Annotated in this window: 41 protein-coding genes and 1 pseudogene; 19 read left to right on the top strand and 23 right to left on the bottom strand. The window is 66.6% G+C overall.

Annotation, left to right across the window (positions count from 1 at the left end; all coding sequences use genetic code 11):
- Positions 1–151: 151 nt before the first annotated feature.
- The 5 genes from MLGJGCBP_RS37025 (at position 152) to MLGJGCBP_RS37005 (ending at position 5,993) form a co-directional block, all read left to right on the top strand.
- The gene (locus MLGJGCBP_RS37025) at positions 152–1,276 is read left to right on the top strand and encodes a serine hydrolase domain-containing protein (protein ID WP_160102153.1); all 1,125 of its coding nucleotides are present in this window, start codon (positions 152–154) and stop codon (positions 1,274–1,276) included.
- A gap of 138 nt (positions 1,277–1,414) precedes the next feature.
- Positions 1,415–2,371, top strand: coding sequence for an alpha/beta fold hydrolase (locus tag MLGJGCBP_RS37020; RefSeq protein ID WP_160102151.1), 957 nt, complete (start codon positions 1,415–1,417; stop codon positions 2,369–2,371).
- 138 nt (positions 2,372–2,509) lie between these two features.
- Positions 2,510–3,766, top strand: coding sequence for a cation:proton antiporter domain-containing protein (locus tag MLGJGCBP_RS37015; protein WP_160102149.1), 1,257 nt, complete (start codon positions 2,510–2,512; stop codon positions 3,764–3,766).
- A 203-nt stretch (positions 3,767–3,969) separates the two neighbouring features.
- A complete protein-coding gene (locus MLGJGCBP_RS37010) occupies positions 3,970–4,932 on the top strand; it encodes a ferritin-like domain-containing protein (RefSeq protein WP_160102147.1) in 963 nt (320 codons plus the stop codon).
- Between the two features lie 62 nt (positions 4,933–4,994).
- Entirely contained in the window at positions 4,995–5,993 is a 999-nt protein-coding gene (locus MLGJGCBP_RS37005) for a cation diffusion facilitator family transporter (RefSeq protein ID WP_201453305.1), read from the top strand.
- Between the two features lie 18 nt (positions 5,994–6,011).
- Here the strand turns inward: MLGJGCBP_RS37005 and MLGJGCBP_RS37000 are convergent, their stop codons facing one another.
- The 3 genes from MLGJGCBP_RS37000 to MLGJGCBP_RS36990 all read right to left on the bottom strand — a co-directional run bounded on the left by MLGJGCBP_RS37000 (position 6,012) and on the right by MLGJGCBP_RS36990 (position 8,384).
- Positions 6,012–6,656, bottom strand: coding sequence for a dihydrofolate reductase family protein (locus MLGJGCBP_RS37000; protein WP_087561448.1), 645 nt, complete (start codon positions 6,654–6,656; stop codon positions 6,012–6,014).
- Between the two features lie 124 nt (positions 6,657–6,780).
- Positions 6,781–8,022 carry a UPF0158 family protein gene (locus MLGJGCBP_RS36995; RefSeq protein WP_160102145.1) on the bottom strand — a complete coding sequence of 414 codons (1,242 nt, stop codon included), beginning with the start codon at positions 8,020–8,022 and terminating at the stop codon, positions 6,781–6,783.
- Between the two features lie 68 nt (positions 8,023–8,090).
- On the bottom strand, positions 8,091–8,384 hold the full coding sequence (locus tag MLGJGCBP_RS36990; RefSeq protein ID WP_087561450.1) for a DUF4193 domain-containing protein: 294 nt from the start codon (positions 8,382–8,384) through the stop codon (positions 8,091–8,093).
- Positions 8,385–8,590: 206 nt separating this feature from the next.
- Between MLGJGCBP_RS36990 and MLGJGCBP_RS36985 the strand changes: the two genes are divergently transcribed.
- On the top strand, positions 8,591–8,767 hold the full coding sequence (locus MLGJGCBP_RS36985) for a hypothetical protein (protein WP_160102143.1): 177 nt from the start codon (positions 8,591–8,593) through the stop codon (positions 8,765–8,767).
- Between the two features lie 4 nt (positions 8,768–8,771).
- Here MLGJGCBP_RS36985 and MLGJGCBP_RS36980 read toward each other — a convergent pair whose 3' ends face one another.
- Complete coding sequence (locus MLGJGCBP_RS36980) at positions 8,772–9,308, bottom strand: GNAT family N-acetyltransferase (RefSeq protein WP_160102141.1); 537 nt, start codon at positions 9,306–9,308, stop codon at positions 8,772–8,774.
- Positions 9,309–9,382: 74 nt separating this feature from the next.
- Here MLGJGCBP_RS36980 and MLGJGCBP_RS36975 point away from each other — a divergent pair, with 74 nt between their 5' ends.
- Positions 9,383–9,979 carry a TetR/AcrR family transcriptional regulator gene (locus tag MLGJGCBP_RS36975; RefSeq protein ID WP_160102139.1) on the top strand — a complete coding sequence of 199 codons (597 nt, stop codon included), beginning with the start codon at positions 9,383–9,385 and terminating at the stop codon, positions 9,977–9,979.
- 12 nt (positions 9,980–9,991) lie between these two features.
- On the opposite strand, the gene MLGJGCBP_RS36970 is transcribed toward MLGJGCBP_RS36975, so the two are convergent.
- A complete protein-coding gene (locus MLGJGCBP_RS36970; protein ID WP_160102137.1) occupies positions 9,992–10,837 on the bottom strand; it encodes a helix-turn-helix transcriptional regulator in 846 nt (281 codons plus the stop codon).
- Positions 10,838–10,981: 144 nt separating this feature from the next.
- On the opposite strand from MLGJGCBP_RS36970, the gene MLGJGCBP_RS36965 reads away from it, so the two are divergent.
- Complete coding sequence (locus MLGJGCBP_RS36965) at positions 10,982–11,869, top strand: NAD-dependent epimerase/dehydratase family protein (RefSeq protein ID WP_160102135.1); 888 nt, start codon at positions 10,982–10,984, stop codon at positions 11,867–11,869.
- Positions 11,870–12,033: 164 nt separating this feature from the next.
- Here the strand turns inward: MLGJGCBP_RS36965 and MLGJGCBP_RS36960 are convergent, their stop codons facing one another.
- From MLGJGCBP_RS36960 to MLGJGCBP_RS36925, 9 genes and pseudogenes are all read right to left on the bottom strand, one after another.
- Complete coding sequence (locus tag MLGJGCBP_RS36960) at positions 12,034–13,269, bottom strand: PucR family transcriptional regulator (RefSeq protein WP_236581584.1); 1,236 nt, start codon at positions 13,267–13,269, stop codon at positions 12,034–12,036.
- A gap of 148 nt (positions 13,270–13,417) precedes the next feature.
- Positions 13,418–14,458: an ABC transporter ATP-binding protein gene (locus MLGJGCBP_RS36955; RefSeq protein WP_160102131.1), complete on the bottom strand. Its 1,041-nt coding sequence runs from the start codon at positions 14,456–14,458 to the stop codon at positions 13,418–13,420.
- On the bottom strand, positions 14,455–15,969 hold the full coding sequence (locus tag MLGJGCBP_RS36950; protein WP_160102129.1) for an ABC transporter permease: 1,515 nt from the start codon (positions 15,967–15,969) through the stop codon (positions 14,455–14,457). The genes MLGJGCBP_RS36955 and MLGJGCBP_RS36950 overlap by 4 nt, the downstream gene beginning before the upstream one ends.
- 71 nt (positions 15,970–16,040) lie before the next feature.
- On the bottom strand, positions 16,041–17,081 hold the full coding sequence (locus MLGJGCBP_RS36945; RefSeq protein ID WP_160102127.1) for an iron ABC transporter substrate-binding protein: 1,041 nt from the start codon (positions 17,079–17,081) through the stop codon (positions 16,041–16,043).
- A gap of 74 nt (positions 17,082–17,155) precedes the next feature.
- Positions 17,156–19,741 carry an AMP-binding protein gene (locus MLGJGCBP_RS36940; RefSeq protein ID WP_160102125.1) on the bottom strand — a complete coding sequence of 862 codons (2,586 nt, stop codon included), beginning with the start codon at positions 19,739–19,741 and terminating at the stop codon, positions 17,156–17,158.
- 49 nt (positions 19,742–19,790) lie between these two features.
- Complete coding sequence (locus MLGJGCBP_RS36935; protein WP_201453304.1) at positions 19,791–20,066, bottom strand: hypothetical protein; 276 nt, start codon at positions 20,064–20,066, stop codon at positions 19,791–19,793.
- Positions 20,067–20,072: 6 nt separating this feature from the next.
- Positions 20,073–20,384 (bottom strand): hypothetical protein, encoded by a 312-nt coding sequence (locus MLGJGCBP_RS52330; protein ID WP_236581588.1) that lies wholly within the window; start codon positions 20,382–20,384, stop codon positions 20,073–20,075.
- Between the two features lie 151 nt (positions 20,385–20,535).
- Positions 20,536–20,967: pseudogene (locus MLGJGCBP_RS52325) on the bottom strand (hypothetical protein); the annotation flags it as partial.
- Between the two features lie 215 nt (positions 20,968–21,182).
- On the bottom strand, positions 21,183–21,446 hold the full coding sequence (locus tag MLGJGCBP_RS36925; RefSeq protein WP_328799664.1) for a hypothetical protein: 264 nt from the start codon (positions 21,444–21,446) through the stop codon (positions 21,183–21,185).
- A gap of 438 nt (positions 21,447–21,884) precedes the next feature.
- On the opposite strand from MLGJGCBP_RS36925, the gene MLGJGCBP_RS36920 reads away from it, so the two are divergent.
- Together MLGJGCBP_RS36920 and MLGJGCBP_RS36915 are read left to right on the top strand one after the other, a co-directional pair.
- Positions 21,885–22,619 (top strand): phosphatase PAP2 family protein, encoded by a 735-nt coding sequence (locus tag MLGJGCBP_RS36920; protein ID WP_236581583.1) that lies wholly within the window; start codon positions 21,885–21,887, stop codon positions 22,617–22,619.
- Positions 22,620–22,679: 60 nt separating this feature from the next.
- Complete coding sequence (locus tag MLGJGCBP_RS36915; protein WP_160102121.1) at positions 22,680–24,080, top strand: sensor histidine kinase; 1,401 nt, start codon at positions 22,680–22,682, stop codon at positions 24,078–24,080.
- Here the strand turns inward: MLGJGCBP_RS36915 and MLGJGCBP_RS36910 are convergent.
- Positions 24,037–24,738 carry a response regulator transcription factor gene (locus tag MLGJGCBP_RS36910; protein ID WP_160102119.1) on the bottom strand — a complete coding sequence of 234 codons (702 nt, stop codon included), beginning with the start codon at positions 24,736–24,738 and terminating at the stop codon, positions 24,037–24,039. The genes MLGJGCBP_RS36915 and MLGJGCBP_RS36910 overlap by 44 nt on opposite strands.
- Before the next feature lie 603 nt (positions 24,739–25,341).
- On the opposite strand from MLGJGCBP_RS36910, the gene MLGJGCBP_RS36905 reads away from it, so the two are divergent.
- Positions 25,342–26,043: an MspA family porin gene (locus MLGJGCBP_RS36905; RefSeq protein WP_160102117.1), complete on the top strand. Its 702-nt coding sequence runs from the start codon at positions 25,342–25,344 to the stop codon at positions 26,041–26,043.
- Between the two features lie 73 nt (positions 26,044–26,116).
- Here MLGJGCBP_RS36905 and MLGJGCBP_RS36900 read toward each other — a convergent pair whose 3' ends face one another.
- Together MLGJGCBP_RS36900 and MLGJGCBP_RS53875 are read right to left on the bottom strand one after the other, a co-directional pair.
- Positions 26,117–26,866: a rhomboid-like protein gene (locus MLGJGCBP_RS36900; protein ID WP_236581582.1), complete on the bottom strand. Its 750-nt coding sequence runs from the start codon at positions 26,864–26,866 to the stop codon at positions 26,117–26,119.
- Positions 26,867–27,031: 165 nt separating this feature from the next.
- Positions 27,032–27,253, bottom strand: coding sequence for a hypothetical protein (locus tag MLGJGCBP_RS53875; RefSeq protein ID WP_328799663.1), 222 nt, complete (start codon positions 27,251–27,253; stop codon positions 27,032–27,034).
- 682 nt (positions 27,254–27,935) lie between these two features.
- On the opposite strand from MLGJGCBP_RS53875, the gene MLGJGCBP_RS36890 reads away from it, so the two are divergent.
- From MLGJGCBP_RS36890 to MLGJGCBP_RS36870, 5 genes are all read left to right on the top strand, one after another.
- A complete protein-coding gene (locus MLGJGCBP_RS36890) occupies positions 27,936–29,315 on the top strand; it encodes a DUF1254 domain-containing protein (RefSeq protein WP_236581581.1) in 1,380 nt (459 codons plus the stop codon).
- An 89-nt stretch (positions 29,316–29,404) separates the two neighbouring features.
- On the top strand, positions 29,405–31,759 hold the full coding sequence (locus MLGJGCBP_RS36885) for an arylsulfatase (protein ID WP_160102115.1): 2,355 nt from the start codon (positions 29,405–29,407) through the stop codon (positions 31,757–31,759).
- Between the two features lie 281 nt (positions 31,760–32,040).
- Positions 32,041–33,537 (top strand): peptide MFS transporter, encoded by a 1,497-nt coding sequence (locus tag MLGJGCBP_RS36880; protein ID WP_087561470.1) that lies wholly within the window; start codon positions 32,041–32,043, stop codon positions 33,535–33,537.
- A gap of 32 nt (positions 33,538–33,569) precedes the next feature.
- The gene (locus MLGJGCBP_RS36875; RefSeq protein WP_160102113.1) at positions 33,570–34,133 is read left to right on the top strand and encodes an acyl-CoA thioesterase; all 564 of its coding nucleotides are present in this window, start codon (positions 33,570–33,572) and stop codon (positions 34,131–34,133) included.
- Positions 34,130–34,564, top strand: coding sequence for a nuclear transport factor 2 family protein (locus tag MLGJGCBP_RS36870; RefSeq protein ID WP_160102111.1), 435 nt, complete (start codon positions 34,130–34,132; stop codon positions 34,562–34,564). Before MLGJGCBP_RS36875 ends, MLGJGCBP_RS36870 begins: the two co-directional genes overlap by 4 nt.
- A 72-nt stretch (positions 34,565–34,636) precedes the next feature.
- Here MLGJGCBP_RS36870 and adhP read toward each other — a convergent pair whose 3' ends face one another.
- From adhP to MLGJGCBP_RS52320, 4 genes are all read right to left on the bottom strand, one after another.
- A complete protein-coding gene (adhP, locus tag MLGJGCBP_RS36865) occupies positions 34,637–35,662 on the bottom strand; it encodes an alcohol dehydrogenase AdhP (protein ID WP_201453303.1) in 1,026 nt (341 codons plus the stop codon).
- 105 nt (positions 35,663–35,767) lie between these two features.
- Positions 35,768–36,298: a DUF1269 domain-containing protein gene (locus MLGJGCBP_RS36860; protein WP_160102109.1), complete on the bottom strand. Its 531-nt coding sequence runs from the start codon at positions 36,296–36,298 to the stop codon at positions 35,768–35,770.
- Positions 36,299–37,283: 985 nt separating this feature from the next.
- Positions 37,284–37,421, bottom strand: a complete 138-nt coding sequence (locus MLGJGCBP_RS36855; protein WP_160102107.1) for a hypothetical protein — start codon at positions 37,419–37,421, stop codon at positions 37,284–37,286.
- A gap of 95 nt (positions 37,422–37,516) precedes the next feature.
- A complete protein-coding gene (locus MLGJGCBP_RS52320; RefSeq protein ID WP_442972138.1) occupies positions 37,517–37,720 on the bottom strand; it encodes a three-helix bundle dimerization domain-containing protein in 204 nt (67 codons plus the stop codon).
- 293 nt (positions 37,721–38,013) lie between these two features.
- Between MLGJGCBP_RS52320 and MLGJGCBP_RS36850 the strand changes: the two genes are divergently transcribed.
- The 3 genes from MLGJGCBP_RS36850 to MLGJGCBP_RS36840 all read left to right on the top strand — a co-directional run bounded on the left by MLGJGCBP_RS36850 (position 38,014) and on the right by MLGJGCBP_RS36840 (position 39,661).
- The gene (locus MLGJGCBP_RS36850) at positions 38,014–38,412 is read left to right on the top strand and encodes a DUF7144 family membrane protein (RefSeq protein WP_160102105.1); all 399 of its coding nucleotides are present in this window, start codon (positions 38,014–38,016) and stop codon (positions 38,410–38,412) included.
- Positions 38,413–38,600: 188 nt separating this feature from the next.
- Positions 38,601–39,050 carry a universal stress protein gene (locus MLGJGCBP_RS36845; protein ID WP_160102103.1) on the top strand — a complete coding sequence of 150 codons (450 nt, stop codon included), beginning with the start codon at positions 38,601–38,603 and terminating at the stop codon, positions 39,048–39,050.
- A 206-nt stretch (positions 39,051–39,256) separates the two neighbouring features.
- Entirely contained in the window at positions 39,257–39,661 is a 405-nt protein-coding gene (locus MLGJGCBP_RS36840) for a DUF7144 family membrane protein (RefSeq protein ID WP_160102101.1), read from the top strand.
- Between the two features lie 123 nt (positions 39,662–39,784).
- Here MLGJGCBP_RS36840 and MLGJGCBP_RS36835 read toward each other — a convergent pair whose 3' ends face one another.
- Together MLGJGCBP_RS36835 and MLGJGCBP_RS52315 are read right to left on the bottom strand one after the other, a co-directional pair.
- A complete protein-coding gene (locus tag MLGJGCBP_RS36835; protein ID WP_160102099.1) occupies positions 39,785–41,260 on the bottom strand; it encodes a CYTH and CHAD domain-containing protein in 1,476 nt (491 codons plus the stop codon).
- The coding region (locus tag MLGJGCBP_RS52315) for a hypothetical protein (RefSeq protein WP_236581580.1) at positions 41,257–41,501 on the bottom strand (245 nt) is incomplete at its 5' end. The genes MLGJGCBP_RS36835 and MLGJGCBP_RS52315, both read right to left, overlap by 4 nt.

Here is a 41,501-nt window from a genome sequence, read left to right as displayed (position 1 = left end):
ACCCGGGCACGATCGACATCCACCCGACTCGTGGTGACGGTTCACTCGAAGAAATCCGCCTCCCCGGCTGGGTACGGCCGCCCATACTGGAAACACTGTTCCGCGCAAGCATCGAGCAGGTCGAGGTTCGAGACGGCGATGGGAGAGCGGGGTGGCACGGACATTCTCGGGGCGGCGACTGGTCGCCGCGCTGGCGGTCCTGACGACGGGACTGGTGGGATGCGGTGAGTCGGACGATGCACCGGTTCTGCCCGACGCACAGCTCACCGACACGATTCCGGCGGCGATGGAGCGCGCCGCGGTTCCCGGGGCGATCGTCGGTGTCTGGCAGGACGGCGCCGAACCGTACGTGCAGGCGTTCGGGGTACGCGACACCGCCACCGGTGAGCCCATGGCACCGGACCTGTTCATGCGCGTCGGCAGCCTCACGAAGACCTTCACCACCACCGCCGTGCTGCAACTGGTCGACGAGGGAAAGGTCGGACTCGACGATCCGATCGGCAGGTATGTGTCCGACGTCCCCAACGGCGAGGCGATCACCCTCCGCCAGTTGGCGGCCATGCGCAGTGGGCTTTTCGACTACTCCGAGGTGGTGATTCCTGCGCTCCCGAGCCAGCCGGAGCGCCAATGGACACCCCAGGAACTGCTCGCGATCAGTTTCAGCCGTCCACCACTCTTCGCGCCGGGAACCGCGTTCGACTACTCCAACACCAACACCCTCCTCCTGGGTCTCGTGGTCGAAAAGGCGTCCGGCCTGCCGCTGAACACGTACGTCGCCGAGCGCATCACCGGACCAGAGAAACTCGACGACACCTCGGTCCCCACCACTGCGGCCATCCCGTCACCGCATGCGCAGGGCTACTCGAAAATCGCCGACGGCGCGACGGTGGACGCGACCGACTGGAACCCGTCGTGGGGATTCGGCGCGGGCAACATGATTTCCACGCTCGACGACCTGCGCGTGTGGGTGCGCGATTTGGCAGAAGGAACGCTGCTCTCCCCGGCCACCCAGCACGAGCGGGAGCAGTTCCAGCCGGCGCCGTCGGAAGGCACGGGTTCGCTGTACGGACTCGGGGTCGAGAACCAGAACGGCTGGATCGGCCACAACGGGAACATCGCGGGCTACCAGACCTATGCGTATTACCTTCCCCCCGAGGCCAAGACCGTGGTGGTGCTGGTCAATTCAAACGCCGACCCGCTGGGTGTGTGGAACTTCTTCACGGAGATCGTGAGGATCGTCAGCCCCGACCATCCGTGGCCGGCGCCGCCGTCGTAGGAGCGACGACAGCCGGAACCACCCTGGGTGGCGGGACGGTCACCCGCGGGTGATCACGACCAGCACTCTGGGTGCTTATCTCCCGAACCTGCGCGATGGACAGTAGAACCTGTCATCGCACGGAGGAGGGAGGTCGGCATGTCGATCGAGAGCACCACTCGAGCCCTGGTCCCGCGTAGGACCACAGTCACGGCGGACGACGGAGTGTCGCTTGCGGTCCGCGAGTACGGACCCGCCGACGCCCCCATGACGATCGTCCTTCTGCACGGCCATTGCCTCAGTGCCGAATCGTGGATCTTGGTGCGAGATGAGCTGATGCGGCAGTACACCGACGCCAGGATCGTCAGCTACGACCACCGCGGACACGGCGATTCCGACGTGGCGCCCGCTGCGACCTACACCGTCGAGCAGTTGGGCCGCGACCTCCGCGCGGTGCTCGACGCCGTCGCCCCCACCGATCCGGTCATTCTGATCGGACACTCCATGGGTGGGATGACCGCGCTGACCTACGCCCGCCGACATCCGCACGAGATCGGCACACGCATCGTCGGGTTCGGCTTGATCGCAACCGCCGCGAGCGGGCTGGCCGACACGGGATTCGGCCGACTGCTGCGCGCCCCGGTCCTGTCCTGGGTCCAGCAGGCCGTGCGCCTGGCACCGACATCCTCGGAGCAGGTGAAGCGACTCGGGTGCAAGGTTTTCGCACCGGTCATCCGCGGGGCCGAATTCGGCGACCGGAAGGTCAGCCCACGCGCCCTCGAGCTTGCCCTCGCGATGCACGACGAGACCTCGATCGTGACGATGACCAGCTTCCTGAACTCGTTCACGACCTACGACGAGTCCGGGACGCTGCCCGCTCTGTCGGCGATTCCCACGCTCGTGCTGTGCGGTTCCGCGGATCTGATGACGCCGCCCGCCCATTCGGTGTCGATCGCCGCGCAGGTCGGCGGCGCCGATTTCGTCTGCATCGACGGCGCCGGCCACTCGGTGATCCTCGAACAGCCGACCGCGGTTGCCGACGCGATCGCTCGCCTGGTGACCCGGATACGCGGTTCCGAGACCGCGGAAGACGCGAACCTGGTCCTTACCGCCTAGCCCTGCGTCTTCACCGGAGGCGCCCGGGTCCTTCGGACAGCATCGGCCCGTTCACAAGCGGTGCAGGCGTTTCGGGGAGGTGCTTTTCGTGCACTCTTCACTGTCCTCCCCGCTCGTGAAAGGTGTGCGGTCGCGACCGTGAATACCGACGTCGTCTACCTGTCCGCCGGTGTGGCGCTGCTGCTCGCGGCGACCGTTCCGCGCATCATGCGCAACCGTGCCGTGTCGGCGCCGCTGGTGGTGCTCGCGGTCGGAGCGGTGATGGGGGTGTTCCTCGGCAACGCCGATCTGGTGTCGCCGGTGGCGCATCCCGCGGTGGCCGAGCACGTGAGCGAGGCGTGTGTCATCGTCGCGCTGATGGGTGTCGGCCTGGCGATCGACCGGCCGCTCGGCTTGCGGACGTGGAACTCGACGTGGCGGCTGCTGGGCATCGCGATGCCGCTCGGAATCGCCGCGGTTGCCGTGCTCGGCTGGTGGGCGGCGGCACTGACACCGGCGGCGGCGCTGCTGCTCGGTGCCGTGCTCGCCCCGACGGATCCAGTGCTGGCCTCCGACGTCCAGGTGGAGGGACCGTCGTCGGGGGACGATTCCGACCGCGAGGACGACGAGGTGCGGTTCGCCCTGACTTCGGAGGCGGGGCTCAACGACGCTCTCGCGTTTCCGTTCGTCTATCTGGCGTTGTCCCTGATCACGAAGGGTCCGGTCGAGGACTGGATCGCGCACTGGTTCCTGTGGGAGTTGGTCGGCAAGACCGTGCTGGGCGCGGCCATCGGCGCGGTCGCCGGGTACCTGCTCGGGCGGGTGGTGTTCCACTTCCCGATTCCGCATGCGCGGCTGGCCGAGAGTGGCGAACCGATCGTCGCGCTGGCCGCCACGTTCGCCGTCTACGGGCTCACCGAACTCGTCGGTGGGTATGGCTTTCTCGCCGTGTTCGCGTGTGCGGTCGCGCTCCGCCGGATCGAGCGGGCGCATTCGTACCACGCCGACATGCATCGTGTGATGGAACAGCTCGAGCACGTCCTGACCCTCGCGGTGCTGCTGTTGCTGGGCGTCGCTCTCACATCGGGCCTGCTGGACGATCTGACCTGGGGTGGAGTCCTCGTCGCGGTGGCGCTCGTGGTCGTGATCCGTCCGGTCGTGGGGTGGCTGGCGTTGCTCGGCTGCCGAGAGATGACGGTCCAGGAACGGGGAGTGACCGCGTTTTTCGGTATCCGCGGCGTCGGCTCGGTCTTTTACCTCGCATTCGCGGCCGCGGTCGCGGGCATCGATCAGGAAGGCGCGCTGTGGTCGACGGCGGCGTTCGCCGTGGTGCTGTCGGTGGTCGTCCACGGTGTCACCGCCACGACCGTCATGCGTGTCCTCGACCGCCGGCGGGGCGGCTCCCGAAGCCGGTAGCGCGGCAGAGTCGACCGGGGTGAAGCCATGGTGACGTCATCGGCGAGGTTCGTGGATCCGGGTGAGTCCCTGGTGAACATTCGCTGAATTCCCGGAGTTCGGCACGTGGGGGAGTTTCATCCGGCGGCAGGTCTGGGTAGTCGCGGGAGCGGCGCACCTTGCGCCGATTCGATGCCGTCACATGCCGAAGGGACGAATACCGCATGAGCACATCTGACACGATGACCTTGCTGGCGCAGTTGCGTACAGTCCTCGACCTGACCCACACCGAGATCCAGCTCGCCGAAACCCGCACCGTCCAGGCCCGGACCGAGGCCGTGCGCCGGGAGCTGTCCGAGAACGCCGACAACGGCCGCGCCCGCGCCGAAGCCATCGAGGCCGCTATCCGCGAACTCGGCGGCGTTCCGGAACTGGTCGGCCCATTCCTCGGGCGCGCCGGCGCTGCTGTGAAGGCGGTGGTCGAGCAGGCCCAACCGTTCGACGAGGCCCTGCTCGGCGATCTCGCGCTCGAGCACCAACTCCTCGACCGTGCCCGCTACATCAAGGCACTTGCCGTCGCAGCGCAGAAGAAGGACGTCGAGAACTTGGCGTTCCGGCTGATCGCCGCCCATTCGGCGACCGTGGACTGGCTGACCACCGTCCTCGCCGAGGAGGCCTTGGGCGGACCTGCGGCGCTCCGCCGCACCCCACTGCAGGCGGCCGCGGGAACGGCGGTGCGGCTGGTCAACGCGCCGGTCGCCTGGTCGGCCCGCGGTCTGGATCGGGCCCTCGACACCGTCCGCGCAACCCCACCGGCGCTCAGCGAGTTACTGAGCAGGGGCGCGCACGCCGGCGAGGTCGCTGTCACCACGCTGGCCGCATCCCGCGACGCCGCCCTCGAGACCGCGGAGCAGGTCACCCGCCGGGAAGGGGCCGATGGGGTCGCGGACGTTCTGCATTCTGCCCGTACCGCGGCGGGTGTCCTCGAACCCGGTGAACTGCCCGTAGACGACTACGACACCCTCAACGTCTCGGAGGCGGTTGCCGCGGTCAAGGAGCTGACCGAGCCGGCGGATGTGCGCGCCATCGTGGCGTACGAGGAAGCGCACAAGAACCGGCAGGGTGTCGTCTCGGCCGCACAGACCCGCCTGGCCGCGATCGCTCAGGACGTTGCCGGCCTCAGCTGACCGAGCCCGCCGGGTCCAGGATTCCGGCCGCCGGCCGACGGATCAGGTGTGAGACTCGAGGGGTGACGAGGCGACCCGATCGTGGTCCGCGGCGCGCCGGGGATGCGGCGGGCGGCGACAGTGTGCGAACTGTGGTCATTGCGTTCGGCGCCAATTTCGGAGTGGCGATCGCGAAGTCGGTGGCGGCGATGGTGACCGGGTCCGCCTCGATGGTCGCTGAGTCCGCCCACTCATGGGCGGACACCGGCAATCAGGTGTTTCTCCTCATCGCCCATCGTCGGAGTACCCGGGCGGCCGACGCGGCCCGACCGCTCGGGTACGGGCGTGAGGCGTATGTGTGGTCACTGTTGGCCGCCGTGGGACTGTTCGTCGCGGGTGGCTCGGTGTCGGTGTGGCACGGGGTGACCGAGTTGCTCGGCGCGTCGAGTGTCGGTGAGGATTATCTGGTCGCGTACGTCGTGCTGGCGATTGCCTTCGTTCTGGAGGGCACGTCGCTGCTGCGGGCGATCAAACAGTTGCGTGCCGAAGCCGACTGCCACGATCGCGACCTGTTCGACTACGCCCTCGAGACGTCCGACCCGACGGTGCGGGCGGTCTTCGCGGAGGACAGCGCCGCGATCATCGGCATTGTCATCGCCGCCGCCGGTATCGGGCTCCACCAGCTCACCGGGGCCGCCGTCTGGGATGCGATCGGGTCGGTCCTCGTCGGTGTGCTGCTCGGCGCGGTCGCGGTGGTCCTCATCGACCGCAACCGCCGATTCCTCACCGGTGAACCGGGTTCCGCGGAACTTCGGGAGGCGGCGATCGCCCGGATCGAAGCGCTCCCGGAGGTGGCGACCGTACGGTTCGTGCGCCTCGAATACCTCGGGCCGAGGCAGCTCTTTCTCGTCGCGAGTGTCGATCTCGTCGGTGACAAGGCGGAATCGCACGTCGCCCGGACCTTGCGGAAGCTCGAAGGTGAACTCGAACGCCACCCGCAGATCGTGGATGCGGTGCTCACCGTTGCGGACCCGGACCCGGCGGACATCGATGGCGACTCCCGGACCGGTGAGGAGAGGTAACGGGCCGGAGGACCGGGGTCAGTCGTGACCGTTCTTGTTCCAGAACTGATGGGTGAGCCCGCTGGGGGAGGCGACGGTCTCGATGGTGAAGCGGTCTTCGATACCGTCCAAGCCCTCCCAGAGGGATACCCCGCGCCCGAGCGTGATGGGCACGATTACGAGGTGCATGAAGTCGATCAGGTCGGCTTTCAGAAACTGCCGCACGATCGAGGGCCCGCCGCCTATGCGGATGTCCTGACCGTCGGCAGCGTCCTGGGCCAGGCGCAGCACCTCGTGGGGTGGCGCATCGACGAAGTGGAAGCTGGTTCCGTTGGGAAAGTCGATGCTGGGGTGTGGGTGGTGGCTCATGACGAACACCGGTGTGCGAAATGGCGGTTCGTCGCCCCACCAGCCTCGCCACCCGTCGTCGGGCCATTCGCCGGTCTGGGGCCCGAACTTGCGACGGCCCATGATCTCCGCGCCGATGCCCTGACCCCACAGGCTGGTCACGGCGCGGTCCAGGGTGATCGGGTCGTCAACCCGGTCGACGCCGTGGATGACGCGTCCGTCGAACGAGCCGAACAGCCGTTCGGCACCGCCGATCGGGGCGTCGAACGTCACGTGCTCGCCGGCGGCGTAGCCGTCGAGGGAGATGTTCATGTTGTGGATCCGGGTGCGGGACACGGGCGACTCCTTCAGTGATCGGATGGACCGGGATACAGACAGACAGACCCGACGAGACGGCCGAACTCATCGCGGAACGTCGAAAATCGTGTTCCGTGCGGCTCGCACGGGTATGTCCGAGCCGTCAGCCAACACGGACACCCTGGCTGGCGAGGAACTCGCGGGCACGACCCAGTTGGCGGTCGGTCGAGAAGGTGCGCCACTGTTCGACGAGGCTCTCCTGGTCGACGACATCGCGGAACCGGTGAAACGCGCCCTTGCCCTCGATCGCCCGCAGCAGCCGATCCCGCAGCGCCGCGTCACGATGCCGCTCGCCGAAGGCCGCCATGTCGCGCCAGCCGTCCCGGGAGCCGGTGCAGTCGAACCGGAGCCAACGGTCGGGCTCTTCCTCCACGTCGACGGCGGCGTCCTCCCCGACCATCATCGGGTCGGTGAGGCTGTCGTCGTACACCTCCCCGGTGCGCAGGTCGACGTAGCCGCCGGTCGACATACCCGGGTCCCCCTCCAGTTCGGAACCGAGCGTCTCGAGGTCGACCGGTACCACCCGCCCTGCGAGCGGTTCGCTGCGCAGGCAGGCGAGCAGGTCTTCGGCCAGCACCTCGTCACCCGCACCGGCGCGCCACGTCAGCCGGTTGACGACCGACAGCGCCACCGACTCCGCCTGCTCCCGTCGCTGTTCCAGTGCCATCGGTATGCCGGCCCCCACCTGTTGCAGCGCGTCGTCGACGTCGCGTCCCCGCACCGCGGCGAGGAAGCGGCCTGCATCTCCCGTCGCGATGGCTCCGCGCAACTCGGACAGGTCGAGCGGGGCTACCTGCTCGAGTCCGGGCCACGCGCGCAACATCATCGGATGCGGATGGGCGGGTCTGCTCGGCGCCCGGCTCTGCCCGTCGTCGTCGGCCCACCGGCGCCCGTACTGATCCGGGATGCTGCCCCAGCCCCAGTAAGGCAGGGGCTTCTTCGGCGCGATTCCCAGCACTTCGACGGGGTCGACCTTGTCGTCGCCGACCACACAACGGTGGGTCCAGTCATCGCCCAGGTCGAACGTGAACTGGAACTCCGCGCCGGGCACCAGGAACCGAGCGACCTTGGCCGTCTCGATGTCCACCGGCTCCGTGATGGGCCCTCCGAGCGAGCCGGCCATCTCGGCCCCCGTCTCCGCGTCGGTGACCACTCGTCCATCGGCGAGAGTGAACATCGACAGATGAGACCTGTCCCAGCGGGCGAAGGCGTCGTTGACGGCGTTTGCGAGGTCCAGGAAGGTGTGCGACGGCCCGACCGCGAAAACCCGGCCGGGCCACGGCCACAGTTCCTCGCCGCGCCCGCCGAGCAGTTCCACCGTCACCGACAACCACGTTCGCGCCATCCCCCGAGGATGGCACGCAAACCGCGGCGCGTCAGGTCATAGCCGCAGACGCGCGGGCATCGGTGTTGTCAGACGCAGTCCCGGCAGATCAGCTGCCCACCCGGGGCGAGTCGGCTGCGGTGATGCACCAGGAAGCAACTGGTGCAGGTGAATTCGTCGGACTGCTTCGGGATGACGCGGACGGTGAATTCCTCGCCGGACAGGTCGGCACCGGGCAGCTCGAAGGATTCGGCGGGGTCGATGTCGTCGATGTCCACCGCGGGTGATTGGGATTCTTTCCTGCTGGCGGTCAGCTGTTCGAGCGACGTGTCGTTCGACTCGTCGGAATCGGTGACTCTGGGTGCGTCGTAATCGGTGGCCATAACTGTTTCAACCTCGTGATCTGCGTGTTCCGACCCGCCAGGCTAGAGCCCCGTGCGGCACGGGATGCACCCGGGGGGTGTGACGGCCCTCGCAAAGGGCCAGGTCAGGATCGCCGGCCGCGGGGTGTCGGGATTGGATACCCCCGGTGGTGGGACCTATTCCGTTGGGGGCGATGCGCGGTCGCAGGTTCGGTCGAGCAGCAGGGGTGGGGTTCGGTACGCAGTTCGAGGTGGTGCCCGAGTTGCTGCCGCAGGTCGCCTACCAGTTGCTGCGGGGCATCGAACCGGCGTGGGCCGACGCGTGGCTCGCCGCGACCCGGGCGGCGTTGACGGCCGCCGGCGCCGACGGGGCCGTCTTCGACATGCTGCCGACACCGTCGTAGGTCGTCAGTTGCCGGTCGCCGTCGTGGCCACCTGCAAGTCGAGGGTCCAGTTCTGCCCGACGAGATCGTGGCCGAAGCTGTGATGTGGTTCCTGATCGGTGAGGACGAACCCGGCAGCCTCGTAGATCCTGCGGGCGGACGCCAGCACGTCGTTGGTCCACAGCGTGATCTGCCGGTAGCCGGCGTCGCGGGCGAAGGTGACGCATCGCTCGACCAGCCGGGACCCGACGCCGAGACCGCGGGCGGTCGGGGCGACCAGCAGTATCCGTAGTTTGGCGACCGCGGGTTCGTCGCCGGCGACGCAGAGGACGCACCCCACGCGTTCGCCGTCGACCTCGGCGATCCATGCCCCTTCCCGGGCCGGGTCGTGGTCGGTGGCGTAGTCGGCGACGATCTGTGCGACCAGCGCCTCGAAGCCGGCGTCCCACCCGAACTGCCGGTGGTAGATCTCGCCGTGGGCCATCACGGCCCAGCCCAGATCGCCGGGACGATCGGCCGGGCGCACCACGACTTCCGCTCGCTGGAGTGGTTGCGAAGACATGGGTTTCCTTCCCGGAGCACGGCCAGAATCGGCACTCACTGACACGACTGTTTCAGTAGAGGTAGGCTACCGCTGTGACCAGGGAAACGACAACCCCGTCCGCGCGGCAGACCGAGTTGCTCGACGCCGCCTACCGCTACGCACTCGAGCACGGGTTGGCCGATCTGTCGCTGCGGCCGTTGGCGTCGGCGATCGGCTCGAGCCCGCGGGTGCTGATGTTCTTGTTCGGCAACAAGGACGGCCTGGTGCGTGCACTGCTGGCGAAGGCCCGCAGCGACGAACTGGCGATGCTGGACCACCTCGGGCAGGCCGCGGGTGCAGAGCCGATCGGCCTGCCCGCGGCGGTCGAGCGGGTGTGGGAGTGGCTGGCCGCCGAGGAACATCGACCGTTGCTGCGGTTGTGGACCGAGGCGTACGCCCGCTCCCTCGTCGAACCCGACGGTGCGTGGGCCGGGTTCGCCCGCTCGACGGTCGACGACTGGCTCGGCGTCCTCGCCGCATGCCAACCGCAGCCGGAGAAGGACAGCGAGGCCGGTGCGGTCCGTCGCACCGCGGCGTTGGCCGTGCTGCGGGGCGCCCTGCTCGATCTCCTCGCCACCGATGACCGGCAGCGCGTCACCGCCGCGGTCCGGCACCAACTCGCTTCGCTGTCCTCGGATGCGGAGCAGTGACGGGCGGCCGAATCACTCGACCAGTGTCTGTGTCCCGAGGACGAGGGCCAGTGCGAGCCGCTCGGCGCCGTCGGTGCCGGGCTCGGCTGTGTAGACCAGGACGCGGAGGTCGTCGGCTGCGATGACGAGCGCGTCGCAGTCGAGGGTGATGCGCCCGACCGCGGGATGGTCGATGGTCTTGTGCCGTGACGGCTCGAATCTCGGCCTCGACTCGCCCGATTCCCACAGCTCGCGGAAGCGGGGACTGTGCGACGCAAGATCGTTGACCAGTCGGCCGAGGTTCCGGTCGGCCGGATAGCGGGCCACCGTCAAGCGGAGATCGGCGACCTGCCGCGCTTGGAGATCGGCGCACTCCTGCGGCGTGAGCACGACGCGACTGCGAGGGCCGAGGAGGTTTCGCCACAGGGCGTTGCGCTCGATGCCGCGCCACGTGGTGGTGTCGCCCATGAGTGCGTCGTACGCCGTGTTGGCGACGATGAGCGTCCCGGCGGCGTCGTACACAGCCACCGGTGTGTAGGACAGCCGGTCGAGAAGGCGCTGCACGCTCGGGGGAATCCGAGACGGGACGACGTCATGGCCGGGAGAAGCATGCCCAGCCAGTTCATGCAGCAGGTCGCGCTCGGCGTCGGGCAATCGTAGGGCCCGGGCGAGCGACTCGACGACCTGCGCCGAGGGCGACGTCGACCGCCCCTGCTCGAGACGCGTCAGGTAGTCGGCCGAGATTCCCGCGAGACCGGCGAGCTCCTCACGGCGTAACCCGGTGGCCCGGCGTCGACCGCCCGCCGGAACCCCGACCGTCTCCGGTGAGACCCGATCACGCCAACGACGCACCATTCGGCCGAATTCCGAGCCGTCCATCGTCCCAGTCTGCGCCGGCGAGGTCTCCGCTGTCCTGGCCCTGCCAGTCCTACGACAACGGGACTGCTCCCTGAACGCTCGCAGAACGCCGACACTCGAATCAACGTCCACAGCAGTTGCCGCGATCGCACCGAAGGAACCACCATGACCCACGAACGTGTCCTCGTCACCGGCGGAGCCGGTCTCATCGCCGGCCACTGCATCCTCCAACTCTTGGAGCAGGGATACCGCGTGCGGACCACGGTCAGATCGCTCACCCGTGAGAGCGAGGTGCACGCTGTCCTCGCCGAGGCGGGCATGGTCGACGGTGACAACCTGAGCTTCGTCGCCGCGGACCTCACCGACGACGCGGGCTGGAGCGACGCCGTCGACGGGTGCGACTACGTCCTTCATGTGGCGTCACCGGTCCGCTTCGGCAAAACGAAGAACGAGGACGAGATCATCTCGCCCGCGCGCGACGGGGCACTACGGGTGCTGCGCGCAGCGCGTGACGCCGGCGTCCGGCGCGTCGTCCTCACGTCCGCGTTCCATGCCGTCGGATTCGGACACGGCCACCTCGACCACGTCTTCACCGAGGACGACTGGTCGCCGCTGCACGGACCCGGCGTCGATGCGTACGGCAGGAGCAAGATCCTCATGCCCGGCTACCCCAACGTCTGGGTGCCGATCGTCGACGTGCGCGACGTTGCCGCCGCGCACATGCTGGCGATGACATCGCCCGCCGCAGCCGGTGAACGATTCCTGCTCGCGAGCGGACCCGTCGTCGCGATGAAAGAGATCGGTGCGACGCTTCGAGAACATTTCGGAGACGCCGCTCCGAAGGTGCCGACCCGCCGCATCCCCAACATCGTCATCCGGCTTGCCGCCCACTTCAACGACGAAGCACGTTCCGCTGCAGCCGATCTCGACTACGTGAAGAAGATCTCGAACGACAAGGCACGTCGCGTGCTGGGCTGGGAACCGCGACCCGCGTCAGAGGCTGTCATCGCGGCCGCCGAGAGTCTCATCGCGAAGTCGCACAGCACTTCTTAACTGTTCGGAGCACCTGTGGCGCGCGCCATCAGGACCCGGGCTCGGGTGCGATCGCCGATCAACGCGGCGATCCGGGCGCCGACGGCGTCACCGGCGGCAGACGAGTGGCGGACCATGGCACCAGAATAGGTCCGGGACGTTTCGGGCTGCACCGGAACAACCAGCTAGTCGTCCTCCTGCAGCTCGACGAGGGCGAGCGCGGTGTCGACCGCGCTCGGGTTCTGAGCCAACGGACGCGGCAGCAGCTCGTCGATTCGTACGAGCCGTCGGTCGATGGTGTTCCGGTGTGCAAACAGCTTCTCGGCCGCCTTGGAGATGCTGAACTGCTCCGCGATGAAGACCCGCACCGTGTGGCGCAGCGTGCGGTCGGCGGTCGCCAGATCACCGAGAATGTCGGTGATGAACAGCTTTACTTCCGGGACGTCGGACGACAGCAGGGAGATCAGCTGGACGTCTTCGAATCGCACGGTTCGGCGGTGGGATCCGAGCCGTGCCAGGAGATTTTGCGCTGCGGCTGCGTCGAGATGGCTGCGTCGGAAGCCGTTGACATCCGTGCCGCACCGGCCGAGGGAAATGCGAACTCCGGGGATGTCCGCGACGATTGCGGCGAGGTCGGCCTGCGACGGCACACCGGTCACCGGTAGCCATACCCACAGTGCGGTGAGGCTGGTGACCAGGGTCAACCGCCGCTCTGCGCCGCACACGCGCATGAGATGCTCGGCCGCCAGCTCGAGTCCGTCGACCTGATCCTCCGAATCCACCCATACGATCGCGGCGAGGTGGTGTCCGGTCAGTGCGTAGCCGAGCTGCGCTTCTGCCCGGCTTCGGGCGATCGGCGCCCCCTGGAGTAGCAGTTGCACCATCGCGAGGCGCTGAACGAGCGGTCCGCGAGCGAGCTCGGACCGGACCTCGCTGACGTGAGCCGACACGGCGGCCCTCGAATCGTCGAAGTAGGCCATGAGTGAGCTCGCTGAGATCGCGACCAGCTCTCGCAGGTCCTCGAGATTGTCCGTGGTGTCGAAACACGCCTTCAGCCACCAGTTCCACGTGACGTTCTGCGATGCGCGCCAGGCGTCGACTTCATCGGTGTCGACGCCACGCAGCACCAGATCACGCGAATACGTCAGCAGGTCCGGGATGAATGTCGGCTCGACCGACTGCCCCGGGTGGTCGATGTTGGCCACGAGCCAGTGAGCCAACGTCGAGTGGGTGAAGCGTCGATCCAGCTCGGCAAGCATGGGGTCTTCGGCGAACGTCGGTTCCTTCAGGTTGCGCTGCCCGGCTTCCCACGCTTCGGCCGCGACGTCCGCCACGGTTGCCTGCATCTGCATGGCAAGGTTCCGGAACAGCTCGCGGACCCTCGGCGACGGCGTCGGTTCCGCCTGGTCTGAGTCAGTCACCGTGCCTCCTCGTCGGCGGATCCGAGGGCGTCGGCTCACAGCGCCAGGTAGTCGCCGATTGCTCATCGTAGTCGCTCATCCAGAGGCCGGCCCGGCCTCTGGGTACGGGAGCAGGACCGACGAGAACCGGCGATGAGGGCTGGGAGATTCAGACTTCGTAGGCCACAGCCTCACCGAGGACACGGATGCCGACGCGATCACCGGGGGTGAGCGGTGTGGCGCCGAAGCGGCGGACGGTGACTCGCTCGGGGAGGACCCCGTCGGGTGTGTCGAGTCGGATGCCGAGCAGCATCTCGGAGCCGAGGTATTCGACATCGACAACTGTCCCCGACACTCCGGCACCGTCACTGGTGACCTCGATTTGCTCCGGGCGCAACATGACTCGGGCATCGCCGCGGACCCCATTGGCGGTCACGGCGATGTTGCCGAGCGCGCAGCGGGCACGGCCGCGCTCGACGTGCGCTCCCAGCACGACGGCATCCCCGATGAATTCCGCGGTGGGGACGTCGATGGGGGTGGAATAGATTTCGCGGGGGGTGCCGATCTGGGCCAGCCGGCCCGAACTCATCACCGCAACCCGGTCGGCGAACGACAGGGCCTCGGGCTGGTCGTGAGTGACGAGGATGGTGGTGATGCCCGCCTTCGCCAGGACGTCGGCGACGATCCTGCGGGTGTTGGCCCGCAGTCCGGCGTCGAGAGCGGAGAACGGCTCGTCCAGCAGCATGAGTTCGGGTTCCCGCGCCAGCGCACGAGCGAGTGCCACGCGCTGCTGCTGTCCACCCGACAGCTGATCAGGACGCCGGGTGGCGTACGCCGGGTCCAGGGACACCATGTCGAGCAGTTCGGCGATCTTCGAGTGGGTGCGGGCTCGACGGGGGAGTCCGAAGCCGACATTCGCGCCGACCGTGGCGTGCGGGAACAACGCGCCGTCCTGCGCGACATAGCCCACCGACCGCCGGTGCGCCGGTGTCCATCCGCCGCCGACGACCACACGACCACCGAGCGCGATGGTGCCGGCGTCCGGCTTGTCGAACCCGGCGACGAGGCGGAGGAGCGTGGTCTTTCCGCATCCGGAGGGCCCCAGGATGGCGGTCGTCGATCCGGCTTCGACGGTGAGGGCGACGTCGCGAAGCACCGTCGCGGCACCGAACGACTTGTCGAGCCCTTTCACCTCGAGTGCGTATGTCATAGTCCTGCTACCTTTTTCGACTGGGAAAAGAGAACGTAGGTCATGGGCAGCGACAGCACGATCATGATCAACGCGTAGGGCGCCGCACCGGCGTAGTCGATCTCACTGCTCAGCGACCAGAACTGCATGGACAACGTGCGTGTACCGGTCGGCGCGAGGAGCAGCGTGGCGGTCAGTTCGTTGACGATCCCGAGGAAGACCAGCGCTCCGCCGGCCGCCGTCGCCGGGGCAGCCAGTCGCAGGGTCACCCGGAAGAACGCGGCCCACGGCGACACCCCCAGAGACTGGGCCGCTTCCTCGAGTCCGACGGGAGCCTGAGCGAGACCGGCCCGCAGGTTGACCAGGGCGCGGGGGAGAAACAGCAGCGCGTACGCGGCGATCACCACCGAGACGGTCTGGTAGAGCGGATGCATGTAGCGGATGGTGACCGTGACGAATGCGAGCGCCACCACGATGCCGGGCAGGGCACTGGAGATGTAGGTGGTGCCTTCGAGGAAACGGCTGAAGTGGCCACGATGGCGGATGGAGATCCAGGCGATGGGAAACGCGAGCGCGCACGTCACCACCGCACCGACGATCCCGAAGACGAGTGTCTGCGCGACCGCGGCCCACACGGAGTCCCACTTCCACACCGCGCTGCCACCGATGACGAGCCACCGCAGGACACTGATGACGGGAACCCCCACCGACAGCGCGATCAGGCCGGCGAGGAACACCAGAACGGGGGGCGAGTACCGCCAGCCGAGTTCGACGGGGACGGCCCGCCGCGCGGCCCCCGAACCGATCCGGGCGTAGCGGGCACTGCCCCGGACCACCGACTCGATCACCAGCAGGGTGAGACACAGCAGCACCAGGACGCCGGCCAGCATGGTGGCCGCGGTGCCGTTGAACGTCGACTGGTACTGCTCGAAAATCGCGGTCGTGAAGGTGTCGAACCGGATGAAGACGAAGGCGCCGTACTCGGCGAGCAGGTGCAGCGACACCAGCAAGGCGCCGCCGGCGATGGCCAGGCGCAGTTGCGGCACCACGACACGGAAGAACACCGCCCAGGAGCCGGCGCCGAGGGCTCGGGCGGACTCTTCGACGGCGGGGTCGAGGCGGCGCAGCGTCGCGAAGGTCGGGATGTAGACGAGCGGGAAGTACGAGAGCGTCGAGATGAGGACGCCGCCGAACAGTCCGCCGAGCGACGGTATCGCGGTCACCCACGAATAGCTGTTGACGAACGCCGGAACGGCCAGCGGCGCCGCGAGGAGCACGGCCCACACCTTGGCGCCGGCGACGCGGGTGCGTCCCACGAACCACGCTGCGGCAACGCCGACGACGAGACAGATCGGTACCGTGACCACGACGAGCAGCACGGTGTTCCCGAGTAGTTCGCGCACCCGCGGCCGAAACAACAGCGCCGACGCGGTGTCCCAGCCCGTGTCGATGCTCTGCACGATCACGTATCCGAGCGGAAGCAATGACGCGGCCACCACGGCGAGCGCCGCGGCGGCCAGCGGAAGCGGCATGCTCGACCGGGCGGTTCGGCGGCGCGGGGTGTCCGCGTCCGCCGACCGTCCGCGGCCGATCAGTGTGAGATTCAGAGCAAACCAGCTTCGGTCATGAGCTCGGTGACCTGCGGGCTGTTGAGCTTCGCGGGGTCGACCTGCGGGGCCTGCAGGTCGACGAGGGGAACCAGCTTCGGGTTCGCGGGCACACCGCTGCCGACGGTGTACTCGAACGATGTCCCGGTCTGAAGGACCTCCTGGCCCTTCTGCCCCGTGACGAACTTCAGGAACTGCTGGGCCGCATCCTGCTTGGTGCTCGACTTCAGGACGCCGCCACCCGACACGCTGACGAACGCGCCCGGGTCCTCGTTCTTGAAATAGTGCAGCGCGACGTTGTTGCTGTTCTCACCGGTCTTGGCCTGGTCGCCGAACCAGTAGTAGTGATAGATCACGCCGCCGGGGATCTCACCGGCGTTGACGGCCTTCATCACGGTGCCGTTGCCCTTGTACGTGCGGACGTTGTCCTTCATCCCGTCCAGCCACTGCCGGGTGACGTCCTCGCCCTTCAGTTCGAGCAGGGCGCTGACGATGGCCTGGAAGTCGGCGCCCGACGGGGAGGCCGCCCAGCGGTCCTTCCATGCGGGGTCCTGCAGGTCGAGGAGCGACTTCGGCAGCTGGTCCTCGGGCAGCATGTCCTTGTTGTACGCGAACACGGTGGAACGTGCCGCGATGCCGGTCCATTTGCCGCTCGACGGGCGGTACTGGGCCGGGACCTGGTCGAGGACGTCCTGGTTCACGTCGGTGAAGAGCCCGGCGTTCTCCACCAGCGTCATCGCGGGGGAGTTCTCGGTGAGGAACACGTCGGCGGGTGACTTGTCGCCCTCGGCGACCAACTGGTTGCCGAGTTCGGTGTCGCTGCCGTTGCGCACTTCCACCTGGACACCTGTTTCCGCGGTGAAGGCGTCGACCCATTCCTGGGTCAGCGATTCGTGTTGAGCGTTGTAGACCGTGATCGTGTTGGCATCCCCCGAATCAGCTCCGCCGTCCGAACTGGAATTCGAGCACCCTGACACCATCATCATCGCCGCGGTCGCGAGCGCCACTCCCGACGTCAATCCGATCCGAATCCTCATCGTCCGTCCTCCTCCACGGCGGAACTTTTCCCGCTGTCTCCAGGAAAATGATGCCACTTGCAGGGTTGGCAAACCTAAATTGGGGCTGAGGGTGTCTCGACGCGTCGATGCGAGACGCGAACCGACCCTCTCGAGGGTAGGGACGATCCCGGCTGCGCGGTGCCGGGCACGCGAAAGCGGAGTCGGCGCCCAAGCCGCAGCATGACGGTCACTGCCCGCCAGTAGAGGACACCGACCAGAATCGACAGCGCCAGCGCCAGCCACGGATGGTCGTCGCGCAGAGGCAGATACACCTGGAAGTGGGTGAGGTAGATGTAGAGGGAAGCGCTCGCCAGCACACCGGCGACCCGGCTCACCAGAGTGGGGCAGGGGACGGACCTGACCCACACCAGCAGGCAGAGTCCCCCGACGACGATGACTTCCCGCCGAGTCTCGCCGAAGAAGAAACCGGGAACCGTGGTCACGATCACCGCAGTGACGCAGAGCCGGTGCCACACCGTCGTCGACTGGGCGGCGGCCCAGCCGAGGGCGAACAGCCAGAAGACCACCGACGCGGTGAGGATGCGGTTGCGACCGTCGTCGACGTCGACCAGCCCATACCGTGTCAGCAGACCGAGCGCCACGAACCCCATCGCGAACCAGAACGGATTCCTGCGCTCGATGCGGTCGGCGAACGGAATGCAGAGCACGGCCGCGACGACGAGCACGATGTACACGATCGCCTCGACGAACCAGTATCTCCACTCGACGGACCACCCGTCCGGACCCAGGATGCCGTTGAGTAACAACGCGCTGGTGATGCGGTACTCCCCGGTGAGGGCGATGACGGCGCCGATCCACACCATGCTCGGAACGGCGATTCGGGCGACGCTCGCGACGGTGTGGCGGATTCGTTCGGTCCGTTCGGCGGCACCGAGATGGAACCGGGCGAAGTTGTAGCCGGCGACGCCGAGGAGCACGTGGGCCCCGCCGAGCAGCGTGAACAGATGAATGTGCGAGCCCGCTATCAGAATGATCGCCACCGCGCGCAGCACGACGTTCGTTTCCACCGTCCGCCACCGACGGCGCTGTCCCGGGTCACGGGTGAGGTCCCGGATCGGGGTCGTGTGCCAGTTCACGGGCAGATAGCCGAGCAGCTTCTCGAGCCGCAGGGACATCTGCACGTGGGACAGCGAGTCGCCGCCCAGGCTCACGAAGGTGCTGTCGTGGGTGACGTGCGTGCAATGCAGGATGTCGGCATACAGTGCCTGCACGGCTGCGGTAGCAGCGGCCGTCGTGGGTTCCGGCGACGGCAGGGAGCGATCCGCGCGTGCGAGCTCGGCGACCGCCCGGAAATCGGGTTTGCCGGTGGAGGTGCGAGGGAGTTGGTCGACGAGGAACACGCGAACGGCGGAGACCGGAAGACCGGAGACCCGTGCCGCCATCTGCCGCACACCGGTCTCGTCGTGGCTGTCCTGGACGGCGACGATCAACTCATCGGTACCGCCCGCACAGCAGGCCGTCAGGCCGTGCCCGGTCAGCGCCGACTCGACATGCGGCAGGTCGATTCGCAGCCCGAAGACTTTCGCGAACCGGCTGCGGCGCCCCACCACCTCGTACAACCCGTCGTCGCCGAGTCGGGCGAGATCACCGGTGTGCAGCTCGCCGCCGAGGGTGTCGCCGACACGGAGGTCCTCGGGGGTGTGCGCATACCCGAGCATCACATTGGGACCCGCGTAGATCAGCTCGCCGGTGCCTGCCGGGGCGTCGGAGGCCGGCTCGAGCCGGAACGATCCGCCGGGAATCGGTCGGCCGATCGTGTGGGCGTGGGTGGCGGTGAGCTCCGGGGGCAGGTAGGCCATCCGGGCCGTCGCCTCCGTCTGCCCGTACATGACGACCAGATCCCAGCCTCGGCGTCGACCCAATTCCGCGTAGGCTCGCACCTTCTCCGGCGCGAGCCGGCCACCGGCCTGCGTGATGTACCGCAGGTGCGGTAGATCCAGTTCGTCGAACCCGATCCGGTCGAGGAGATCGAAGGTGTAGGGCACACCCGCGAAGCTGGTGCCGTGGTGCCTCCGGAAGAGGTCCCAGAAATCCGGGTCGGTGACCGAGTCGGTCGTGAGGACCAGTGCGGCGCCGCGCAGCAGGTGGCTGTGGATGACCGACAACCCGTAGCAGTAGTGCATGGGAAGTGTCGTCACCGCACGGTCGGTGCCTCGGATACCGAGGTATTCCACGATCGACTCGGCATTGGACTGCACGTTGCGGTGCGACAGACGGACGAGTTTCGGTGATCCGGTGGATCCCGAGGTGGTCAACAGAAGGGCGAGGTCGGGATGCAGTCGGTGCGCGGAGCCCGTACATCGTTCCTCGATCACCGCGCTCCCGTTCACGCTGCGGATCACGATGTCGGGCCGGTATGCGGAGATCAAGCCGTCGAGGCAGTCGGGACTGTCGCCCGGGGCCAGCAGCACCGGGTGACCGGCGAACAGGGCCGCGAGGTAGGTGACGATCACATCGACCTCATTGGTGCCGCCCATCAGCACCAGGCGTCGGCCCGCGCCGAGCAGCGGGACCTTCCGCGCGATTCGTTCGGCCAGTTCGCGGTAGCTGACCGTCTCGTCCGTTGTGATCAGTGCCGGGGCGTCGCCGAAGCCGCCCAACTCGTGCACGAAAGGCACACCGGGACGCTCTACCTGGAAGGATGGGCAACTCTGCACCGCCGTAATTCTATAGGGGCTGCGAGGGCCCCTTCACGAAGCGCCCGGCGTCCATTGGGGCGCCGGGGCTTGTCCATTCCCCAGACCTGATCAGGGTGATCGCGAAGCTCGAGGTGGTGTCCTCGGCTCCCCGGCGCAGACCGATGCCGATGTTCTGGGCGGAGTCGGCGAACTGCTGGAACACCGCGATGGCGAGCAGTACGACGGCGGTCGACGTGGCTGCCTCGTCGGAGGTGTCCATGAACAGTCCCAGAACGGCTTTCGGCGCGAACAGGTGGTCCGGCACACGATCTCATCGAAGGGTGGCCAATAGTGTGGTGAGAGTTTGTGTCTCGGTCGCAGGGTCGGGTGTGCTCGCTCGCAACGACTCGAGGACGTTGTCGATTTGGCTGTCGATGACTCGCCACGCGGTCTCGTCGAGGGGGCGTAGCGTCGACTCGTCGTCGTCCCAGGCGATTTCGAGGTCCTTGATCCGGGTCGTCGCCTCGGTTTGATCGGTGGCCTGAAGTTTCGTGAGCGTGTCCTGGGTGATGGTGCGGAACTTGTCGATCTCTGCGGACGGGAAGCGCGCCGTCGCCTGCCCCGGGTCGAGTGTCGTTGTCACGGGCGCCGTGCCGGCTTCTTCCTCGCTCGCGCGTCGGCGTCGTGGTGACGGCTCGGGTGCGGGTCAGTTCGTGATCGTCGATGACGTCGCTATGGGTGAGCGTCAGGTAGACGACCGTAGCGAGGATCGCGACAAGGAAGATCGCGCTGGTGAGGGCAGTACCCAAACCGAGACCGTGTTCGGTGGACGGGGACGCGAACCAGTCGCCGAGGTTCGCGCCCAACGGGCGGGTCAGAATGTAGGCGAGCCAGAAGGACAGCACAGCGTTCGCGCCCAGCCGCCAGCCGATCACGATCAAGACGATCAGGGCGGCCGGCAGCAGCACCGACCTGCCAGGTCCCCACCCGGTGAGCTCGAGTGTCCAGTCACCGGCAGCTGTACCCAGGGCAATAGTGACCAGAACTGCGAGCCAATAGAACAACTCACGTGGCAACGTAGTGATGCTGTGGATCGACAGTGTCCGTTCGCACGCGAACCATACGCCGAACACTATGGCCAGGGCTATCGCGAAGGCACTCGCGCTCACAGAAAGCGGGACGCCCAGGCTATCGGTGAGGATGTCGGTGTAGAGCGTGCCCGTCACGCTGAGGACGACGACGGTCAGCCAGTAGGCGAACGGCACGTAGTGATCTCATTGTCTCGGTCACATTTTCAAACGTAGCGACATCCAGCTGTGCTCACGCTGAGAAGCCGACGCGGCCACATGGCGAAAGCAAGCGTCATCATGACCTCTTCGGCACCGGAATGCCCTCCAGCGCAGCGCATCGGCGAAAGGGGCGGCGATCGGCAGGGGCTCCGCTAGGAGATGCCTTCGAATTGCCTTTGGCGACGCCGGCGGTGAAACCGATCGCGCTGCTCGTCGAGGAGTATCAGGCCGTGATGGTCGCGCCGGCTGTTTGCGCGCGTAATCGCATCCCTCACAGCGGCGGTATGTCGGTGCAGTTCGTTCGCGCGCCTGTCCGCGTTCTGATCACCGAGCAGTTGGGCGGCGGCGCGATCCCATTCGATCAGTGCCTCTTCGTAGGCGAGCCGGATCGGCGCCTGTTCGTCGAATCGAGTCATCACCGCTTCGATGAACCGCAACGGGATACGCGACACCCGGTAGTTGATTCGGAGGAGACTCATCGTCGTACCGCGCAGGGTGACCACGATCGGCTCCGCGGGGGCGGTTGGTGGTTGCGTCGGAGCTCCAATCGTCACAGGTTTCGGTCAACCGGCCCGAGTATGTACGCGGCGCGCTGTGAGGACGCTGAGAGACGGTGTTCTTCTGGCGGTGCTCTCAGCGCCTCCACAGCGGCCGGCGCCGATACTGCGAAGGTGAAACAGTCACCACCACTTCTCTTGCTTTCGAAACCATCCGCGTATGGACATCACCACAGTCTGATCGGACGAGCCCACGACGCCGCCGCCGACATACACCAGAGCACGGGCGCCACGCTTGCAGTCGCGCTCCTTGGGGCCGGAGCGGCTGTTTTCCTGGCCGCAACCACCTGGCGGGCCGTGGCGGCCACGAACCGGCGTTCGGCGACGTCACCGCTGATCGGACTACAGATCCTCGGGCTGACCGTGGCGTTGATCGCGCTGGCCTACGAGGTCAGGGTTGGTTCCTGGGTCACCACCGCGGACCCCGTTGTGCTGGGCTGGTTCGCCGATCACCGGTCGGAGTGGGTGACCGGCCCGGCAATCGCGATCACCGACGCCGGTGGTCCCGTCGGCACCGTCCTCATGGCGGTGGTGCTGGGAGCGCTGTTGTCCGGGCGGGCACGATCACTCGTCCCGGGACTGATTCTCCTCGGGACTGTCGGGGTCGCGGCGGCAGTGTCGACGGTCACGAAAGCCGTTGTCGGGCGGTCGCGCCCGCCGATCGTGTCCCAGGTACTCGTCGAGACCGACCACTCGTTCCCGTCCGGGCACGTGACGGGAGCGATGGTGTTGTTCACCATGGTCGCGGTCATCCTCGGATACGGGTCTCCGGCCGCCCGGCGCGGGCTGCTCCTCGTCGCGGCGTTCACGGTGACCGTGATGGTCGCGCTCACCCGCATTTACCTCGGCGAGCACTGGCTCACCGACGTGATCGGTGGAATTCTCCTCGGCGGCCTCGCCGCCCTGATCGGTTCGGAGTTGTACGGCATCTGGACGCGGCGAGCCTCTGATCGTTTGCACAGTGTCGTCGAGGTTGATCCACCACACGCGGTCGGCGCCACCGATGCGGCGACGACGGGACGGGCAGCCTGAGGTCCTGGCGCGCCGTTCCGGTTTGTCGCCCGCGGGTGTCCGGTGGCGGAGGATGGCCCCATGAACAGCGCACCTGTGTGGCTCAATCCGTCGCGGTGGGGGCTTGCCCTGCGATCGGCCCTGAGCGCCGGAGCGGTGGTTGCGGTCGCATTGGTGCTCGGCGCAGCAGCCCTGTTGTTCGTGCTGGACCGAACCCTGTTGTCGGCGCTGGACGACGCCGCGACCGGCCGCGCCGCCGACCTCACCGTGGGATTGCGCACCGATTCGCCCGCTGATCTCGACAGCCAACTCTTCGACACCGACCAACGCATCGCTCTGGTGCAGGTCGTCGACAACGCCGGCGCGGTGGTGCGATCCTCACAGGATGATCTCGGGCTTCCGGTCACCGGGGTGCGTCCACCGGTGGGCGGTGCACCGGTCCGCAGTCTCGTCTCGCACGAAACAGGCGGCGCAGATCTGCGGACCACCGTCCAGGGGGCGCACGGGGTCGGCGGCGACTACACCGTGATCGTGGCCGCGAGTGAGGAGTCGGTGGAAGCAACCCTGGCCACGGTCGGCGGGCTCGTCGCCGCCGGAGCACCGGTGATCGCCCTCGTCGCGGCGGGGGTCACCTACAAACTGGTGCGTCGATCGCTGGGCTCGGTCGAGCGCATCCGCACCCAGGTCGCCGCGATCTCGACCACCGACCTCGGTGAACGGGTCCCGGTGCCGCGCCCACGCGACGAGATCGCCGCGCTCGCCCGCACGATGAACGACATGCTCGGCCGCATCCAGGCCGGGCACGCGGCCCAGCGCCGGTTCATCGCCGACGCCTCCCACGAACTGCGCAGCCCGCTGGCCACGCTGACCACCGCCCTCGACGTGGCCGATGCGCGGCCCGAGGTCCTGAACCGCGACCTGGTCCGCGGGACCCTGCGTCCCGAGACCACCCGCATGCAACTACTCGTCGACGACCTGGTGCTGCTCGCCCGGGCCGACGAGCTCGGATTGCCGCTGCGGGTCGCCGACGTCGATCTCGACGACATCGTCGACACCGAAGTGCGCCGTTCCCGCGCCGACACCACCGTCACGGTGACGGCCGCGCTCACCCCGGTGCGCATCCGGGGTGACGCCGCCCAGCTGTCCCGGGCGGTGCGCAACCTCGTCGACAACGCTGTCCGATTCGCCACCACCACCGTGTCCATCGAGGTGTCCCGATCCGGCCGCCAGGCGTGCGTCACCGTCGACGACGACGGACCCGGCATTCCCGAGTCCGATCGGGCGCGGGTGTTCGAGCGGTTCGTGCGACTCGACAGCGCCCGCTCCCGCGCCCACGGGGGCTCCGGACTCGGACTGGCGATCGTCGCGGAAATCGTGTCGGCGCATCGGGGTTCGGTGCGGATCGACACCGCCGAGCACGGTGGGACGCGCGTGGTGGTCACGCTTCCGGTGGAGGAGGGCTGTCCGGAGAACCGGTCGTGAGTCGGTAACCGACCCCGCGCACCGTGTCGATCGTGCGGGTACCGAACGGGGTGTCGATCTTGCGACGGAGATACCCGACATACACCTCGACGACGTTTTCGTCCCCCGTGTAATTCGCGTCCCACACGTTCTGCAGAATCTCGCTCTTGGTGAGCGCGGTGTCCGGGTTCCGCATCAGGTATTCGAGCAGTCCGAACTCGCGCCGGGTCAACTGCAACTCCTCGGTCCCGCGGGTGACTCGGCGGCGGCCGGGATCGAGGCTCAGGTTCCCGGCGGTGAGTACCACCGGCCGCGTGGGGGCGCCCCGCCGGACCAGCGCCCGCAGCCGCGCGACCAGCACGACATAGGAGAAAGGCTTCGTGAGATAGTCGTCGGCGCCGAGATCGAATGCGTCGGCCTCGTCGTACTCGCCGTCCTTGGCGGTCAGTATCAGGATCGGCGTCCAATTCTGCCTGGCCCGGATCTCTCGGACGACCTGATACCCGCTGATCCCCGGCAGCATGATGTCGAGCACGATCACATCGAACGATTCCTCGGTGGCGTGCCAGAGCCCGTCGGGTCCGGTGGCGGCGGTGACGACCACGAATCCTTCCAGCTCGAGGCCGCGACGGACCATCTGGGCCAGCCGGGGTTCATCCTCGACGACCAGCACCCTCATTGCACAGACCTGTGATCGGACACGTGACCACCGTATCCCTACCGAGCCCCGTGATGTCCGCGAGGCCTGACCTCCCGTGGGAAGGCAGTGCTGTATCACGAGCCATGCTGTGTGGAAGCTGTTCGAGCAGAGGGTATTTACTGCTCACGGTGGTGGTCGGGCGGTTCCGATCTGCGTCTGTCGGGTCCCTTCTGTCGGTGGGGTCGTTTCTGTCAACTGGCGAGTATGCACCCGGCATCCTGTGGGAACGCTGAGAGGCGCCGTAGTGCGGGCGTGTCTGAGACTCCGCTGAGAACTGGCGTCCGGCTGTTCGCGGACAGCATTGCGGTGGAATAGCATTCGGATGCTGATGATGATCGATGCAACCGATACGTCAGTGCACCGGGCTCTCATTCCCAGGCGAGAGATGAGCTCCGGTTCGTCGGCTCCCGCCGGCCGCGACCCCAGAGGCCGGCGGGAGCCGTCGGTGTGCGCGCAGGCGGAGGAATCCCGCAGGTGAGGAACGGTTTTCGGCTTTCCACGTATCCCGAGCAACAGACCGAAATGCCGGTTACCCTCAGCTCCTACGTATTTCGTAGAAAATTCCGAACGAATGGGGTCGGTATGACGAACATCAGCAAATCTCGCTCGAAGTACGCCGGTCTTACCCGTGCCCTCGCAGTCGCAGGTGTTGCGGCGCTTGCGATGGTGCTGGGCAATGGAACTGCGTCTGCGGGCGTGGACAATTCGAGTTCCGTCGTCGATGCGAGAGGCAATCGCATCGAGGTCCTGCAGGGTGACACCCAGTATCAGGTCGTTCCGCCGTTGGACGGTGTGCCCACGTCGGTCGAGTTCTTTCACAACGGTTACGCCGGGGTCGATATCACCGGGCCGAATGCCGCGGAGTTCAAGGGCACCAAACTCACCATCGGTTACCAGATCGGCTATCCGATCGCTCTGTCCGGCGCCACCGTGGTGCTCAACTCGCCGGGCCTCGGATTCGTGATCGGCGCGAGTAACGGAATCGACCTCGGCCTCGTCCCGACACCCTCGCTGAGCCTGAACGCATCGAACCATGCTGACCTCGCAGGCGACATCATTCCGTCGCAGGAACTGGACATCGATCTGGCACCGGGTGGCATCACCACAGTTCCGCTCCTGGAGAACCAGTCGTTCGACGGTCCGGCGGCGTCGGTGCGATTGCAGGGCATCCACGGTTCCATTTCGGGTGCGCTCGGGGCAGTCACCATCCGGCCCTACGCGACAGCTGTGACGGCCGGGGGCGATACCGTCACGACCTACGGTGTGCCGCAGAAGCTCAACTAGCTCACGTTTCGGCCCGCTGCCCGACACCGATCGCGGATCGGTGTCGGGCAGCGGTGTCCGTGGTGGCGCCCGCTTACGTGTTGCCGGGTGCTCGGCGCAGTCGTCGGACCGTCTCGGCGGGCGACCAGGTGCCGGTGTGGGCGCGGGTCAGCGGGTAGCAGCACAGGCCGATGAGGACGGCGGCGAAGTGGCCGATCGCGGTGAAGGTCAGGTGCACGAAAAGGGGTACCGCGAAGAAGGCGAGCACGCCGGCGAGATAGAGGTAGCGCCAGGGCGCCGCGATTCGGTAGGTGAGGATCGCGACCACGCCGGCCAGTCCGTAGCTGACGCCGATGTCGAGGGTGTCGACCGCCGAGGCAGGGGCACGGCCATGGCGGATCGCTGCATACAGTGCACCTTCGCTGATGTAGGTGGCGCCGACGTGGGCGATGACGACCACGCACAACCACCGAAGTGTCCCCAGCCACCGCTCCGCCGGTACGTGGAAGATGTTGTAGAAGATGAAATACGTGATCCATCCGCCGCCGGCGAGCCAGAAGGCGCTCGCGATCAGGACTCGAACGGGGTCCTCGGCGAGGTGGTGCAGGTTGGTCGAGCGGTTACCCAGTACCTCGTGGAGCACATCCGGAGACAGGTGCCTCGCCACCACCGTCGTCACCAGCAGTATCGCCAGCCAGACGTAGGTGCCGGGCGCCCGCCGGATGTACGTCCAGGCTGCCCGCGGAAACGATCGAAGGTGCGACGAGATGGCGGCGTCCACCGGGGTAAGTATGCGCCCGGTGGTGGTATCGGCGCAGGCAAGCCGTTCGGCCTCGTTCCGCATCCGGCACTCCTCATCGTCGCCGCGGCGGCGGGCTTTGTTCGTGAGGGAGGCCATCCCCGCGCAATGTCTGCAGGGCCCGATGCTGGTCGAGCAGCACCTCGGCGGATGTGCGCCCGAGGGAGGCTGCGGTGTCGTCGACGCTCAGTCCCACCACGAGTCGCAGGATCAGGACCGCGTTTCGGGGCCCGGTAAGACCGCGAGCGGTCCGGGGTGCCGGGAGGTCGGGTCTGTTGCGACGGAATCAGCGGTGGTGCTGTCGAGTTCGGCCCGGCAACGTCGGACCAGGATCGGCCAGATGACGTCGAGCAGGTGCCTGGCCGCGTCCCGATCTCCGGTGGCTGCGGTGGTGGCCAGGGTGTCGAGCGCGCCCAACGGTGATGATCTCATCGAACCTCACCTCGCTTTCGTGGTCCATTTACCCGGTGTCAGCTGGACCCGAACAACCCGGCGAAGGGGTTGGTCGCGAGCAGCCCGGCGAAGGGGTTGGTGGTCGGGGCGGGGGTCTGATTGTCGGTCTGCGGCGGCCAGGGGGATGGCCGCGAGTGCCGCTGTGACGGCGATTCTCGACAGATGTCGCCGTGTTCCCGTCGTCGTGGAGTGCGTGATCATCATCGATCCTTTCGCTGGCAAACCCGCCGGAGCGGTGGGCTAATGCACCCGCTGGTCGGGGAGTGCACAATCCCAGTGCAGGCCCGCGGCCTGGCGGTCGGCTGGCACGAACCTGTGAATCTCCTGGCAGCCTTCACGGTGTACAAAAAATGCAGTGGCGCAACCGTTATCCCCTGATGTTCGGTCTGTTGTTCGGCCCCGGGACGCCTCCACGCGTGGCCTCGGTGATGACGCCGCACTTCCTGAGTATTCGCTGAGGATCTGAAATGAAAGGTCGGCGCCGTCCTCCACGCCGCCCAAGGAGCCGACCTGTGGTCCGTTCCAGGACGCGCCGCACTGGGATTTCGACGCGCCGAGCAATCCCCTCGGGGACTGGTGCACGCAGTGGCGGTTCACGCCCGCGCACGCCGGGCTGGCCCGGTCCGCGGGTGTTCCTGCCACGCTGGCGGGCGAAGGCTATGTGGAGGCGCTCGCCCGCGTCGTCTATTACTGGGGTTACCCGGCCGTGGACACGTTCGGCCGCACGTCCATGTGGGCCCTCATGGACGGCAAGGCCGGCCTGCAGCTCGGCATCCTGCCCGGCGCCCCGAAGAATCACACCGGAGCGCTGGCCGATTACATGAGTCCCGCGCAGCGGTGGGTGGTCTCACCGAACAACGACACGATCTACGGCGTCGGGTTCGCCGATCTGACCCGGGATGCCGTGGTCGTCCAGACACCCACCGACGTTCCCGCCGGGCACTACTGGACCGTCCAGATCGTCGATGTTCTCACCAACGTCGTGCACCAAACGGGTTCGGCCGCGGGCACACCCGGCGGAAAGTTTCTGCTCGTCGGACCCACCTGGGAGGGAGACGTGCCCGCCGAGTTCGTCAGCGTCCTGCGGATGCCGACCAATGTGGCCGGGGTGATTCCGCGCAGCTTCGCCGCGCATTCGGACGAATCCAAGCAGCAGGCCCGCGTCGTCCTCGACCAGATCGGGATGTACCCGCTCGGCGAGGATCAGCCGGGGCAACGATCCTTCGGGTACGAGGCCGACGCCGCCACCGCCATCTTTCCGCCGGGCCTCACCGCGGAGGTGCTCGCGGCGAATCCGGACGCCAGCAGGCCGCAATGGGTCAAGCCGGAATCGTTCTGGACCGATCTCGCCGCGATGCTCGACTTCAATCCCCAGATGAGCGAATCCGACACCCCGATGGCCGATCAAGCCCGCACCCTCGTCGCGTTGCATCGATCCGACGAGCCCTACCGCGCGCTCCTCGACCGCGCCGCGCTCAGCGCCGACGTCGCCCTCCATGCATCGGCGACCTACGTCCAGGTCGGCACGGACGTCGGCAACGGGTGGCAGCGCCAACGCAACGGCGGTGTATGGGGTACCGACTGGTTCGGCCGAGCCCTCGCCTCGGTGATCTACATCTACGTCAACGACTTCCACGAGGCGGTCTACCTGATCCGGGGCACCGACAGCGCCGGTGGCCTCCTCCACGGCCGCGAGCAGTACACGATGACGTTCGCCGAGAACGCACTGCCACCGGTCGACCGGGGCCGTGGCGGGTTCTGGTCGTTGACCATGTACGACAAGGACGCATTCATGCTCGCCGGCGCCCCCGGTGGTCGTGTCAACCTCGGTACGGTCAACCTCGACGCCGACGACCTCGTGTTCCGAGACGGGACACTTACCCTGCGTCTGTCGCACGAGGAGCCGAGTGAACCTGCTGCACGGGCGAATTGGCTACCCGCACCCGATGGCGAGTTCTGCCTGATCATCCGCGCGTACGTCCCCGACCGGACGATCCTCGACGACTCCTATCAATTCCCGGACGTCATCCGAAAACAGTAGGTGGTTCGGGTTCACCCGTGTCGGGTGAGGTGTGCGGGCGCACCAGTGTCGAGGCTGGCACCAGGAGTGCAGGCGAGGAGAGGCGCATCATGGTCAAGCCATTTCGCGGTGTGGTCAACGTCGATGTTCGGGACTCGGTCCCGGATTGGACCCCGTTCGAGCCGCCACGGGCGCCTGACGGAGCGCCGAATGTGCTGTACATCGTGCTCGACGACGTCGGATTCTCGGCCATGGGTTGTTACGGCGGGCCGATCGAGACGCCGAACATCGACCGGATCGCAGCGAAGGGTGTTCGGTACACCCAGTGGCACACCACGGCGCTGTGCTCGCCCACACGGTCCTGTTTGCTGACCGGGCGTAACCACACGCGCAACAGCATGGCCTGCATCACGGAGGCGTCGATCGGATTCCCCAATGCGAGTGGCACCATCCCGCCGGAGAACGGGATGCTGTCGGAGATCCTCGGTGAGCGGGGTTGGAACACATACATGGTGGGCAAATGGCACCTGTGCCCGACGGACGAGATGAACCTGGCGGCCACCCGTCGAAACTGGCCGACCGGGCGTGGCTTCGAGCGCTGGTACGGGTTCCTCGGCGCGGAGACCAACCAGTGGTATCCGGATCTGGTCTACGACAACCACCCCGTCGACCAGCCCAGTTCGCCGGAGGACGGCTACCACCTCACCGACGACATCACCGACAAGGCCCTCGAGTTCATCAAGGACGCCAAGGCGATCGCGCCGGAGAAGCCGTTCTTCCTCTACTACGCGCCCGGTGCGTGTCACGCTCCGCATCACGCCCCGGAGGAGTGGATCGCGAAGTTCGAGGGCAAGTTCGACATCGGCTACGACGCGGTCCGTGAGCAGACGCTTTCCCGGCAGAAGGAGATGGGCATCGTCGCCGCGGACACCGAGCTTCCGCCGATCAATCCGATCGGCACGCCCGAGACGCGGTCGGGACCCGAGGGGCAGCCGTTCCCGGAACTCGATTACACCCGCCCATGGGACACGCTCAACGACGACGAGAAGCGGCTGTTTGCGCGGATGGCCGAGGTCTACGCGGGGTTCCTCGCCCACGCCGATCATCACATCGGGCGGGTGCTCGACTATCTCGAGCAGAACGACCAATTGGAGAACACCGTGATCGTGGTCGTCTCCGACAACGGCGCGAGTGGTGAAGGCGGCCCGAACGGTTCGGTCAACGAGATGAAGTTCGCCAACGGCATCCCGGACGACCTCGCGGAGAACCTCTCGAAACTCGGCGACCTCGGCGGACCCAAGACCTACAACCACTACCCGAACGGTTGGGCGATGGCGTTCAACACCCCGTTCAAGATGTGGAAGCGCTACGAGTTCAACGGCGGCACTGCGGATCCGTGCATCATCTCGTGGCCTGCCGGAACGAAGGCGCGTGACGAGATCCGTGACCAGTACCATCACGCGATCGATATCGTGCCGACGCTCCTCGACCTGGTCGGCGTCGAACCACCCGAGACGATCAAGGGCCACACCCAGGCCGCGTTCGACGGTGTCAGCATGCGGGACACGTTCGACGACAAGTCCGCGCCCTCGGCCCGCCGGACCCAGTTCTACTCGATGCTCGGCTCGCGATCGATCTGGCACGAAGGCTGGAAGGCCGTCACGACCCATCCGACCATCGCCGGCTGGGGTCACTTCAACGAAGACGAATGGGAGCTCTACCACACCGATGTCGACCGCGCCGAGGTGCACAACCTGGCCGCGGAACAACCGGACAAGTTGCGGGAATTGGTGAACATCTGGTTCGCCCAGGCCGGCGCGAATCTGGCGTTTCCGCTCGACGATCGATCGGGCGTCGAAATCATGGGCACGCCGCGCCCCCAACTGGCCGCGGCCCGCGACCGATACGTGTACTACCCGGACGTTGCCGCGGTGTCCGAATGGCAGGCGGTCAACACCCGCGGCCGATCGTTCGTGATCGGCGCACTCGTCGACATCCCCGAGCCGGGCGCCGAGGGCGTGCTCTTCGCGATCGGGTCCCGCTTCGGAGGGCACGCACTGTATGTGAAGGACAACCGGCTGCATTACGTCAACAACTTCGTGGGCAGCGACGAACAGATGATCGTCGGCTCCGAGGACATCCCCACCGGCACCGACCTGATTCTGTCCGCGTCGTTCGACAAGGACGGGCAGGAACCCACCGCCACCCTGGGAATACTGTCCCTCTTCCATGGGGATCGGAAGGTCGGCGAGGGCCGGATCAGAACCCAGATGGGGGCGTTCGCGATCGCCGGTGCCGGACTGTACGTCGGTCGGCACCCGGGCGAGCCGATCACCGAGGACTACCCCGGCGAATCACCCCATCGTTTCACCGGCGGCAGGATCGACCGGGTCGCGATCGACGTCAGCGGCGAGCCGTACCTCGACCTCGAGCGGGAAGCCGCCCTGATGCTCATGCGGGAGTGAGCCCGACGCCGTTCGAATAGTCGGAATCTCGAGGCCGGTGCAACGTGCACCGGCCTCGAGTTGAATGCTGTGGAAGTTGATGTAGATCACGACGTCACAGCAGCGCAGGGTAGAGAGCGCGACAGAGTCGACAACTTCTCACGCCGGTGTTCGAACGTATTCGAGGAGAAACGCTGTGGGGTCATCTGCAACTGACTTGGCCGCCATCGCTACTGTCGCCGGTTCCGTCTCACGGTACCCCGCCGAATTGCAGATCACTCACTCACTCCAAGGGAGAACTGATGGTACAGCCACCGCGCGAGGTCGGCCGTGAGGATGTGCAGACGGTTGTCGACGTAAAGGGTGACGATGCTGTCTCCCGGCCACGGTTGGCGTTGCCGAAACCATTCTGGCAGTTGGCGCTCACTGAAATATGGGAGCGATTCAGCTTCTATGGGCTCCAGGGTGTCCTCGGGTTCTACCTTCTCTACTCGCTGGACCAAGGCGGTCTCGACGTATCCCCTGCGATCGCGGTCAGCATCATCGGTGGGTACAGCGGATTGATCTACCTCATGCAGGTGGTCGGCGGGTGGATGGGTGACCGTGTCTTTCCGCCGAGACTGATGGTGCTCTTCGGTGCCGTGGCTATCATGACTGGTCACGTGACGTTGTCGCTGATTCCTGGAATTCACGGCCTCGTGACAGGACTCGTCTTCATAGTGGCCGGCACTGGTGCGCTCAAGACGAATATCACCGCGATAATCGGTGCGACCCTTCCTGCGGACAGGTCGATGCGCGATGCCGGGTTCTCGTATTTTCTGATGGCAGTGAACACCGGCTGCGTGCTGGGGCCGATCATCACCGGATGGGTGCAAAGTGTCTGGGGATTTCACCTCGCGTTCCTCATAGCCTCGATCGGAATGGCGGCGGGGCTCGTCCAATACGTCCTCGGCTACAAGGACCTTCCGCCCGCGTCGCGAATCGTGAGAAATCGAATTCGGCCGGCGAATCTCGCAAAATATGCTTCGGGCGGATTATTCGCCGCCGCTCTTCTTGCGTTGCTCTGGTCGATCGGAACCGTCAACGCGGGGAACCTGACTCATGTTGTCGGAGCGTGCATTGCACTCGCCGCCGGAGTGCTGTTCTCCGCGATTCTGCGTTCGCCCGCGGTGGCCTCGGATGAGAAGCGGCGGGTCGCCGGGTATGTACCGTTGTGGGTCGTCGGTGTGCTGTATTACGGAATCCTGTTACAGGTATTCACGACGGTCACGATATTTGTGACTGAACGCGTCGATCTTGATCTGTTCGGTTGGCAGCTGCCTGCCGCATGGCTGATCGCCGTCACCCCATTGGTTGGTGTGATCTTCACGCCGTTCATTACTCGAATGTGGGCGCGCCAGGGTCCGCGTGAGCCAAGTGTGACAAGTAAATTCGCAATCGGATTGGTTTTGGTGTCGGGCGCATACCTCCTACTGCTCTTCAGTGAGCTCACTCCGGGTAAAGAGGTGTCCCCCGCACTGGTATTGGTGTGCATGGCCCTAGCCGGTCCATCCGAGGTGTTCGTCAATCCGGTGACACTGTCCCTCGTCACTCGAATTGCTCCACAGAAGTTCGGTACTCAGATGACAGCGCTGGGTGTGCTCATCATCGGCGGGGGAGCGGCCATCTCGGGTGTGCTCGGAGTCCTCTATACCGTGATGCCGTTGGCTCCCTATCTGATCAGTGTCGGGGTTTGCGGGTTGGCTACGGCTGCGGCAATTCGATTGATGTCCCGCCGAATCGAATCATTGATCGAATAAGAGCCGTCATGGCCCGTCGAAGGAGAGAACAGTTGAGTCAGCGCGCCCCCGATCGCCCAGTCGTCCGCCACCTGACGCCCGATCAGGTCGCCGGATTCTGGTCCACCGACATCCATCCCTGGTCCTACGACTTCGACTATCTGGGTCACCTGACGGCGGCGATCTATCCGAAGGCCTTCGAACAGGGCCGGATACGATATCTCGCGCAGCGGTGGGGAACTCGGCAACCGGCATACGTCGTGGCATCACACACGATGCAGTATGCGACGGAGATCCGCGAGGAAGTGGCACCGCTTCGCGTGCTGATCCGGCCTACCGCACTGGGCAGGTCCAGCGTGCGGCTGGAAGAGATGCTCGTGGACAGGAATTCCCGCGTGTGCAACTTCTCGAACGTCACGCTCGTGGCCTGGGACCCGCAGGCGCGAGGTCCGCGCGAGCTTTCCCCCGCTGAACGCGGGCCGCTCGAGCTGGACATGGAGATCCTGCACGGCCTGGACCTCCCGTCGGCGGCACCTCGCAAGAACCACACCGAGGCAGACCGCGAGGCTGTCATGGACACGCATGCTCGACCGAGGCAGGAACCGGAGTTGCCATGACGAACACCGACCAGCGGGCAGATGCTTACGCCGACAGGATCAGGAGCGCGTGCTCGGCGGTGGTCGAGCACGACCTCGACCGTGCGTTGGCTCATTTCGACGACAACTGCGTCTTCGTGGACGGTACAACGGGAAGCGAAACCGGCAAGGACGGACTCCTCACATTCTTGGACGAGATGTGGGCGACGTTCCCCGACTTCGCACCACGGGTGGTCGCGTCGCACGTCGACGAGAACACCATCGGGGTGCTGTTCGAGTCGACGGGAACTCTCGTCGGCACGGGCGACGCGTCGACGCCCGGCAAGCAGGTGCGCTGGATCGCGACCGGCTTCTCGACGTTCGACCCGGATTCGCTCAAAATCCTGCGGGACGTGTACTTCGTCGACACGGCCGCCTTGGACCAAAAGATCGGCGAAGCCCAAGCTGGCTGAAGCACGGAGTCGACGCAGTACATCCATCGCCTCCTGGGTCGCCCTCAGCTCTGGGCGAGGACTTGACCGCATTCATGCGAATTGCAGCACGATTCGGCCGTCGACCGTGCCTTGGCGCAACTCGTCGAAGACGTCGTTGATCTCGTCGAGTCTGCGGGTGTGCACGGTGGGATGAATCTTCCCGCGTGTATAGAAGTCGAGTGCCTCGCGCATGTCCTGCCGGGTGCCGACGATCGAGCCCCGAATGGTCAGTCCCTTGAGGACGGTGTCGAAGATCGGAGCGGGAAAATCTCCGGGTGGCAGACCGGTGAAGGTGATCGTTCCACCGCGGCGGGCCATTGCGATGGCCTGTCCGAACGCGGCAGGATGCACGGCGGTGACCAGCACGCCGTCGGTTCCGCCGGTTTCCGCTTGAATTCGCGCGGCCGGGTCCTCCTTGGTCGCATTCACGAGGACTTCCGCGCCGAGGTTCCGGGCGAGTTCGAGCTTCGAATCCGACACGTCGACCGCGGCCACCCTCAACCCCATCGCCACCGCGTACTGGACCGCGACGTGACCGAGGCCTCCGATCCCCGAATTCGTCACCCACTGACCGGGCTCGAGGTCGGTGACCTTCAGCCCCTTGTACACGGTCAGCCCGGCGCAGAGTATCGGCGCTACCTCCACCGGGTCGGAGCCGGTCGGAATGCGCGCCGCGAAGCGCGAGTCCACCAGCATGTACTCGGCGAAGGATCCGTTGACCGAGTATCCGCCATTGATCTGCTGCTCACACAGGGTTTCCCAACCCGTGCGGCAGTATCGGCAGTCCAGACAGGCGGACCACAGCCAGGCATTCCCGACCCGCGCGCCGATCTCGAGGTCGTCCACGCCCTCGCCCAGTTCAACGACCGTCCCGTAGCCCTCGTGGCCGGGGATGCACGGTGGGCTGGGTTTTACCGGCCAGTCCCCGTCCGCGGCGTGCAGGTCGGTGTGACACACGCCGGTCGTCTCGACCTTCACCAGCGCTTGATGGCGGCCCGGCGTCGGAATCGGCCACTCTTCTATGGACAGTGGCCGTCCGAACTCTCTGACGACCGCGGCCTTCATCGTGCTGGTCATGGGGTCTCCTTGCGTCTTTGATTCACAACATCGCGAGCGGGGATTGCACCTACTGGGTCGGTGACGCCGGGTGTGGCGCGGAATGCGCGGTTCCGGCGCCGGATCTCAGGACTTGGACGCCTCGTCGATCTCCTTACCGACCTTCTCCGTGTCCGCCTCGAGCTGCTTCTTCGTCACCTTGGATGCGCGTTCGAGCGCCTTCTCGACCCGCGCCTCGAGGTCCGTCGCCGCAACGACGATCAGTCCGCTGTCCCCGTCGTCGAGCAGCTCTCCCACCTCCTTGAGATCGGAGCGGCTCATCCCGGCCGCGACGTGCCCGCCGAGCGCCCCGAGACCAGCGCCGCCGGCGCCGCCCAGCAACAACCCGGCTCCGAGCCCGACGGCCGGGAACAGGGCAACCAGCGCACCTCCAACCAGGCCGATGCCGAGCCCACCCCACGCGCCCTGCCGGGTCGGCTGCTCATGCTTCTTGACGATCTTGACCTTCCCAGTTTCAGTCCGGGTGATGACGGCCGCATCGTAGGTATCGATCAGGTTCGCCTCGACGTAGAGATCGTGCACGGCGTCGTAGTCGGCGATCGCGGCATCTTGCGAGTCATAGACCGCCGCCAGCAGGGCGAATGTATCGAGGGCCATGATTTCCTCCAATGGTTGGTTGACGGTGGACCTGTGGACACCAGAGGTGAGGGTTGTCCGGTTCCAGCCTCGGCACCCGCGGTCCCGCTCGCATCGCCCAAAACGGGTGATCACCAGCGTGTCGTCCTCGCGCAGCTATGGCCAGTGGGGTGCGGTATTCGAAAGGTGTCGATTCATCCGTGGGCGGCAGAGAGATGCCGTCGGCGTCCTCATACGTGGCCCGGGCACAGTAGATCAGGAGTGACGATCCACCCAGTGCTGGCGAGCCAGTGCGAACCGGCTCGCCGAGCTTGCCGTTCTCGGCCTTCTCAGCGAGAGCCCAGGCGAGGATGGGTCCGTCGCCGCAGGAGACGTCGAATGCCGGCTTCCTGGGTTCGCATTGATGGCGCACGCTCATCTCCGGCGCGCACGCAGCGGCCCAGCCGAACGTCCCTCCGGTCGCTCCGCCACCATCGCGGTGATCGTTTCGAGGAGGTTCCACAGGGTCTGTATCGCGAAACGACGAGCACGATCACGGTCAGCGCGATGCCGGTGACCAGGATCGCGGTCAGCTCCGTTGGAGAGGATTAGTGCGTCCGAGATGATCAGTCCCCCGGGTTTCACCGATGAGTGCTCGGTGGCCGAATATGGTTGGGAATGTGCCGGTTTCGGTGCGAAGATGAAGCATGCGCCGCCACTGTTGGCCTGCTCTCGCGCCGCCGTCGGAGAGGGGCGTTCGGGTGCTCGGATCGATACCGGGCGCGGCGGAGAAGGAGTGTTTGACTGTCGACCTCGGTCCCACCCGTTCCCGACCGCCTCCGAATCGGATGCCGGCAGGTGACGGGTTTACCGCCGGTACGCCTGTCCGTGCCGGTGGGACATCACCTGCTGCCACCACGGTTCCAGTGGACTGGGATCGGGCCACCGGATCGGGTCGTCGTCTGCGCCGTCCTGCGATTTCCGCTCGCAGTCGGGTGCGTCGGTTTCGGTGGGGATCCTGTGCATGTCAGATCGGAGGGGGGTTTTCGTCGGTGCCGGCCGGGTCGGGATCGTCCTCGTCGTCGAACATCGCCTGGATCCGGTGCAGGATTTCCGGCGTGCTCAGCGCCCGGTGGGTGGGAATGCAGTTGTGTGGTGCTCTCACGGACGAAGCCTGCAGGCGGGCCATGTCGGTCGCTCTCAGTTGCACAGGTATGGACCGGGCGGTCTGGCCGGGGTTGGGCACCCTGCCGGTCATCGTCAGTGTTTCTGCTGACCCGACGGGACAGGTAGGGGAGAAAGTCCTCTCCCGCTGATCTCACTAACGGCGGGGGAGGCGAAGTGGGCGCCGCCGCGCACCGGCCTCGCGGCGTTCTCGAGGTCTCGGCGGGCCGCCTTCTCGACGAGCAGCGGAACGAAATCGCGGATCCGCCCGTGATCGAAACGTTTGTGAATAGTCCGCACGGTGTGCTCGATGTCCCCGCTGCGACGGACGGGTACCGGGCGATCAACCGCTCGATTACCTGCTCGACCTGGAACTTTCGTCGTCGCCCGTCATGTCGACCATCGTTTGCCTGCTGATCGGCGGACGTCAAGATGCCAAAGACCCCGGGGTTTCGCCGATTATCGGGCACCATCGATCATCGCCGTGCGCGGTCTGACCGGAATTCCGGTTTTCCGGCGAAGCCCATCCGGTGCGGCGGACAATCGTGGAGGTAGCGACCTATTCGGAGCATTCCCGGGAAAGGGGAACGCCGATGTCTGAGTATCCCTCGACTAAGCAAGGTATCGCGGCCGGCACGTCGATCGGGGCCGCGGTCATCATGGTCACCGTCGGCATCATCCAGTTCTTCCAGGGCCTCGGCGCGGTCCTCGAGAACGAAATGTTCGTCGTCGGTGTGGAGTACGTCTACAAGTTCGATCTGACCACCTGGGGCTGGATCCATCTCGTTCTCGGGCTCGTGGTCGCGGCGGTGGGCCTGGCCTTGTTCACCGGCGCCGGGTGGGCGCGGGTGTCCGCCATCATCGTCGCGGCGGTGTCGATTCTGGCGAATTTCCTGTGGCTGCCGTATTACCCGGCGTGGTCGCTGCTGATCATCGCGCTCGACGTCGTGGTGATCTGGGCCGTGGCGACCTGGCGGCCCGATCGGGTCTGACCCGAACACCAACACTCACCCCGGCAAGATGAGTCCGCACCCGAAAAGGGCAGCACCGTCACGGCGGTGGGGCACCACCAGGCGCGGCCCGAGGGCGGTGGCCTGGCCCGGGATTGCGGCAAATGGTCGCGTTAACAGATGACCGTCGAATTCCAGGGTGATGGCACAGCCGGATCGGGGAGTTGCACATGACGAACACCTCGAGAGCATTCGTCGTCGTGGTCGGCGTCGATGGTTCGGACTCGTCTCGGTCCGCCCTGTCGTGGGCGGCTGCAGAGGCACGCCTGCGGAATGGGCAGCTGGTCGTGATCACCTGCTGGACGGCACCGGTGTTTGTCGCGGGCCTGAATCCTGCACTGTACGAGCGCGACAGCTTCATCCACGTCGCCGAAACGATCCAACGCCAGGCAGTGAAGGACGCGGGCGCAGCGGATGTGCCGATCCGCACACAGATCGTGGAAGGACAACCCGCCTCGGTTCTGGTGGCGGCATCGCGCGACGCGGACCTGCTCGTGGTCGGCTCCCGAGGCCAGGGCGGATTCGCCGGACTCCACCTGGGATCGGTGCCGGGGCACCTCGTCCACCATGCGTTGTGCCCGGTGCTGGTGCTGCGTGAGCCATCGGAACGTCCATCCTGAGCGCGTCCGCCGGTTCGCGGCACCCGGTCCCACGAACCGGTCGACAGGACGGAGCAATGAGAAGGCGATCAGGAACTCCACCGGGTGGGGACAGCCGGGGACGTTCGTCGGCGATCGCGCGCGGCGAAGTGTCTGCGCCGTGAATGGCACGAAGAGTGCCGCGATAACGGCGCGGCACAACAACGACTCCGAAGAGGTGAACCGCCGTGGCCGATAAGTCCGGTATCAACCAGGAGCTCGCAGCCGACACGGTGATCGCTGCCGCGGTCGTCATGGTCACCGTCGGTGTGCTTCACCTGTTTCAGGGGATCGCGGCGGTCGCCAACGACGATGTTGTCGTCGTCATCACCGAGTACACCTACGAATTCGATCTGACCCTGTGGGGTTGGATCCATATCGTGCTCGGTGTGGTGATCGCTGCGGTGGGCGTCGCCCTGTTCGGTGGTGGAATATGGGCGCGGACGTTCGCGGTCGTGATCGCGGCGGCGTCGATCGTCGTCAACTTCTTGTGGCTGCCCCATTATCCGGGGTGGTCGATCGTGATCATCGCCCTGGACGTCGTGGTGATCTGGGCGGTGATGACCTGGATTCCGAGCTCGGGCCGCACCTAGCCGATGCGTCGCGAGGATTCGACACGTTGCCCCCGAGTCCGACTGGTGAGCACGCTGACCCGGCAGACGTTCGCCCGCCCATCGTCGCTGTCCGACATGTCCAACCCGTCATGTTCGAAAGGGTCAGGTGGCGAGCCGGGCGGCATCGTCGCGGGCGCGGCGTGCGGCCTGCAGCTCGAGCCCGTAGAGCAGTCCGAAGGTGAATCCGTTCTCGCCGGCGGTGTTCCCGGCGCGGGCACCGAGGGTGCGGAGGGTGTCCAATGCGACCACGCTGTCCTGGTGCTCCCCGAGAACCTTCTGCACCTTCTTGTATTCGGCGACCCTCTTCTTTCCCTTCTTCTTCCCGACCAGCCCGCGGGTGAGTTCGCCGGCGTAGCGGGCCCGCTTCGCGGCCTTCCGGGCGCGGTGCAGAGCGTCGTCGTCCCCGTTGGCGAGGGCGACCGCCAACCTCTTGTCGGCCTTGCGGCGGGCTTTACGCGCGGCTTTCTTCAACACCCGCTCACCGGCGGTTGCCTCCTCGGTCAGCGGTGGTGCGGTGCGCCACCGCGCCAGCGCGGCGAGCAGGGCCCGGTACCGGTCACCGTCGATGGTGTCCATCACCTCGCCCCGGTATCGGAGTTGGTCGGCGAGCAGATCGTTCTCGATGCGGGCGGAGACTGGGCCCAGCACCAGCTCCGCGGGCAGGTCGGTGACCGCGGCGGCGAACCGGGCGCGTTGGACCTGCCGGTCCCGCACCTCCCCGAGCAACCCCGCGTACCAGGACAGTTCCTCGTCGAGGTGTGCCCCCGCGGTGGGGTCCAGCAACTTCTTGAACACCCGCAGGGTGCTGCGGAACCGCCGGATCCCGACTCGGGTGGCATGGACCGGGTCCAACCCGCGGCGCAGCCATATATCGCCACCGACGATCGCCTGGACCTGGGTGTCGAGGTAGGCGGTCAACAGCTTCCGGACCATCTCCGCACCGGAGTCGTCGCCCGCGGGGTCCGGGCCGTTCGGGTTCAGTGCTCGGGAGAGCTTCGACGGGTATCGCGATGGGTGGGCGTCGTCACGGGTCAGCCGTTCGCCGATCACCCGGAGCAGTTTTCCGTCGCCGGCCTCGCCCAGTTCGATCTCCACCTCACGCCATTCGGACGCGAGCGCGCCGTCCCCGGCCGAGGCGGCGGCCGCGGTGGCGTGCACCGTGTCGTCGGCGACTTCGGTGAGCAGGTTTCCCGCCGGGTCGAGCATCCGGCGCCGTCGCCGGAGGGTCGAGATCGATGCCACCGGATGCACCGGTTTGCCCCCAGCCACCCCTGAGACCAGTGCGGCCAGCTCGCCCGGCACCGAGTCGTCCGCGGTGAGCGGCAATCGGATTTCGGTGCGCGCCTTGCGGTCGGGCACCTTCAGCTGCCAGCCTTCGTCGGTGTCGCCGGATCGGCGCCGCAACGTGACGTGGTGGCGGAGTAGGTCCCGGTCCGTGGTGTCGAAGTATTCGTTGTCGAGGGTGACGGCGTCTTCCTCGAGCCGACCTCCTGGCGGGACCAGGTCGCCGAGGTCCGGCACTGAGAAGTCGGCGCCGACGTCGTACTTGTCTTCCCGCTCTTGCTGCGCCGTGCTCATGGATCCAGACTGCCCGCCCGGACCGGTTGCCAACCAGGAGCGGCGACCGACGTACTGGTGAGGCGCTGCTGCACGCCGGCGCTGGCCAGGGGTTCTGGAGTGGCCTGCTGACCGGTGTGCGACGAGAGCTCGCGGCGGTCGATCTGTCGCCGGTACTGCGCCGGGAGCGGTGCCGACCGCGACCCGGTAACCAGATTCTGCGCGATCGTGTGGGCGCGTGGTGGATGCAGATCATGCCGGG

This window comes from Rhodococcus sp. T7 (assembly GCF_009872365.1).
In the GTDB taxonomy this organism is placed as follows: Bacteria; Actinomycetota; Actinomycetes; order Mycobacteriales; family Mycobacteriaceae; genus Rhodococcus_F.
This window is presented reverse-complemented; position numbering and strand designations above follow the sequence as displayed.

Excerpts from the sequence above, each read along its gene's own strand:
- MLGJGCBP_RS37020 (WP_160102151.1), top strand. The coding sequence starts at position 1,415 with ATGTCGATCGAGAGCACCACTCGAGCCCTGGTCCCGCGTAGGACCACA.
- MLGJGCBP_RS37010 (WP_160102147.1), top strand. The coding sequence starts at position 3,970 with ATGAGCACATCTGACACGATGACCTTGCTGGCGCAGTTGCGTACAGTC.
- MLGJGCBP_RS36995 (WP_160102145.1), bottom strand. The coding sequence starts at position 8,022 with ATGGCGCGAACGTGGTTGTCGGTGACGGTGGAACTGCTCGGCGGGCGC.
- MLGJGCBP_RS36990 (WP_087561450.1), bottom strand. The coding sequence starts at position 8,384 with ATGGCCACCGATTACGACGCACCCAGAGTCACCGATTCCGACGAGTCG.
- MLGJGCBP_RS36980 (WP_160102141.1), bottom strand. The coding sequence starts at position 9,308 with ATGTCTTCGCAACCACTCCAGCGAGCGGAAGTCGTGGTGCGCCCGGCC.
- MLGJGCBP_RS36970 (WP_160102137.1), bottom strand. The coding sequence starts at position 10,837 with ATGGACGGCTCGGAATTCGGCCGAATGGTGCGTCGTTGGCGTGATCGG.
- MLGJGCBP_RS36965 (WP_160102135.1), top strand. The coding sequence starts at position 10,982 with ATGACCCACGAACGTGTCCTCGTCACCGGCGGAGCCGGTCTCATCGCC.
- MLGJGCBP_RS36955 (WP_160102131.1), bottom strand. The coding sequence starts at position 14,458 with ATGACATACGCACTCGAGGTGAAAGGGCTCGACAAGTCGTTCGGTGCC.
- MLGJGCBP_RS36950 (WP_160102129.1), bottom strand. The coding sequence starts at position 15,969 with ATGCCGCTTCCGCTGGCCGCCGCGGCGCTCGCCGTGGTGGCCGCGTCA.
- MLGJGCBP_RS36945 (WP_160102127.1), bottom strand. The coding sequence starts at position 17,081 with ATGAGGATTCGGATCGGATTGACGTCGGGAGTGGCGCTCGCGACCGCG.
- MLGJGCBP_RS36925 (WP_328799664.1), bottom strand. The coding sequence starts at position 21,446 with ATGACTCGATTCGACGAACAGGCGCCGATCCGGCTCGCCTACGAAGAG.
- MLGJGCBP_RS36915 (WP_160102121.1), top strand. The coding sequence starts at position 22,680 with ATGAACAGCGCACCTGTGTGGCTCAATCCGTCGCGGTGGGGGCTTGCC.
- MLGJGCBP_RS36910 (WP_160102119.1), bottom strand. The coding sequence starts at position 24,738 with ATGAGGGTGCTGGTCGTCGAGGATGAACCCCGGCTGGCCCAGATGGTC.
- MLGJGCBP_RS36905 (WP_160102117.1), top strand. The coding sequence starts at position 25,342 with ATGACGAACATCAGCAAATCTCGCTCGAAGTACGCCGGTCTTACCCGT.
- MLGJGCBP_RS36900 (WP_236581582.1), bottom strand. The coding sequence starts at position 26,866 with ATGCGGAACGAGGCCGAACGGCTTGCCTGCGCCGATACCACCACCGGG.
- MLGJGCBP_RS53875 (WP_328799663.1), bottom strand. The coding sequence starts at position 27,253 with ATGAGATCATCACCGTTGGGCGCGCTCGACACCCTGGCCACCACCGCA.
- MLGJGCBP_RS36885 (WP_160102115.1), top strand. The coding sequence starts at position 29,405 with ATGGTCAAGCCATTTCGCGGTGTGGTCAACGTCGATGTTCGGGACTCG.
- MLGJGCBP_RS36880 (WP_087561470.1), top strand. The coding sequence starts at position 32,041 with ATGGTACAGCCACCGCGCGAGGTCGGCCGTGAGGATGTGCAGACGGTT.
- MLGJGCBP_RS36870 (WP_160102111.1), top strand. The coding sequence starts at position 34,130 with ATGACGAACACCGACCAGCGGGCAGATGCTTACGCCGACAGGATCAGG.
- adhP (WP_201453303.1), bottom strand. The coding sequence starts at position 35,662 with ATGACCAGCACGATGAAGGCCGCGGTCGTCAGAGAGTTCGGACGGCCA.
- MLGJGCBP_RS36860 (WP_160102109.1), bottom strand. The coding sequence starts at position 36,298 with ATGGCCCTCGATACATTCGCCCTGCTGGCGGCGGTCTATGACTCGCAA.
- MLGJGCBP_RS36850 (WP_160102105.1), top strand. The coding sequence starts at position 38,014 with ATGTCTGAGTATCCCTCGACTAAGCAAGGTATCGCGGCCGGCACGTCG.
- MLGJGCBP_RS36845 (WP_160102103.1), top strand. The coding sequence starts at position 38,601 with ATGACGAACACCTCGAGAGCATTCGTCGTCGTGGTCGGCGTCGATGGT.
- MLGJGCBP_RS36835 (WP_160102099.1), bottom strand. The coding sequence starts at position 41,260 with ATGAGCACGGCGCAGCAAGAGCGGGAAGACAAGTACGACGTCGGCGCC.